Genomic DNA, 57,671 nt, shown 5'->3' with positions numbered 1-57,671 from the left:
CGCCTGACCTCCTCGCAGCCCAACCGCCTCGACGTGGGGAAGCCCCAGGAGATCAAGGTGGACGGCGGGCACAGCCAGTCGTTCAAGTTCGAGACCACGGCGAACGCCAACGGCCTGGCCTGGGTGACCGCCCAGCTCTACACCGCGGACGGCAAGCCCTACGGTGAGCCGATGACGTTCCGGGTGAACGTCACGGAGATCACCGCCACTGTGATGCTCGTCATCGCGGGCGGTGTCCTGCTGCTCGTGCTGGCCGGCGTCCGGATCTACCTCCAGCGCAAGCGGAGGGCGGCCGAGGGCCCCCAGGACGGCGAGAACGGCGAGGACAGCGGCGGTTCCGCCGCGGACGGCAAGGACGGCGACGGCGGCAGCACGGGCGGCGACAGCCCCGAGCAGCCGAGTGACCCCGCACCGGACACCGGATCGGAAGACTCCGGGCCGTCCGGCTCAGGTGAGAAAGTGGACCGTTGATAGGCGACGGGGCCGGATGGCCGGCGACGGATGAGGTGGGGCAGCGATGAATGCGCCGTATGACGGTGACCGCGACCGGGGCGCCGCCGGCGATCCCTCGGGGGCGGTCCCTCCGACGCCGCCGCCGCCCGGGGACCAGGACCCCTACGGCCGGGCCGCCTACCGCGACGACTACCGGGCACCGGGCTACGCCGCCCAGGGCCCGGCGGCCGAGCCGCGCCGCAACCACCCCGCGCCCCCGCCGCCCCCCGGCGCCGCGCACCCCCTCTACCAGCAGCCGCCCGGCCCGCCGCAGCAGTGGGCCCCGCCCGCCCCGGCGGAGCCCCGGGCGCCGTCCCACGATCTCGCCTACGGCGACCCCGACGCGACGGTGCAGTTCGCCGGCGGCGACGCGCTGATGGCCCAGGGCGGCGGCGAGCGCCCGGAGCGGGACGCGTTCGCGCACCTCTTCCGGGACCAGCAGCAGCCCTACCAGGCGCCGCCCACCGCCCCCGTCCCCGTGGCACAGCAGGCTCCCGCGGTGGCCCCCGGCCCCGAGCCGGTGGCGCAGCAGACCGCCGAGATCCCCGAGCCGGAGCCCGCGCCCGTCGCGGCGGCCGGCAAGCAGTCGGGCGGCCGCGCCTCCGGTCTGCTGAAGTCCAGCGCCGTGATGGCCGCCGGCACGATGGTGTCCCGGCTCACCGGTTTCGTCCGTTCGGCGCTGATCGTCGCGGCGCTCGGCGGCGCCGTGCTCGGCGACTCCTGGCAGGTCGCCTACCAGCTGCCGACGATGATCTTCATCCTGACCATCGGCGGCGGTCTGAACTCCGTCTTCGTGCCCCAGCTCGTCCGCGCGATGAAGGAGGACGACGACGGCGGCGAGGCGTACGCCAACCGGCTGCTCACCCTGGTCATCGTCGTCCTGGGCGTGCTGACGGTGCTGGCGGTGTTCGCGGCACCGCTGCTGGTGAAACTGGTGTCGTTCGACATCTCCCGCGATCCGGCGGCCAACGAGGTCGCGGTCGCCTTCACCCGCTACTGCGTGCCCACGATCTTCTTCATGGGCCTGCATGTCGTGATGGGCCAGATCCTCAACGCCCGCGGCCGCTTCGGCGCGATGATGTGGACCCCGGTCCTCAACAACATCGTCATGATCGCCACGTTCGGCCTGTTCATCTGGGTCTACGGCACGGCGAAGACGTCCCACATCGGCGTCACCACGATCCCCGACGAGGGCATCCGGCTGCTCGGCATCGGCACGCTCCTGGGCCTGGTCGTCCAGGCGCTGGCGATGATCCCCTACCTGCGCGACGCCGACTTCACGCTGCGGCTCCGCTTCGACTGGCGCGGCCACGGCCTCGGCAAGGCCGCCAAGCTCGCCAAGTGGACCGTGCTGTTCGTCCTCGCCAACCAGGCCGGCGTCCTGGTCGTCACGCAGCTCTCCACCTGGGCGGGCAACACCGCCGACCGGCAGGGCCACCCGGGCACCGGCTTCATCTCCTACGCCAGCGCCCAGCTGATCTGGAACATGCCGCAGGCGATCATCACGGTCTCGGTCATGGCGGCGCTGCTGCCGCGCCTCGCGCGCTCCGCCCATGACGGCGACACCGGCGCGGTCCGGGACGACATGTCCCAGGGGCTGCGCACCTCGGCCGTCGCCATCGTCCCGATCTCGTTCGGGTTCCTCTCCCTCGGCATCCCGCTGTGCACGCTGGTCTACGGCTCGTCCGGCGCCGGCATCCCGATGGGGTACATGCTGATGGCCTTCGGTGTGGGCCTGATCCCGTTCTCGGTGCAGTACGTCGTCCTGCGCGCCTTTTACGCGTACGAGGACACCCGCACGCCCTTCTACAACACGGTGATCGTCGCGGCCGTCAACGCCGCGGCTTCCGCCCTGTGCTTCCTGGTCCTGCCCGCCGAGTGGGCAGTGATCGGCATGGCGGCGTCCTACGGCCTCGCGTACGTGATCGGCGTCGGCGTCGCCTGGCGCCGCCTGAGCAAGCGGATGGGCGGCGACCTCGACACCCCGCACGTCGTCCGGACCTACGCGCGGCTGGCCGGCGCCAGCGTCCCGGCCACGATCGTCTCCGGCGTGCTGGTGTACGTCCTGATGCAGACCCTCGGCAGCGGATTCCTGGGCTCGCTGGCCGCGCTGATCGCCGGCGGGGCCGCGCTTCTGGGCGTCTTCTACGTCGCCGCCCGGAAGATGCGGATCGAGGAGCTGAACGCGCTGGTCGGCATGGTCAGGTCCAAGCTGGGACGCTGATCGGGCACAACCATCGACTGCCACCGTGTGTCGTGCATAGTGGCGGACTGTGGGCACAATTGTCTTGGCTCATTGAGCCTGCAACGGATGGGGAGGCAGGAACGACGGTGGCGGAACGGAGCACGGCTGCCGTCGACGTGGCCGACACGAGCGGCGAAGAGCCGCTGACCGCCAAGGCGGGTCAGGCCACGGACGACGGTGCGGAGGCCGAGAAGGTATCCGGCAGGGAACAGGACGCCCCACGCACCGGCGAGAAAGGTGCCGACGCGGCCGATTCCCAGCCACCGGAACTCCACAGCGGCCACAAGCTCGCCAGACGTTATCGCCTCGAGGAGTGCGTCACCCGTCTGGACGGATTCAGCAGCTGGCGTGCGGTGGACGAAAAGCTCCGCCGGGCCGTCGGGGTGCACGTCCTGCCCGCCGACCACCCCCGGGCCCGGCCGGTCCTCTCGGCCGCGCGGTCCTCCGCGCTCCTCGGTGACCCCCGCTTCGTCCAGGTCCTCGACGCCGTCGAGGACAACGACCTGGTCTACGTCGTCCACGAGTGGCTCCCCGACGCCGTCGAGCTGGCCACGGTTCTGGCCAACGGCCCCCTCGAACCCCACGACGCCTACCAGCTCGTCAGCCAGGTCTCCCAGGCCATGGCCGCCGCCCACCGCGAGGGGCTTTCGCATCTCCGGCTGACCCCGGGCTCGGTGCTGCGCACGGAGGCCGGCCAGTACCGCATCCGCGGCCTCGCGGTCATGGCCGCGCTGCGCGGCATCACCTGCGAGCACCCGCAGCGCACGGACACCGAGGCGATCGGCGCGCTGCTGTACGCCGCCCTCACCCAGCGCTGGCCGTACGAGAACGACGCCTACGGCCTCACCGGCCTCCCCAAGGGCGTCGGGCTGATCGCGCCCGACCAGGTGCGCGCGGGCGTGCACCGGGGCCTGTCCGAGCTGGCCATGCGGGCCCTGGTGAACGACGGCGCCACCGCGTCCCGCCAGGAGCCGCCCTGCACGACGCCGGAGGAACTGGCCAAAGCCGTCGCCGCGATGCCCAAGATCCGGCCCCCGGAGACCGCGTTCACGTCCCCGCCGCCGTACCAGCGCACGGGCTACCAGCAGGGTTCCTACGGCCAGCCGGCCGCCCGCAACGGCCAGTCCGTACGGGCGACCCAGCCGGTGGCCACGCCGCCGCCCCCGCTCCAGAGCCGTACCGGCAAGGCACTGAAGTGGTCGGTCTCCGCCCTGCTGATCGCGGCGCTGGGCCTGGGCAGCTGGCAGCTCGCGGACACCCTGCTGAAGCGGGAGAACGACCCGGACAACCCGGGCAGCTCGCAGACCGCCGGCGGCCCCGCCAAGAAGCCCGACGGCAAGCCGATCAAGATCGAGGACGGCGCCGAGTACTACCCGGACGGCCAGCCGCAACACCCCGACCAGGCGCGGGCCACCTACGACGGGGACCCGGCCACCTACTGGCGCAGCAAGAGCTACCGCGAGGGCCCCGACCTCAATCCGGCCTTCAAGAAGGGCGTCGGGCTGGTCTACGACCTCGGCTCGACGCAACCGATAAGCACCGCTTCCATCGGGCTGCACTACACCGGCGGCCACACGACGGTGACGCTCTACGCCGCCAACTCCCTCTCGCCGTCCGAACCGCTGAGCTCCATGCGGGAACTCGGTACGGCCAAGACGTCGGGAAGCACCGCCAAGGTCACGCTGAAGTCGCCGGAGAAGGCGCGCTATGTCGTCGTGTGGATCACCGCGATGCCCTATTCGGAGGCCGACGACTACAGCGGCGCCGGCTACAAGCAGGGTGTGACGGAGGTCTCCTTCACCAGCTGAACGGACACATCCCGCGAGGGGCGTGGGTACGGGACGCGGCTGCCAATCGGTCGGCTTCCTGTAGCCCCGCCCCTCGGTCTACCGAGATCGTTTCGGGCCGGGGAGGTAGCTTTCCCAGCATTTACTTTCCTCATCCGGCGGGCTTCAATGGGACCGAGATCAGGCAGCTACGGCCGGGGGGCCCGTGTCCACCGACAGCGACAAGGCTTCGACACCAACCGACGCCGATCTCCTTGCGCTGCATGTGAAGGGCGACCCGGATGCCTTCGGGGAGATCGTCCGGCGGCACCGCGACCGGCTCTGGGCCGTCGCTCTGCGGACCCTCGGTGACCGCGAGGAAGCCGCCGATGCCGTACAGGACGCGCTGGTCTCCGCCTACCGCGCGGCCCGCTCCTTCCGCGGCCAGTCGGCCGTCACGACCTGGCTCCACCGCATCACGGTCAACGCCTGCCTGGACCGGGCGCGCAAGGCCGCCTCGCGGCGTACCTCTCCGGTCGCGGAGACCGAGCGGCTGGAGCAGCTCCTCGAACCCGAGGAATCCGCCGCCCTCCCGGCCGAGCGCGAGGATCTGCACCGGGAGCTCCTCATCGCGCTGCGCACTCTCCCCGAGGAGCAGCGTGCCGCTCTCGTGCTCGTCGATATGCAGGGCTATTCCGTCGCGGAGACCGCCGCGATCCTCGACGTCCCGACCGGGACGGTGAAAAGCCGCTGCGCACGAGGCCGCGCGCGGCTGCTGCCGCTGGTCACCCATCTGCGTGGCGACGGAAGGGGTAGCGATCCCGAGCGCGGGGGAAGGAACCGGGCGCAGGGGACATCCGTCCCACCGACGGCAGGACCGAAGGGCACAGATGCCGTGAAGGGCGGAGGTGGGCGAGCGTGACGTCGACGACCGGCGCAGGCGAGCACCCGGAGGTCTCCGAGATCTCCGATTTCACGGACGGGTTGCTCTCCCCCTCACGCACCGCGGACCTGCGGGATCATCTCGCCGAGTGCGCGCTGTGCGAAGACGTCCATGCGTCGCTGGAGGAGATCCGGGGCCTGCTCGGCACGCTGCCGGGGCCAGCCCGCATGCCGGCCGATGTCGCGGAACGCATCGATGCGGCCCTGGCCGCCGAGGCACTGCTGAGCTCTGTCCCTGCCGAGGGCGAAGCGCTTGTTTCACGTGAAACATCGACCGAGCCCGATCACGTTTCACGTGAAACATTGCTCGGCGATGACCTGGTTTCACGTGAAACAGGGGACGGACGGGCTGATGTTTCACGTGAAACATCGGGTGGGCCAGCTGACGTTTCACGTGAAACATCGACCGCACCCGCTGATGTTTCACGTGAAACCGAAGGGCCGACGCCTCCGCGTGCTGCTTCGCCGGCCCCTCCGGCGGGGCGCGGGCGCGGCGCCTCCGGGCCCGGCCGCCGGACTTCCGGAGGCCGCTCCGCGCGCTCGCGGCGGTGGCCCCGGGTCCTGCTCGGCACCGCGGCCGCCGCGGCTGTGCTCGGCGTCGGCGGACTGCTTCTCCAGAGCGCCGGTACCAACGCGGTCCAGGCCACCAAGCAGGACAGCGGGGCCTCGGCGAGCAGCGAAGCGCCGTCGGTCCTGACCGCCGGGACACTCGGCTCGCATGTCCATGCGCTGCTCGCCGCGAAGAAGGCGCACAACGCGCCGGAGTTCGGCACCCGCAGCTCCCCCGAGACCCCGCTGCGCGGCGAGACCGACACCGTCCCGTCCTGTGTCCGGCAGGGCATCGGCCGCCCCGAGTCGCCCCTTGCCTCGACCCGCGGCACCTATGAGGGGAAGGACGCCTTCCTGGTCGTGCTGCCGGACCCGTCCGACCCTCAGCGCGTCTCCGCCTACGTCGTCACTGCCTCGTGTGTCTCGGCCACCCCGCCGGCTCCCGGGAAGGTCTTGCTGACCCACTCCTACCGGCGAGACTGAACGACGGCATGTGCGCTGTGGCACTCCGGGAATGCTCGCCCCTTAGGATCCGTTGGGTGGGGTGAGAGTCCCGAGACCCCAGCAAGCCGTCGGCGAAGACAAGGAAGACACCCGTGAGCGACGTCCGCAACGTGATCATCATCGGCTCCGGGCCCGCGGGCTATACCGCAGCGCTCTACACCGCCCGCGCGTCCCTGAAGCCGCTCGTCTTCGAAGGTGCCGTCACCGCCGGCGGTGCGCTGATGAACACCACCGATGTGGAGAACTTCCCGGGCTTCCGCGACGGCATCATGGGGCCGGACCTGATGGACAACATGCGCGCCCAGGCCGAGCGCTTCGGCGCCGAGCTGGTGCCGGACGACATCGTCTCGGTCGACCTCTCCGAGGAGATCAAGACCGTCACCGACACCACAGGCACGGTGCACCGCGCCAAGGCCGTCATCGTCACCACCGGCTCGCAGCACCGCAAGCTCGGTCTGCCGCGCGAGGACGAGCTCTCCGGCCGTGGCGTCTCCTGGTGCGCGACCTGCGACGGGTTCTTCTTCAAGGACCAGGACATCGCCGTGATCGGTGGTGGCGACACCGCGATGGAGGAGGCCACCTTCCTCTCCCGCTTCGCCAAGACCGTCACCGTCGTCCACCGCCGCGACACCCTGCGGGCGAGCAAGGCGATGCAGGAGCGCGCCTTCGCCGATCCGAAGATCTCGTTCGTCTGGGACAGCGAGGTCGCCGAGATCCACGGCGACAACAAGCTCTCCGGCCTGACGCTGCGCAACGTCAAGACGGGTGAGACCTCGGAGCTCCCGGTCACCGGCCTGTTCATCGCGATCGGCCACGACCCGCGGACCGAGCTGTTCAAGGGCCAGCTGAACCTCGACGACGAGGGCTACCTCAAGGTCGACGCGCCCAGCACCCGTACGAACCTGACGGGCGTCTTCGCCGCCGGCGATGTGGTCGACCACACCTACCGGCAGGCGATCACCGCGGCCGGCACGGGCTGCTCCGCCGCCCTGGACGCCGAGCGGTTCCTCGCGGCGCTCTCGGACAGCGAGTCCGCGCCCGAGCCGGAGAAGACCCCCACCGCCTGATCCGCCCCCCAGCTTTCCCATCCCACTCAGTAAGGAGACAGCCATGGCCGGCGCCACGGTGACCGTGACGGACGACAACTTCGAAGAGGTCGTCCTCAAGAGCGACAAGCCCGTTCTCGTGGACTTCTGGGCCACCTGGTGCGGCCCGTGCCGCCAGATCGCCCCGTCCCTGGAGGCCATTGCCGCCGAGCATGACGAGATCGTCATCGCGAAGCTGAACACCGACGAAAACCCCGCGACCACCGCCAAGTACGGCGTCATGTCGATCCCGACCATGAACGTCTACCAGGGCGGCGAGGTCGTCAAGACCATCGTCGGCGCCAAGCCGAAGGCGGCGATCGAGAAGGACCTGGCGGACTACCTCGCCTGAGACGCGCAGCAGCGTTTCACGTGAAACACGGCCCGTCCCCACCAAGGGGGCGGGCCGATGTTTCACGTGGAACATGGCCGATGTTTCACGTGAAACGTGGGGGATGTTCCACGTGAAACGTGGGTCGTGTTTCACGTGAAACATCGCGCAGCGCCCTAGAGGGGCCGGAGGGCCGGCTCCTTCTGCACGGCTCCGAGGAGACGGTCGAGCGCGAGCTCCACGTCTTCCTTCCACGAAATCGTGCTGCGCAGTTCGAGCCGCAGTCGCGGATAGCGGGGATGCGGTCGGACGGTCTTGAACCCCACCGCCAGAAGATGATCGGCGGGCAGCACACACGCCGGCTCGGTCCAGCGGGCGTCGCCGAACGCCTCGATGGCCTTGAAGCCCCGCTGGATGAGGTCCTTGGCCACCGTCTGGACCATCACCCGGCCCAGACCCTGCCCCTGGTAACCAGGCGTCAGCCACGCCGTCAGCAGCTGCACCGCGTCCGGTGACACCGGGCTGGTAGGAAAAGCCGTCGAGCGCGGGACATAGGCCGGCGGCGCGTACATCACGAACCCGGCCGGCACGTCATCGACATAGACAACGCGCCCGCAGGAGCCCCACTCCAGCAGGACGGCGGAAATCCAGGCTTCCTTCTCCAGCTCCGGGCGCCCCGCCTTTACCGCGGCCTCGCCGCTGACGGGATCGAGCTCCCAGAAGACGCAGGAGCGGCAGCGCTTGGGGAGATCCGGAAGGTTGTCCAGCGTGAGCGGTACGAGCCGACGGCCCATGGAACCAGGTCCTCGCTTCCCTCGCCTGCCGCACCGCGCAGCGCTGTCAGCGCCGCCTGCTCCCTGAGCAGACCACCAACGAACCCTCCGAGGGCGGCGAGGCCGAACCCCGCCGCCAGCAGTCCGGTGCGGCTCACTGATCGCATGGCCCTCTCCTCGGTGTGAGGTCTCTCCACGTGGAGGTGTGGTGAACGCGTGCCATACCCGATCGCATCGTAACCACCCTTTACGGGCACGGGTACCGCCGAACAGCAAAGGGCGAGCCGTGTTCCGCTCTCAGCACGGAACACGGCTCGCCCACGAGCCGCTCGCGTCAGCTCACTTCTCTTCGCCGCTCTCCTCGGACGGCGCCTGCAGAACGGGGCCCTCGCCGGGAGCCAGCGTTCCGAGGATGCGCTCCAGGTCTTCCATGGAGGCGAACTCGACGACGATCTTTCCCTTCTTCTGGCCAAGATCGACCTTCACCCGGGTTTCGAAGCGGTCGGACAGCCGGGAAGCGAGACCGGTGAGCGCGGGGGATACCCGAGCGCCCGCCCGGGGCTTCTTCGGCTTGCCGGAACTCGTGGGGCTCGACCCCATGAGCGTCACGATCTCCTCGACCGAGCGGACCGACAGCCCCTCCGCCACGATCCGGCGCGCGAGGTTCTCCTGCTCCTCCAGGTCGTCCACGGACAGCAGGGCCCGGCCGTGCCCGGCCGAGAGCACGCCCGCGGCGAGCCGCTTCTGCACCGACGGCGAGAGCCTCAGCAGCCGCAGCGTGTTGGTGACCTGCGGACGCGACCGCCCGATCCGGTCGGCCAGCTCGTCATGGGTGCACTTGAAGTCGTGCAGCAGCTGGTCGTAGGCGGCGGCCTCCTCCAGCGGGTTCAGCTGCGCCCGGTGGAGGTTCTCCAGCAGCGCGTCAAGCAGCAGCCGTTCGTCTTCCGTGGCCCGCACGATCGCGGGGATTCTCTCCAGCCCCGCTTCGCGGCAGGCCCGCCAGCGCCGCTCGCCCATGATGAGCTCATAGCGCTCCGGCGAGATCTGGCGGACCACCACCGGCTGGAGCAGTCCCACCTCCTTGATGGAGGTGACCAGTTCGGCGAGGGCGTCCTCGTCGAACACCTCGCGCGGCTGCCGCGGATTGGGCCGGATCGCGTCCAGCGGCACCTCGGCGAAGTGCGCGCCTGCCACCTCCGACGTGATGTCGTTTCTCTTCTCCGCCCCGGCGGATGCTTCCGTTTCACGTGAAACATGAGGCGTCGGCAGCGATGCCACCTTGGCGGCAGCCACCCCGCGGTCCGGGGTCAGAACCGGTACGGACGACGGTGACGTCGCTCCCCTCCCCACCGCCGGCCCGGATTGATCCGTGCCCTGCGGTGCCGCGGGGATCAGCGCACCGAGCCCTCGGCCCAGCCCCCTACGTCGTTCACTCACTGATTCCCCTCCGAGATGCTGTGCTGTGCTTGGTAGTTCACACTCAGGCCCTGCTCCCCGGGCTGCGAAACCCCCCGCAGCGCGATCTCCCGGGCCGCCTCCAGATAGGAGAGCGCACCACTGGATCCGGGGTCGTAGGTGAGCACCGTCTGCCCATAGCTCGGTGCCTCAGAGATCCGGACCGAGCGGGGGATGCTCGTCCGGAGCACCTCGCTGCCGAAGTGGCTGCGCACCTCATCGGCGACCTGGGAGGCCAGGCGAGTACGTCCGTCGTACATGGTGAGCAGAATCGTCGAGACATGGAGCTTGGGGTTGAGGTGCCCCCGCACCAGCTCGACGTTCCGCAGCAACTGCCCCAGACCCTCCAGCGCGTAGTACTCGCACTGGATCGGGATCAGCACCTCGGCACCGGCGACCAGCGCGTTGACGGTCAGCAGGCCGAGCGAGGGCGGGCAGTCGATGAGGATGTAGTCCAGCGGCTGTTCATACGCCTTGATGGCGCGATCCAGCCGGCTTTCCCGTGCCACCAGCGAGACCAGTTCGATCTCGGCACCGGCCAGGTCGATGGTGGCGGGAGCACAGAACAGCCCCTCCACCTCGACCACCGGCTGCACGACGTCGGAGAGTGGCTTGCTCTCGACCAGCACGTCGTAGATGGACGGCACCTCGGCGTGATGGTCGATCCCCAGCGCGGTCGACGCGTTGCCCTGGGGATCGAGGTCGATCACCAGGACCCGGGCGCCGTGCAGGGCCAGCGACGCGGCGAGGTTCACCGTGGTCGTGGTTTTGCCGACCCCGCCCTTCTGGTTGGCGACCACCATGACCCGGGTCTCGTCCGGCCGGGGCAGTTCTCCCACGCGGCCCATCGTCCCTACCGCCAGCTGTGCCGCGCGACCTACCGGTGTGTTGTCCATCGGGGGCGGCGTTTCACGTGAAACGTCGTCCCCGAACGACTCATTACGGGGACCGGGGACCGGATCGGTCATCGGTCCCGCGGTGTTGGCGTCGGACCGCACGGGTTCACTCTCCTCGACATCGGGCTCACAACGGTGAGAGCCTGCCATGCTTCCGGCTTCGCGAACCAGTGAGGTCCCTTCTCCTGTGGATGAAGCCCCGCCTGTGGATACTTTCGTCACCCGTGTGGGTTTCCGGTCGGACGGCGCGGCAGCCGCACGCCCGCGGCCGATGATCCCTTGCAGCAGAGAACGACGTTTCACGTGAAACACGATGCCAGCGCGGCGACCGATTGAGCCGCGACACTCCGTCTCGCGGCTTTTTGCCACGCCTGCAGAAAGGGCCCTGTCCGCTGTTCCGCGGAGGGATCAGCACACCGCAGGAATCCCGACCGGACCCCTGCGGTCTGCCGCGTCAGCGCCGGCGGCCCCGCGACGCCCGGCTGGTGCGCGCCGCCTTCGCCCGCTTCGCCGCGAAGCGCACCCCGCCCGGGCTCTCCCCGACCTCGACCCGCACCACGGTCGACAGCGGATCCACCACGCCCTCGCCGACGTGCACGATCGACGTGTCCACCACGCCGAGCTTGCTCAGCGCGGCCCGCGCCGCCTTCAGCTCTTCCTCCGCGGTGTCCCCCTTGAGCGCCAGCATCTGCCCGTACGGACGCAGCAGCGGCACGCCCCAGCCGGCCAGCCGGTCCAGCGGCGCGACGGCCCGCGCCGTCACCACATGCACCTGCGGAAGCTTGCCCATGACCTCCTCCGCCCGGCCCCGGACGACCGTGACGTGGTCCAGCCCGAGCAGCTCCACGACCTCCTGGAGGAAATTCGTCCGCCGCAGCAGCGGCTCCAGCAGCGTGATCTTGAGGTCGGGGCGCACCAGCGCCAGCGGAATACCGGGCAGCCCGGCCCCCGAGCCGACATCACAGACCGAGACGCCCTCCGGAACCACCTCGGAGAGCACCGCGCAGTTCAGCAGATGCCGCTCCCACAGCCGGGGCACCTCGCGCGGACCGATCAGCCCGCGCTTCACCCCCGCGTCGGCGAGCAGTTCGCCGTACCGCACGGCCTCCGGAAAGCGCTCGCCGAAAACCTCCTGCGCCGCCTTCGGCGCGGGAGGGAGCTCCGCTGATGCCTCCGTCACGGGGACCGCCCTTCCTCTGTACTGCTTTTCCTGCCGGGAACCCGGCCGTACGACCGGGGATAACACAGAAGGCTGACAAGTTTTGGCCCCGCCTGCGAGCAGACGGGGCCAAAGAAAGACTGCGCACGCGGCGTCAGGCCGGGAGGACCACCACGCGGCGCTCCGGCTCCTCGCCCTCGGACTCGCTCCGCAGGCCGGCCGCGGCGACCGCGTCGTGCACGACCTTGCGCTCGAACGGCGTCATCGGGTCCAGCTTCACCGGCTGGCCGGTGCTCCTGGCCTCCTCCGCGGCGCTCGAGCCGACCTTGGCCAGCTCCTCGCGCTTGCGCGCCCGGAAGCCGGCGATGTCCAGCATCAGACGGCTGCGGTCACCGGTCTCGCGGTGCACCGCCAGCCGCGTCAGCTCCTGGAGCGCCTCCAGCACCTCACCGTCCCGGCCGACCAGCTTCTGGAGGTCGCGGCTGGACGGGTCGCCGATGATCGACACCGAGGCGCGATCCGCCTCGACGTCCATGTCGATGTCCCCGTCGAGGTCCGCGATGTCCAGCAGGCCCTCGAGGTAGTCGGCCGCGATCTCGCCTTCCTGCTCCAGGCGGGTCAGGGTGTCGGCGCCCTTGGTGCCAGGGGTCGTGTCCGTCACGTAAGGACTCCTTCTTACTTCTTGGACGGGTGCTTGGGGCGCTGCTGGCCCTTGCGCTGCCCGGACTTGGTGTTACGGGACCCGGAGGCAGCGCCCTTGGCGGACGCACCACCCTTCCCCTTGCCCTCCTGCGCGGCCGTGCCGCTCTGCTCGGCGGCGGTGCCGTTCGCCGAGGAGCTGGCCCGCGTACGGTTCCGCGCGGCACCGGTGGGCGCGGCCGCACCGGTCTGGCGCTTGGCCTTCGGCTGCCGCTTGGGCTGCTGGCGGTTCTGGCGCGCCTCCTCGACGGCCTTCTTCGCGGCGATCTCGGCGGGGCTCTCGACCAGCTTGCCCTTGGCCCGCAGCCGCTCCTGACGCTCGGTGTACGCCTTGCTGCCCGGGGTGGGGTTGCGGCGGATCACGAACATCTGCTGGCCCATCGTCCACACGTTGGTGGTCAGCCAGTAGACGAGGACACCGACGGGGAAGTTGATACCGAAGACCGCGAACATGATCGGGAAGACGTACATCAGCATCTTCTGCTGCTGCATGAACGGCGTCTTCACCGTCAGGTCGACGTTCTTCGTCATCAGCTGGCGCTGGGTGTAGAACTGCGACGCCGACATCAGGACGATCATGATGATCGTGACCACGCGCACATCGGTCAGCGAGGCGCCCAGGCTCTGGATCTTCGCCGCGCTGTCCATGAACTTGGCCGCGAGCGGGGCACCGAAGATGTGCGCCTTCTGCGCGCTGGCCAGCAGCGTCGGGTCGATGAAGCCGACGGTCTTGTTCTGCGCGATGTGGCTGAGGACCTGGTACAGCGAGATGAAGAACGGGGACTGCGCCAGGATCGGGAGACAGCTCGAGAGCGGGTTGGTGCCCGTCTCCTTGTAGAGCTTCATCATCTCTTCGGACTGGCGCTGCTTGTCGCTCTTGTAGCGCTCCTGGATCGCCTTCATCTTCGGCTGGAGCGCCTGCATGTTCCGCGTCGACTTGATCTGCTTCACGAAGAGCGGGATCAGGCAGACACGGATCAGCACCACCAGCGAGACGATGGACAGACCCCACGCAGCTCCACTGTCCGGATCGAAGATCAGGCCGAAGAACGAGTGGAACTGGACGATGATCCAGGAAACTGCGTAATAAAGAGGTTTGAGGATCGTGTCCACGAATCAGGCTCCTTGGGCGTTGGGCGGAGTCTCGGGCTGGGCGACAGGCTCAGGGACGGTCGTCCCGCCCAGGCGGCTCCTCAGCCGCTGATGCCAAACCGGGCGCTTCCGGGGAGGGACGTGGTCGACGCCACCGAGCGACCACGGATTGCACCGCAGGATGCGCCAAGCGGTCAGCGCAGTCCCCTTGACCGCGCCGTGCCGGTCGATGGCCGTGTAGCCATAGTGCGAGCACGACGGGTAGTACTTGCAGACCGGGCCCAGCAGGGGGCTGATGGTCCACTGGTAGATCTTGATCAAAAGCAGCAGCGGGTACTTCACTGTGCGCTCCCTCCCGGGTCCCGTCCGGGAGCCCGGGGGCCGGCGGAGGTACCGCCGTTCGCAGCCCCGGGGGGATTGCTGCCTTTCGGCGCCCCTCCGAGCAGCCGCTCCAGAGCGGCGTCCAGGTCGCGGGCCAGCTGGTCGTACTCCGCCGCGCCCGCGCCGGGCAGGGCCCGTACGACAACCAGGCTACCGGCGGGCAGCCGGTCCAGCCGGTCGCGCACGAGATGGCGAAGCCTGCGCTTGACCCTGTTGCGGACGACCGCGACGCCAACGGCCTTGCTGACGACGAAACCCGCACGCGCCGGGGGAACACTTCCCCCCGCTGCGTGCGGGTCCGTTGCACCGCTGCGGCAATGCACGACAAGGAGCGGGCGACCGGCCCTGCGTCCCCGGCGTACCGCGGCCGCGAAGTCCTCGCGCCGCCTCAGCCGATTTTCGGTAGGCAGCACGTCATGGACCTAGGTCGGGCTGCTCAGGCCGACAGACGGGCGCGGCCCTTGCTGCGGCGCGACGCGAGGATCGCGCGGCCGGCACGGGTCCGCATGCGCAGACGGAAGCCGTGGGTCTTCGCGCGGCGGCGGTTGTTCGGCTGGAAGGTGCGCTTGCTCACTCGGGGGCTCCAGAGATCTTTGATGTCTCGTACGAGACGGATGTGGGGCGTCGACTGGCTGTCACCGTGCGCCCACGAGTAGCTCGCCACGCCCGAGTGCACCGCTACACGATCACGAGAGCGCGATCTTTGCCCATCGGAGGCAGGCGGCAGCAGCCATCGACAACTCGACCGGTTCACGGTACGCGGGGCTACGCCATCCGGTCAAACCAGCTCCGCGACGGTGCGGACAGCCTCCGCCAGGACACACTATGCACAGCCTGTGGACAACAACTTGAATCCCCAGGCCCGCCCTGACTACCGTGGCTGAACTCCATTTCCTTCCCGCCCGTCCTGAGAATCACACATTCGTGGGACTGTGAGAGAGCGTGCCCTGTGGCTGATGTACCTGCCGATCTTGCCGCAGTGTGGCCACGTGTACTCGATCACCTCTTGCGGGCCGAGGCCGATGGCCTCAAGCCCAAGGACCAGGACTGGCTCAAGCGGACCCAGCCCCTGGCGCTGGTCGCGGACACCGCACTGCTCGCCGTGCCCAACGAGTTCGCCAAGGGTGTGCTCGAAGGCCGGCTGGCGCCGCTGATCGGCGAGGCGCTCAGCCATGAGTGCGGCCGCCCGATCCGGATCGCGATCACCGTCGACGACTCCTCCGAGGAGCCGCCGGCCCAGCCGCCCGCTCCGCCCCAGCAGCACGGCCAGCACCCGCAGACGCAGACGCAGCGCGACGGCTACGACGGGTACGAAGCGCGCCACGACGCGCGCCACGACTCCCGGCAGGGCTACGGGCACCAGCCCGACGACCTCCCCACCGTCCGGCCCGCGTACCCGGACTACGACCGGCCCCGGCACGAGCCCGGCGCCTGGCCGCAGCACTCGGTCACCGACGCGGTCGGCCCGCGCGAGGAGTACGGCTGGCAGCACCACACCGGCTACCCGGAGCGCGAGACGTCCTCGGAGCAGTGGCGCGAGCCGTACGGCTCCGGGCCGCCCGCGCACCTCCAGCAGCACCCGAACGACTACCGCTCCCAGGGGCCGGACCGCGGCGCGCCGCGTCCCCCCGAGGGCCCGCGCCCGCCGTACGAGCAGCAGCGGCGCGATCTGCCCGAGCTGCCGCCGCCCGGCGGCCGGCCCGGCGGCCCCGGCTCCCCGCTGCCGGCGCCCAGCGGCGCCCCCGGCCCGCTCGCCGCGCAGCCCGCGCCGGCGACCGGCCCCGGCGAGCCGACCGCGCGGCTGAACCCGAAGTACCTCTTCGACACCTTCGTCATCGGCGCGTCCAACCGCTTCGCGCACGCCGCGGCGGTCGCGGTGGCCGAGGCGCCGGCCAAGGCGTACAACCCGCTGTTCATCTACGGGGAGTCCGGCCTCGGCAAGACCCACCTGCTGCACGCCATCGGGCACTACGCGCGCAGCCTCTACCCCGGTACCCGGGTGCGGTACGTGAGCTCGGAGGAGTTCACCAACGAGTTCATCAACTCCATCCGGGACGGCAAGGCGGACGCGTTCCGCAAGCGCTACCGGGACATGGACATCCTGCTCGTCGACGACATCCAGTTCCTGGCGAGCAAGGAGTCGACGCAGGAGGAGTTCTTCCACACCTTCAACACCCTGCACAACGCCAACAAGCAGATCGTGCTCTCCAGCGACCGGCCGCCCAAGCAGCTGGTCACCCTGGAGGACCGGCTGCGCAACCGCTTCGAGTGGGGCCTGATCACGGACGTCCAGCCGCCCGAGCTGGAGACCCGGATCGCGATCCTCCGCAAGAAGGCGGTCCAGGAGCAGCTGAACGCGCCGCCGGAGGTGCTGGAGTTCATCGCGTCCCGGATCTCGCGCAACATCCGCGAGCTGGAGGGCGCGCTGATCCGGGTGACGGCGTTCGCGTCGCTCAACCGGCAGCCGGTGGACCTGGGGCTCACCGAGATCGTGCTGAAGGACCTGATCCCCGGGGGCGAGGACACCGCGCCGGAGATCACCGCGACCGCGATCATGGCCTCGACCGCCGACTACTTCGGGCTGACCGTGGACGATCTGTGCGGCTCCTCGCGGAGCCGGGTGCTGGTGACGGCCCGCCAGATCGCCATGTACCTGTGCCGGGAGCTGACCGATCTCTCGCTGCCGAAGATCGGCGCGCAGTTCGGCGGCCGCGACCACACCACCGTGATGCACGCCGACCGCAAGATCCGCGCGCTGATGGCCGAGCGGCGCTCCATCTACAACCAGGTCACCGAGCTGACCAACCGCATCAAGAACGGCTGACGGGCGGCCCGCCGGCCGCCACCGCCGTCCAGGGCGCTCCGGGATCCCGTCCCGGGGCGCCCTTCGCCGTACGGGCCCCGGAGCCGCGTCGTACAGCGGTGGAGAGGCGTCCTACGGCCCCGGAAGACCCCGTGGGGACGGCTTCCGGAGGTGCTCGCGGCCGGTCCGGGACGGTGTCGGCGCCCTCCGCCGCCGTCCCGAGCCTGTGGAAGCCGCCCGGCGCTGTTCGATTCCGGGCGAGGTCACGGCCTCTCTCCACAGATTGGGCAAGAATCTTCCGTCCACAGGCTGGGGAGGGGAAAGTTATCCCTGTGGGATCCACAGGCCGGGCCCTCAAAGGATCATCCTGCGAGGTCAGCCGGGTGTGGAATTGTGGCCAACCGTCATCCACAGGCTGTGGACAGACTCTTCGTCCACAGGAGTGGCGGCGGGTTGTCCACCGGCCGCCCACAGGAGAAGCGCCGTTGTCCCCAGTGATCGCCGGCTTCTCCACACCGCTGTCCACTGTTCGGCAACACAACACCCCTCCTCACTGCCGCGAGTGAAAGCGGTCACACCGACTCGGTGGGTTGGGCTGTGGGGAACGTGGGTAAACCTGGGGACGGCACTGGGGAGAAGTGCCCCTGCCCTGTGCACGGGGTGTGCAGAACTTCCGGCGATCCACAGCCGGGCCGGGTTATCCACGGCGGCCACCCACAGGGCCGGTGGACAAAAAATCCGCGCTGACCTGCGCAAAGTGAGTTGTCCACCGTTTCCACAGGGCCTACTACTACGACCACGGATATCAACCGGGGAATTCGCTCGGAACCGGGCCCTGTGCACAACCCGGCTCCGGAGCGCGCCGCTCCGTCCGAGCCGACTTGACCCCGAGCCGCACGGGCTCCCCGCGGCGTACGTCAGACTGGTCTGGCGGCAACCCAGCCGACGACGACGAAGAGCCAGCAGGGCGAGAGCCAGCAACAGCAGGAGGCGGTTTCCGGTGAAGATCCGGGTGGAGCGCGATGTACTCGCGGAGGCAGTGGCCTGGGCGGCCAAGAGCCTCCCGGCCCGTCCGCCGGTGCCCGTCCTCGCGGGCCTGCTGCTGAAGGCCGACGACGGCGCGCTGAGCCTCTCGGGCTTCGACTACGAGGTCTCGGCGCGGGTCTCGGTGGAGGCCGAGGTGGAGGAGGAGGGCACCGTCCTCGTCTCCGGCCGGCTGCTCGCCGACATCTGCCGGGCCCTCCCCAACCGCCCGGTGGAGATTTCCACCGACGGTGTACGGGTGACCGTGGTCTGCGGCTCCTCCCGCTTCACCCTCCACACCCTGCCTGTGGAGGAGTACCCCTCGCTGCCGGCCATGCCCACCGCCACCGGCACCGTCTCCGCCGAGGTCTTCGCCGCGGCCGCCGCCCAGGTGGCGATCGCCGCCGGCCGCGACGACACGCTGCCGGTGCTCACCGGCGTGCGGATCGAGATCGAGGGCGACACCGTCACGCTGGCCTCCACCGACCGCTACCGCTTCGCGGTCCGCGAGTTCCTGTGGAAGCCGGAGAGCCCGGACGCCTCCGCGGTCGCGCTGGTCCCGGCCAAGACACTGCTGGACACCGCCAAGTCGCTGAGCGGCGGCGACACCGTCACCCTGGCGCTCTCCGGCTCCGGGCAGGGCGAGGGCCTGATCGGCTTCGAGGGCGCCGGGCGGCGGACCACCACCCGCCTGCTCGAAGGCGACCTGCCGAAGTACCGCACCCTCTTCCCCACGGAGTTCAACTCCGTCGCGGTGATCGAGACCGCCCCGTTCGTCGAGGCCGTCAAGCGTGTCGCGCTGGTCGCCGAGCGGAACACCCCGGTCCGGCTGAGTTTCGAGCAGGGCGTGCTCATCCTGGAGGCCGGCTCCAGCGACGACGCACAGGCTGTGGAAAGGGTCGACGCCGACCTGGAGGGCGACGACATCTCGATCGCCTTCAACCCCGGCTTCCTGCTGGAGGGCCTGTCGGCGATCGACTCCCCGGTGGCCCAGCTGTCGTTCACCACCTCCACCAAGCCCGCGCTGCTGAGCGGCCGCCCCGCCAAGGACGCCGAGGCCGACGACGCCTACAAGTACCTGATCATGCCCGTCCGCCTCTCCGGCTGACGGCGGCGGACGGCTCTCGTACCGACCCGGGCCCCGGCCGCTGCGCCGGGGCCTTGCGGCGACCGGCTGACAGGCCCCGATGAGCGGCTGAGCCCACAGCTGTGCACAGGGTCCCGGGCGTAGGCTCGGACTCGGGTACGAACAGCAACGACTATGTGCAAAGAGGGTCTCTGATGGAGCTCGGTCTCGTCGGTCTCGGCAAGATGGGCGGCAACATGCGCGAGCGCATTCGCCGCGCCGGCCACACCGTCATCGGATACGACCGCAACCCCGACCTGGCCGATGTGGGCAGCCTCAAGGAGCTTGTGGACAGGCTCCAGGGCCCCCGGGTCGTCTGGGTCATGGTGCCGGCCGGCGCCGCCACCCAGTCGACCATCGACGAGCTGGCCGAGCTGCTCTCGCCGGGCGACCTCGTCGTGGACGGCGGCAACTCCCGCTGGACGGACGACGAGAAGCACGCCGAGGAGCTGGCGGCCAAGGGCATCGGCTTCGTGGACTGCGGTGTCTCCGGCGGCGTCTGGGGCCTGGAGAACGGCTACGCGCTGATGTACGGCGGCTCCAAGGACGACGTCGCCAAGGTGCAGCCGGTCTTCGACGCGCTCAAGCCCGAGGGCGACTTCGGCTCGGTGCACGCCGGCAAGGTCGGCGCCGGCCACTTCGCGAAGATGGTCCACAACGGCATCGAGTACGCGATGATGCAGGCGTACGCCGAGGGATGGGAGCTGCTGGAGAAGGTCGACTCCGTGGAGAACGTCCGCGAGGTCTTCCGCTCCTGGCAGGAGGGCACGGTCATCCGCTCCTGGCTGCTGGACCTGGCCGTCAACGCCCTCGACGACGACGAGCACCTGGAGAAGCTGCGCGGTTACGCCGCGGACTCCGGTGAGGGCCGCTGGACGGTCGAGGCCGCGATCGACAACGCCGTGCCGCTGCCGGCGATCACGGCGTCGCTCTTCGCCCGCTTCGCCTCCCGCCAGGACGACTCGCCGCAGATGAAGATGATCGCCGCGCTGCGTAACCAGTTCGGTGGCCACGCGGTCGAGAGCACGAAGTAAGCACCACCCGCACAACAGCTCAGCAGCCGGGGGAGGTCGGCGCACAGCTATGCACGTCACGCACCTGTCCCTCGCCGACTTCCGCTCGTACGCCCGGGTCGAGGTCCCGCTCGACCCGGGCGTCACCGCGTTCGTGGGGCCCAACGGGCAGGGCAAGACCAACCTCGTCGAGGCGGTCGGCTATCTGGCCACGCTCGGCAGCCACCGGGTCTCCTCGGACGCGCCGCTGGTGCGGATGGGCGCGGACCGCGCGATCGTCCGGGCCGCGGTCGTCCAGGGCGACCGGCAGCAGCTGGTGGAGCTGGAGCTCAACCCGGGCAAGGCCAACCGCGCCCGGATCAACAGATCGTCGCAGGTCAGACCGCGCGATGTGCTGGGGATCGTACGGACCGTGCTGTTCGCGCCGGAGGACCTGGCGCTGGTCAAGGGCGACCCCGGCGAGCGCCGGCGGTTCCTCGACGAACTGATCACCGCCCGCTCGCCGCGGATGGCCGGGGTGCGCTCCGACTACGACCGCGTCCTGAAGCAGCGGAACACCCTGCTGAAGACGGCGGCGCTGGCCCGGCGGCACGGCGGGCGGCAGATGGACCTGTCGACGCTGGACGTCTGGGACCAGCACCTGGCCCGGGCGGGTGCCGAACTCCTGGCCCAGCGGCTCGACTTGATCGCCGCGCTGGGGCCGCTGGCGGACAAGGCGTACGAGCAGCTGGCGCCGGGCGGCGGCCCGCTGGGGCTGGAGTACCGCGGTTCGGCCGGCGCGGCGATGGCCACCGCCACCAGCCGCGAGGAGCTGTACGAGGTCCTGCTGGCGGCGCTCGGCGAGGCCCGGCGCAGCGAGATCGAGCGCGGGGTGACGCTGGTCGGCCCGCACCGGGACGATCTGCTGCTCAAGCTCGGGCAGCTGCCCGCGAAGGGCTACGCCAGCCACGGCGAGTCCTGGTCCTACGCCCTGGCGCTGCGGCTGGCGTCGTACGAGCTGCTGCGGGCGGAGGGCAATGAGCCGGTGCTGGTGCTGGACGACGTCTTCGCCGAGCTGGACGCCCGCCGCCGGGAGCGGCTGGCGGAGCTGGTCGCGCCGGGCGAGCAGGTGCTGGTGACGGCGGCCGTGGACGACGACGTGCCGGACGTGCTGGCCGGCGCCCGGTACGCGGTCTCCGGCGGCACGGTGGAGAGGGCGGACCGGTGACCGAACCGCGACCGGAGGGGCCCAAGGCCCCCGAGCTGTCCGGCGTTGACCTGGCCCGCCAGGCGCTGGTGGCCGCCAAGGAGCAGGCCCGGGCCCGTGGTGCCGCGGTCCAGCAGCGAAAGCAGGCCCGCCGCGGCGGGCTCCGCTCGGGCGCGCGGGCGGACGGCCGGGACCCGCTGCCGCTGGGCGCCGCGATCAGCCGGCTGATCACCGAGCGCGGCTGGGAGACCCCGGCGGCGGTCGGCGGGGTGATGGGCCGCTGGCCGCAGCTGGTCGGCCCGGAGGTGGCGCAGCACTGCGAGCCGCAGCGGTACGACGAGCAGGCCCGCGTCCTGACGGTGCAGTGCGATTCGACGGCCTGGGCGACGCAGCTGCGGCTGCTGGCCCCGCAGCTGGTGGCCCGCCTCAATCAGGACCTGGGCCACGGCTCGGTCAAGATGATCAAGGTGCTGGGGCCGGGCGGCCCCGCCCGCCGGTACGGACCGCTGCGCGCGCCGGGCAGCAGGGGCCCCGGCGACACCTACGGCTGAGGCCCGGCCGGGGCGCGGAAGGCGTGGCGAGGGGGCGGTGTTTCACGTGAAACATCGCCCCCTCCGCCGTTCCCGCGGCCGGTCACGCGCTGTTTCACGTGAAACAGCGCACAGTCGTACGAGAGCGGTAAAGACGTGTGACGGAAGAGACTCCGCTCACGGTAGCCGGCGGTTGACAGCCCGAAGCGCTGAGTGCCGGTGTGAGCGTCCTGGGGCCCCGTCTCACATATGGGGAGTCGGCGGACGTCAGTTCAGGGCGGCACATGACGACTCAGGCGCCTGCAAACCCCCATGAGTGTCAGCGCCACCGGTACACTGGTAGCAATCCCGCCCACTCGCGGAACAAGTCGAACGACGAGCCGCTCCCACCTGTCCTTCCCGGGGAGATCCCAGCAGGTGCGGAAGGGCTCGTGCTGTGCCAGAAAGGGCGCTTCGTGGCCGACTCCGGCGACCTCAACGAGAACAACATGGCTTCTACCGAAGAGGGGGGTTCGGCCGGCGCCGTGGGCGACTCCTCGGCGGAGACGTCGTACGACGCCAGCGCGATCACCGTCCTCGAGGGCTTGGACGCGGTCCGTAAGCGCCCTGGTATGTACATCGGCTCCACGGGCGAGCGTGGACTGCACCACCTGGTGCAGGAGGTCGTCGACAACTCCGTCGACGAGGCGCTGGCCGGCCACGCCGACACGATCGACGTGACGATCCTGGCCGACGGCGGTGTGCGGGTCGTCGACAACGGCCGCGGTATCCCCGTGGGCATCGTCCCGTCCGAGGGCAAGCCGGCCGTCGAGGTCGTGCTGACGGTGCTGCACGCCGGCGGCAAGTTCGGCGGCGGCGGGTACGCGGTCTCCGGCGGTCTGCACGGCGTCGGCGTCTCCGTGGTGAACGCGCTGTCGACCCGGGTCGCGGTGGAGATCCGCACGGACGGCCACCGCTGGACCCAGGAGTACAAGCAGGGCGTGCCGACCGCCCCGCTGGCCCAGCACGAGGCCACCGACGAGACCGGCACCTCGGTCACCTTCTGGGCCGACCCGGAGATCTTCGAGACCACCACCTACAGCTTCGAGACGCTGTCCCGGCGCTTCCAGGAGATGGCCTTCCTCAACAAGGGCCTGACCATCACGCTCAAGGACGAGCGCCCGGACCACGTCGACGAGGACGGGCAGCCGCTCTCGGTGCGGTACCACTACGAGGGCGGCATCGTCGACTTCGTGAAGTACCTCAACTCCCGCAAGGGCGAGCTGGTCCACCCCACGGTCGTCTCGGTGGAGGCCGAGGACAAGGAGCGGATGCTCTCCCTCGACCTCGCGATGCAGTGGAACACCCAGTACAGCGAGGGCGTCTACAGCTTCGCGAACATCATCCACACCCACGAGGGCGGCACCCACGAAGAGGGCTTCCGCGCCGCGCTGACGGGCCTGATCAACCGCTACGCGCGCGAGAAGAAGCTGCTGCGGGAGAAGGACGACAACCTCACCGGCGAGGACATCCGCGAGGGTCTGACCGCGATCATCTCGGTCAAGCTGGCCGAGCCGCAGTTCGAGGGCCAGACCAAGACCAAGCTGGGCAACACCGAGGTCAAGACCTTCGTCCAGAAGGTCGTCCACGAGCACCTCAACGACTGGCTGGACCGCAACCCCAACGAGGCCGCGGACATCGTCCGCAAGGGCATCCAGGCGGCCACCGCCCGGGTCGCGGCCCGCAAGGCGCGCGATCTGACCCGCCGCAAGGGCCTGCTGGAGACCGCGTCGCTGCCCGGCAAGCTCAGCGACTGCCAGTCCAACGACCCGACCAAGTGCGAGATCTTCATCGTCGAGGGTGACTCCGCCGGCGGCTCGGCCAAGTCCGGCCGCAACCCCGAGTACCAGGCGATCCTCCCGATCCGCGGCAAGATCCTCAACGTCGAGAAGGCCCGGGTCGACAAGATCCTCCAGAACAACGAGGTCCAGGCGCTGATCTCGGCGTTCGGCACCGGCGTGCACGAGGACTTCGACATCGAGAAGCTCCGCTATCACAAGATCATCTTGATGGCGGACGCCGACGTCGACGGCCAGCACATCAACACCCTGCTGCTGACCTTCCTCTTCCGCTTCATGCGGCCGCTGGTCGAGGCCGGCCACGTCTACCTCTCCCGCCCGCCGCTCTACAAGATCAAGTGGGGCCGGGACGACTTCGAGTACGCCTACTCCGACGCGGAGCGGGACGCGCTGCTCGAGCGCGGCAGGCAGAACGGCAAGCGGACCCGCGAGGACTCCATCCAGCGGTTCAAGGGTCTCGGCGAGATGAACGCCGAGGAGCTGCGCGTGACGACCATGGACGCCGACCACCGGGTGCTCGGCCAGGTCTCGCTGGACGACGCGGCCCGTGCCGACGACCTGTTCTCGGTCCTGATGGGCGAGGACGTCGAGGCGCGCCGCTCGTTCATCCAGCGCAACGCCAAGGACGTCCGCTTCCTCGACATCTGAGCCCTGTCGGCCCGCACACCAGCCGCAGCTCGAAAGGACTTTGAACCACCATGGCCGACGAGAACCCCCCTGTGACCCCGGACGGCGTGACCGCCGAGGGCGCCCCCGCCACCATCGAAGGTGTCGGAATGCGCGTCGAGCCCGTCGGGCTCGAAACGGAGATGCAGCGCTCCTACCTCGACTACGCGATGTCCGTCATCGTCTCGCGCGCGCTGCCCGACGTCCGCGATGGCCTCAAGCCGGTGCACCGCCGCGTCCTGTACGCGATGTACGACGGCGGCTACCGCCCCGAGAAGGGCTTCTACAAGTGCGCCCGCGTCGTCGGCGACGTCATGGGCACGTACCACCCGCACGGCGACACCTCCATTTACGACGCGCTGGTGCGCCTGGCCCAGCCGTGGTCGATGCGGATGCCGCTGGTCGACTCCAACGGCAACTTCGGCTCCCCGGGCAACGATCCGGCCGCGGCCATGCGGTACACCGAGTGCAAGATGGCGCCGCTGTCGATGGAGATGCTCCGGGACATCGACGAGGAGACCGTCGACTTCCAGGACAACTACGACGGCCGCAACCAGGAGCCGACGGTCCTGCCGGCCCGCTTCCCCAACCTCCTGATCAACGGCTCGGCCGGTATCGCGGTCGGTATGGCCACCAACATCCCGCCGCACAACCTCCGCGAGGTCGCCGAGGGCGCGCAGTGGGCGCTGGCCCACCCCGAGGCGTCCAGCGAGGAGCTGCTGGACGCGCTGATCGAGCGGATCAAGGGCCCCGACTTCCCCACCGGCGCGCTGGTGGTGGGCCGCAAGGGCATCGAGGAGGCGTACCGCACCGGCCGCGGCTCCATCACGATGCGCGCGGTGGTCGAGGTCGAGGAGATCCAGAACCGCCAGTGCCTGGTGGTCACCGAGCTGCCCTACCAGGTCAACCCGGACAACCTCGCCCAGAAGATCGCCGACCTCGTCAAGGACGGCAAGATCGGCGGCATCGCGGACGTCCGCGACGAGACCTCCTCGCGCACCGGCCAGCGGCTGGTCATCGTCCTCAAGCGGGACGCGGTCGCCAAGGTCGTCCTCAACAACCTCTACAAGCACACCGATCTGCAGACCAACTTCGGCGCGAACATGCTCGCGCTGGTCGACGGCGTGCCGCGGACCCTCTCGCTGGACGCGTTCATCCGCAACTGGGTCACCCACCAGGTCGAGGTCATCGTCCGCCGGACGAAGTTCCGGCTGCGCAAGGCCGAGGAGCGCGCGCACATCCTGCGCGGTCTGCTCAAGGCGCTGGACGCCATCGACGAGGTCATCGCGCTGATCCGGCGCAGCGACACCGTCGAGGTGGCCCGCGAGGGCCTGATGGGCCTGCTGCGGATCGACGAGATCCAGGCCAACGCCATCCTGGAGATGCAGCTGCGCCGGCTGGCCGCCCTGGAGCGCCAGAAGATCACCGCCGAGCACGACGAGCTCCAGCGCAAGATCAACGAGTACAACGCGATCCTCGCCTCGCCCGAGCGGCAGCGCCAGATCATCAGCGAGGAACTGGCCGCGATCGTCGAGAAGTACGGCGACGACCGCCGCACCCAGCTGGTGCCCTTCGAGGGCGACATGTCCATCGAGGACCTGATCGCCGAGGAGGACATCGTCGTCACCGTCACCCGCGGCGGCTACATCAAGCGCACGAAGACGGACGACTACCGCGCGCAGAAGCGCGGCGGCAAGGGCGTGCGGGGCACGAAGCTCAAGGAAGACGACATCGTCGACCACTTCTTCGTCTCCACCACCCACCACTGGCTGCTGTTCTTCACCAACAAGGGCCGGGTCTACCGCGCCAAGGCGTACGAGCTGCCCGACGCCGGGCGGGACGCCCGCGGCCAGCACGTCGCCAACCTCCTGGCCTTCCAGCCGGACGAGCAGATCGCGCAGATCCTGGCGATCCGCGACTACGAGGCGGCGCCGTACCTGGTCCTGGCCACCAAGGCCGGCCTGGTGAAGAAGACCCCGCTGAAGGACTACGACTCGCCCCGCTCCGGCGGCGTGATCGCGATCAACCTCCGCGAGCGGGAGGACGGCACCGGCGACGAGCTGATCGGCGCCGAGCTGGTCTCGGAGACCGACGACCTGCTGCTGATCAGCAAGAAGGCCCAGTCGATCCGCTTCACCGCGAGCGATGACGCGCTGCGCCCGATGGGCCGGGCCACCTCCGGCGTGAAGGGCATGAGCTTCCGCGAGGGCGACGAGCTGCTGTCGCTGAACGTCGTCCGGGCCGGCACCTTCGTCTTCACCGCCACCGACGGCGGCTACGCCAAGCGCACCGCGGTCGACGAGTACCGCGTCCAGGGCCGCGGCGGCCTCGGCATCAAGGCCGCCAAGATCGTCGAGGACCGGGGTTCGCTGGTCGGCGCGCTGGTCGTCGAGGACACCGACGAGATCCTGGCGATCACGCTCGGCGGCGGCGTGATCCGCACGCGGGTCAACGAGGTCCGGGAGACCGGCCGTGACACCATGGGCGTCCAACTGATCAACCTGGGCAAGCGGGATGCCGTCGTCGGCATCGCGCGCAACGCCGAGGCCGGCCGGGAGGCCGAGGAGGTCGACGGGGCCGGCGAGCCCGAGGAGACCGGGGCGGCCGAGGAGTCCGGGGCCACCGCAGCCGGGGGCGAGCAGTCCGCGGCGGAGTAGCACGAGGAGTAGAGCGTGAGTGGAGCCACGGGCGCTGCGGCGGGTGGAACGGGAGTCACACCGGACTCCGCGGAGGAACCCGCACCGGGTAAGGAGCGCAGCGCCCGTGGCTCCGCCGCGTCCGGCGGCACCCGCCGCGAGGACGCCCACGAGGGGGGAACGATGAGCAGTACCCGGCAGCCGCAGCCCCAGCCGCAGCCGCGGGGCGGCGCACAGCAGCCGTACGAGCCGCCCCAGGCGTACCGCACGGGCGGCGGGAGGGACGAGGCCGGACCGGCCGTGCGCGCGCCGCGTACGGGCGCCGGGACGGTCCCGCGCACCCGCAAGGCCCGGCTGCGGGTCGCCCGCACGGATCCGTGGTCGGTGATGAAGGTGAGCTTCCTGCTCTCCATCGCGCTGGGGATCTGCACGGTGGTGGCGGTGGCGGTGCTGTGGATGGTGATGGACGCGATGGGCGTCTTCTCCACCGTCGGCCGGACGATCAGCGAGGCGACCGGCTCCGCCGAGGGCGGCGGCTTCGACCTCCAGTCGTTCCTCTCGCTGCCGCGGGTGCTGCTGTTCACCTCGGTCATCGCGGTGATCGACGTGGTGCTGGCGACCGCGCTGGCCACCCTCGGCTCGTTCATCTACAACCTCTCCGCGGGCTTCGTCGGCGGGGTGGAGCTGACCCTCGCGGAGGACGAGTGAGCCCCTGCGGGGGCCGCCGGCACCGGGCGTTCCCAGGGCTTCGGGAACCGATTTTGGGAACGCCTCTGAAGTGCGCTAATCTTTCGGTGCAGCGAACGAGCGGCTATAGCTCAGACGGTTAGAGCGCTTCCCTGATAAGGAAGAGGCCCCAGGTTCAAGTCCTGGTAGCCGCACCGCCCAGACGGCCCGGCCGGAGGATTCTCCGGCCGGGCCGCTGCTTTTGCCGCGCCTTCGCCGCGCCTTCGGCGGGGCGGGAACCGCGGGCCCGGTGCGATTCGTTGGGAAGAGGCGGGAGTTGAGCTCCGCCGGGCGCCTCCGTACGGGGTGTTGCCCGGCGCGGGCTAGATAACCGATCGGTATCGACCGGTGTGTATCATCGGCCGACAAAGGGTCCCCTACGTCAACGAAAGACGAGGTCGCGCGGTGAAGAAGCTTCTCCTGGTCGCACTGGCCGCCATCGGCGGGCTCCTCGTGTACCGCCAGATCCAGGCGGATCGCGCCGAGCAGGATCTGTGGACGGAGGCGACCGACTCCGTGCCCGCAGGTTCGGGTGTGTGAGCACCACACAGCACAGACAGTTCGTATGGACCCCGGTTGCCCAAGGGCGGCCGGGGTTTCGTACGTACCGGGGCCGGGCGGAGCCCTGTGAGTTTGCCATCGCACACGAGTAATTTGCGGCAGCGAATCATCTGGTGGTGACGCCGGGGTCCGGGGTGGGACCGGCAGGACGCGAGGGGGACGACGAGGACATGGCACGACCACCACGCAGCACGGTGACGCTGGTCGGAGGGGTGCTGCTGGCGCTGGCCGGGGCGGTGGTGCCGGCCGCCGCGGCGCCCCCGTCGCCGGCCGGCGGTGGCGGGGCCACGGACGCCCGGTCGCCGGTCCGCCAGGTGCAGCGCGACGGCCAACTCGCCGCGCGGGGCTACCGGTTCCAGGGGCGGCCGATCCGCGGCGCGACCGGGCAGCAGGGCGCGCCCGCCCTCTCCCCGGGGCAGTATCTGGACAGCATCGGGCCCAACGAGAAGCGGTACTACGCCGCCGATCTGGACGCGGCGTCGGCCGCGGACTTCTCGGCGACCGCGGTGCCGCCGTCCGGTGCCTCCGTCGATCTCGTCGACTCCCTCACCACCAAGATCGTCCGCAGTGGGAGCGGCACCTGCGACTCGGCCGCCGCCATGTTCGGGCAGCGGGAGGGCGCCGCCCCGCTGACCTCGGCCGTCAGCCGCGTCCCGACGCGGAGCGGGACCGGCACCTGCGATACGGCAGGGCGGTATCTGCTGGTGGTCGAGCGCCACGCGGCCCATGGAGCGGACGCCGCGCGCTGGCCGGTCGAGCTGATGTTTCACGTGGAACATCCGCTGGCGAAGGGCGCCACCCCCGCACCGCCGGCAGCGGACTACGGCGCCGGCGGCAAGGACGCCGCACTGCCCACCACCGCGCCCCGGGACGCCGCCGGCGGCACCGGCTTCAACGACGCCCGGCCGCTGGGCCCGGGCGTCTGGCGGGACCGGATCCTGCCCGGGCAGACGCTCTGGTACAAGGTGCCGGTCGGCTGGGGCCAACAGCTGCGGTACGACGTGGAGTTCGCCGGCGCACCGCGGTCCGGCCACGGCTCCCCCTACTCCTTCGCCGGCACCCAGGTCTACACGCCGTTCCGGGCGCCGGTCGGCAACGGCACCGGGGTGTTCAACCCGCAGGTCCCGTACAACGGGCGGGCGGCCTCGCTGAGCATGGGCACGGTGCCGGTCTCCTGGACCAACCGCTACGAGGCGCGGTCCAACATCAAACCCGCCCACGCCGCGGGCGACTTCACCATCGCGGTGACCCTCGGCGCCCGGGCCGCCGAGATCGCCAAGGACGCGCCGGTCGGTGTGGTGCTGCGGGTCGCCGTCCTCGGCCGGGCGGAGGCCGGACCGGAGGCGGCCGCCAGGAGCCGGGCGGAGGGCGGCGGTACGGGCTCCCCGGGCACGGGCGCGACGGGCGGCTGGCCCGCGATCCGGGTCGCCGGGGTCTCCGTCGGCGTGGTGGGCGTCCTGCTGCTCGCGGGCCTGGGGCTGTCGTACGTGGTGGCCCGGCGGAAGGCCGGGGCGTACGGGCGGGGGTGAGCGGGCGTCGGGCGGCGCGGTGGCCGACGAGGTGCGGTGGCGCGGTGCGCGCCGGCCGGCAGCCCGGCGAACGTCCTCAGCCGGCCAGCAGCGCCCAGACGCCGATGGCGATGCAGAGCAGCGCCACGATCAGGACCGGGACCGCGACCTTCGGGGGCGGTCCCGGTTTCCGTACCGGGCCTCCCGCGGGAGCCGGCACGGGCGCCCCGCCCGCCCCGGTCGTTCCGGTGGTTGCGGCCGGGGGCCGGTCCGGAAGCGGGGGCCGGCCGGCGGTGTACGGGCGGGTCGCCGGCGGCGCCGGGACGGTTCCCCGCGGCGGGGTGCCCACCGGGGGCGGCCCGGGCGGCGGCGGAGGCAGGGACGGCGGGGTGCTCGGTGGCGGCGGCACCGCGGGCTCCGGCGGCGCGAGGTGGAAGCCGGCGGTGCCGGGGCGGGAGCCGGGCCCGGGATCCGAGCCGGGGGCCCTACCGGCACCTGCCCCCGTCCCCGTACCGAAGGCGCCAGTGCCACCGCCGGCCCCGGAACCACCGCCAGGCACCCAGGGACCACTGCCAGGGGCCCCAGGATGCCCACCAGGCGCCCCCGGCCGACCGTCACCAGGCCCAGTGGCCCCACCAGCCCCACCGGGCTCAGGAGAGCCACCCGCAGCCGCACCGGGACCGGCGGCCGCCACCGTCGTGCTGCTCCCCGTGGCGCCGTCCCCGCCCTCCGCCGGGCGCAGCGGCCCCTCCGGTCCGAAGCCGGCCGGCAGCGGCCCGATGTGGTCGAAGACCTCGACGACCTCGTCCTCCAGCGTCAGCTCCGGCAGCAGCTCGGCCGCCGCCAGCAGCGCCTTCCGCGCCCCCGTCGCGGTCTTGAAGCGCGCGTCCGGATCCGGGTGCAGCAGCGACGCCAGCACCTGCCACAGCGGCTCCGGCACGTCCTCGGGGGCGTTCGGGATGCCGCCGTGGTCCAGGAACCGGCGGACCAGCGCCTCGGTGTCCGGCTTGGCGCCGGTGAGCAGGCTGAGCGCCACCAGCCCGGCCGCGAACAGGTCCGCCGGGAAGTCCGGTTCGGCGCCCAGCATCTGCTCCGGCGCGAAGTAACCGGGCGTCCCCACCACGTAGTTGGCCTCGGTCAGCCGCGGCTCGCCCTTGCGCATGGCGATGCCGAAGTCGGACAGCCGCAGATGCGGGCGGCCGGTGCCGGTCGCCTCCAGCAGGATGTTCGCCGGTTTGATGTCCCGGTGCACCACGCCCTCGGCGTGCACCGCGGTCAGCCCGGCCAGCAGCTGGTCCATCAGCGTGCACACCAGCCGCGCCGGCAGCGGGCCGTAATCCCCCGTCAGATGGGCCAGCGACCCGCCGTGCACCAGGTCCATGGTGAACAGCACCTGGTCGTCGTCCGCGGCCCAGCTCGCCGGGGCCAGGACGTGCGGATGGTCGATCCGCAGCGCCTGCTCGCGGACGAAGCGCAGCAGGGTGTGCGCATCGCTCTGCTGCAGCACCTTGGCCGCCACATAGCGGCGGCGCCGGTGGTCCCAGGCGCGCCAGACCGCGCCCACTCCGCCCCGTCCGATCGGGTCCACGAGCTCGTACCGACCGGCGAAGATCTCACCCATTGCGCCCCGTCCGCCGCTGGATCACGTCTCCGTACGGCCAACTCCCCGGTGGCCGGCCGCGGTTGTCAGCTCTGGTGCGACTCGTAGTGGGCCACCGCGTCGGCGGTGCGGCCGGCACCGTAGACCCGCAGGAACTCCGCGAGTTCGGGGTGGGTGGCGGCGAGGCTGTTCGCCGCGTCGATGATGTCGCCGGCGTCGGAGACCGACCGCAGCAGCGACTGGATCTCCCGCACCACCCGGCGCACCGTGGTGGCCCCCGTGGACGACGTGGTCTGCGCGGTGTTGTTCAGCACGGATCCGCCCGCCGTCTTCTTGATCTCCTCCATCCGGTCGGTGGCCTCGGCGGCGCTGACACTGCCGTCCGCCACCTGGCCGGCCAGCTCCTGGAGCGCCTGGACCCGCTGGACCACCGCCGGGTTGCCTATCTTGGCGCGCTGCCCGCTCATCAGCTGGGACAGCATCGGCGCGGAGAGCCCGAGTACGGCGGCCAGCCGGGCCTGGTTGAGGCCGAGATCGTCGATGAGCCGGCGGAACAGCGCGCCCAGAGGTTCGCCGTACCAGCTGCGCTGGAGCTCCCGGGCCCGCGCGGTGGCTTCCTGCTGTGCTGCGTCCATGCCGTCTCCCCTGTATCCCCGATCGCGCTTCGCTGCCGCGAATCTCGCGGAGCATCCTACGGAGAGCGACCGTGCGCGGCGATACCCGGTCGGGAAAGCGGCCCGACACCGGGTACCCTGTTCGGCGAAGGGGCCTTAGCTCAGTTGGTAGAGCGCTGTCTTTGCATGGCAGATGTCAGGGGTTCGACTCCCCTAGGCTCCACCCCCTACCCCTCTGACCTGTGGATACGCGGTCGGAGGGGCTTTTTGCATGCCGGTGCCCGGGCCGGCCGGCGCGCGATCGCCGGGCCGCGTCGGCGCCCCCAGGCATACGCCACCGGGCCGCGCCCCCTGGCAGGGGCACGGCCCGGTAGTGGCGGTGGCGGGGTCAGGCCGGGGTGTCGCCGTCGCGGTCGCCGGAGTCCTTTTCGTCCTGCTTGGCCTGGACATCGGGGGCGAGCGGGCTGCTCTGGCTGCCGTCGACGGAGCTGAGGTGGGCGCGGTCGCCGACCTCGGTGGGGGCCGGCGGCTCGACCAGCCAGTCCGGGTTGGCCTGCTTGTCCCACCACTTCCAGGCGGCCACCGCGCCGGCCGCGAGGACACCCAGCAGGGCCAGCCGCTTGGCGGCCCGGCCGCAGGCGCACCGGCGGCGCTGCTTCTTCTGGAGCTTGGCGATCTCCTCGGCGGTCACCTGGCCGCGGAGCGCGGCCAGCGCCGCGGCGCCCCGGGCGAGCGCCTCGTCGCGCACCGGCTCGGCGGCCGCGCGGGCACCGGCCACCGCGTTCTCCAGCCGCGGGGCGGTGAACTCGGCGGCCTGCCGGGCCGCCTTGCGGGTGCGGCGGGCCGCCTTGGCCGCCGCCGCGTCCACCTTCGGCGGCAGCGCCCCGCGGGCGTGCTCGATGCGCGGGGCGACGTGGCAGCCGTACTGGGCACGGGCCTGGTGGGCGGCCTCGGCGACCTTGGGGGCCAGCCGGGCGCGGGCCTCGTGCGTGTAGTGGACAGCGGCGTCCTTGGCCGTACCGGCATAGGGAGCCACCACCTCCGCTGCGTGCCGCACGCCGTCCTTTGCCGTGTGGGTCGCGGCGCGCACGCTGTCCTTGCGGGTCACGGGGATCCTCCTCCTCGGTGGTGTCCGGGTCCGGGGGCTGCTTCCCCCTGTGCTGTGTCGCCTGTCCACCCGATTGACGAGCATGCCCGCTTCGTACGCGTACGGCATGCGCGGGCGGGCATCCGGGTCATTGCGGACCTTCCGGAGTCTTGTGACGACAATGCCACGCGGTGCTCGTCCCACGCGGGAAATCAGTGCGACGTGCCACAAGAGGTGGCGGCCCGGCAGCCGGTACCCGCTTCATGCGAGGATCGGGGACCGTCAGTGAAGACTTATGGAAGGTAGACCGTGGCTGAGCAGCTGTACGCCACCCTGAAGACCAACCAGGGCGACATCGAACTCCGGCTCCTGCCGAACCACGCCCCCAAGACGGTCAAGAACTTCGTCGAACTCGCCAAGGGCGAGCGGGAGTGGATCGACCCCAAGACCGGGCAGCCGACCACCGCCCCCCTCTACGACGGCACCGTTTTCCACCGCGTGATCAGCGGCTTCATGCTGCAGGGCGGTGACCCGCTGGGCAACGGCACCGGTGGCCCCGGCTACCAGTTCGCCGACGAGTTCCACCCCGACCTGGCGTTCAACAAGCCGTACCTGCTGGCCATGGCCAACGCCGGCCCGGGCACCAACGGCTCGCAGTTCTTCATCACCGTCTCCCCGACCGCCTGGCTGACCGGCAAGCACACCATCTTCGGTGAGGTCAGCAACGAGGCCAGCAAGAAGGTCGTGGACGCCATCGCCGAGACCCAGACCAACCCGCGCACCGACCGCCCGGTCAACGACGTGGTCATCGAGTCGGTGGTCATCGAGACCCGCTGAGCGGTTTGACGCTCCCCGGGTGGTCCGGGGAACCATCGCGCCCCGTCCGGTCGTAGATGAGGAAGACGGGGCGCGCAGCGTGTCGCGGGGCGGGGCCGGGCGACGGCGGGCGGGCGTGCGGCTCGCCGCCGGGCGGCGCGCGCCGGCGCCCCGGTGAGCAGGAGGACGAGGGGACCCATGGACCAGCCAGGCAGCCCGCAGGAGCCGCAGCACGCGCACGGCCACGACGGCCTGCCCGGCTGCCACCGCCATCCCGACCGCCCGACCGGCATCCGCTGCACCCGCTGCGAGCGGCCGATCTGCCCGGAGTGCATGGTCAGCGCCTCGGTCGGCTTCCAGTGCCCGGACTGCGTCCGCACCGGCGGCGGCGCGGGCCCCGCCCCGCGGGCCAGTGCGCCGCGCACGATAGCCGGCGGCGCGGTCACCGCCGACCCGCGGCTCATCACCAAGATCCTGCTGGGCCTCAACGTCGCGCTCTTCCTCGCGGTGCTCGCGAGCGAGCAGTCCGGCTTCGACCTGGTCGGCCGGCTCGACATGCTCGGCCTGGCCGTCGACCCCAGCCGCTACCAGTGGGTGGGCGTCGCCCACGGCGAGTGGTACCGCCTGCTGACCGCGGTCTTCCTGCACCAGCAGTTCGCGCACATCGGCTTCAACATGCTCTCGCTGTGGTGGCTGGGGCCGCCGCTGGAGGCGGCGCTCGGCAGGCTCCGCTTCACCGCGCTGTACCTGCTCTCCGGGCTGGGCGGCAGCGCCCTGAGCTACCTCCTCGAGGCGCAGAACCAGCCCTCGCTGGGCGCGTCCGGAGCGATCTTCGGGCTGCTGGGCGCCACGGCCGTGCTGATGCGCCGGCTGCGCTACGACATGCGGCCGGTGCTGATCCTGCTCGTCCTCAACCTGGCCTTCACGTTCCTGTGGCCGAACATCGCCTGGCAGGCGCACGTCGGCGGGCTGGTCGTGGGCGCCGCGGTGGCGTTCGGGATGGTGCACGCGCCGCGCGAGCGCCGGGCGCTGGTGCACGCCGGGGCGTGCGCGGTGGTGCTGCTCGCGATCGTCGCCGTGGTGTGGGTACGGACCCTGCAACTGACCGGCTGAGGGTCCGCTCCCCGCGTTGTCCACAGTGCGTGGCGGATCTTGTGCATGCTGTGCGGAAACCCGCCTCGATGCCGTACGCTACGGCGTTTTCGCAGGCAGAAGCGGGGATGGCGGCCGGCCGGTGGGCCCGCCGCCGGTCACACCGGCGTCAACCCCCAGAGGGTTATCCACAGATCTTCTGAAGTTTTCCCCGGCTGTGGATAACTGTGTGGATGGCCTTGGGCAGGACTTGCGCTACGCCCCCTTAAAGCCCCGCGCTACTTCCACTGCGTGGAGACGCCGAACCCCACCGCGATGAAGCCGAACCCGCACACGATGTTCCAGTTGCCCATCGCCTTGACCGGCAGATCGCCCTCGGAGACGTAGAACAGCACGATCCACGCGAGCCCGATCAGGAACATCGCCAGCATCAGCGGCGCGACCCAGCCCCGGCCGGAGTTCAGCTTCAGGCTGGTGGTCTTCGCCGGCGGCGGCGTGAAGTCGTCCTTCTTGCGGATCCGTGACTTCGGCACGAGGAACTCTCCTGTCGATGTGCTGCTCCCCCCGCTCTCCACGGCGAACGGGCGGTCCCCCCACCGCGCGGAGCGGTACCGGACGGGAGCCAGGGTACGGACACGAGGGGAACGGATTTCCTTCCCGGGCGTCCGTTAGCGTAGTGCGTCCGCGGCGTCGTAAGGAGTAAGGGTACGTTGAGCACCACCGCCGGCTCCCCCGGGCGCCCTTCCCGCCCCCGGCTCCGCCCCGTCCGCCTCCTCACCCTCGTGGTCTTCGCCCTGGCCGGTCTGCTGTTCTGGCTGAGCTTCGACACCGCCCGCGGCACCAACCTCCGGTCCGACGACTCGATGCTGCGGCTCTCCGACCTGATCCAGGAACGCAGCCACAAGAACGGCCTCCAGGACGAGCGCAACGCCGGCCTGCGCGCCGAGGTCGATGCCCTGGCCCGCCGCGACACCGCCCCCTCCGCCGGCGCCGAGGCCCGGCTCAAGGCGCTGGAGAAGAGCGCCGGCAGCCGGCCGCTGACCGGTCCCGGCCTGACCGTCACCCTCACCGACGCCCCGCCGAACGCCACCCCGAAGATCCCCGGCATCCCCGACCCCCAGCCCAACGACCTGGTCATCCACCAGCAGGACCTCCAGGCCGTGGTCAACGCCCTCTGGCACGGCGGCGCCAAGGGCATCAAGGTCATGGACCAGCGGCTGATCTCCACCAGCGCGGTCCGCTGCGTCGGCAACACCCTGATCCTCCAGGGCCGCGTCTACTCCCCGCCCTACAAGATCACCGCGGTCGGCGACCGGGACGCCCTCAGCCGCGCCCTGACCGCCTCCCCGGCCATCCAGAACTACCTCCAGTACGTCAACGCCTACGGCCTCGGCTGGAAAGTCGACCAGCACGAGGCGGTGACTCTCCCCGGCTACTCCGGCACAGTGGACCTGCACTACGCACAGCCTGTGAAGCCGTGACCCGCGCCCCGCGGGACGGCGGGGAGGGGCGGCCGGATGACGGTGCGGTGGATCGTACGGACGGCCAGCGAAATCTGCGTCACCGCCGGCACCCTGATCGTCCTCTTCGTCGTCTACCTCCTCTACTGGACCGGCGTACGGGCCGACAGCGCCATGGACGGCGAGATCGGCCGGCTCCAGGACCAGTGGGCCGCCGGCCCGGTCGCCGCTGCTGGAACCCCCGCCCCGGCGCCCGCGCCCGCCGCCCCGCCCCGCCGCTACGCCCCGGGCCGCTCCTTCGCCGTGATGTACATCCCCCGCTTCGGGCCGGACTGGGCCAAACCCGTCCTGGAGGGCACCGGCACCGAGGTGCTCCAGCGCGGCCTGGGGCACTACGACCGCACCGCCCGCCTCGGCGCCACCGGCAACTTCGCCGTGGCCGGCCACCGCCGCACCTACGGCGACCCGTTCAAGGACTTCCCCCGGCTGCGGCCCGGTGACGCCGTGGTGCTCACCGACGGCACCACGTGGTTCACCTACCGCGTCGACAACCGCCCCTACACGACCCTGCCCACCGACACCGGCGTCCTCGACCCCGTCCCCCAGGAGTCCGGCTACACCGGCCCCGGCCGCTACCTCACCCTCACCACCTGCGAACCGGAATGGGGCCACAGCCACCGGCTGATCGCCTGGGCCCACCTCGATTCCACCCAACCCGTCGCCCAGGGAAGGCCATCGGCTTTGCCCGGCTGACCCACCCGCCCGCAGCCTCTCCCCTTACTCTGGTGTCGCAATCGACATCGTCAACGGCATCGGCAAGGGGACAGCGACAGCATGTACGGCTGGATCTGGCGGCATCTGCCGGGCAACACGTGGGTGAAGGCGCTGATCTCCGCGGTGCTCGTCCTGGCGGTGGTCTTCGTGCTCTTCCAGTGGGTCTTTCCGTGGGCGGAGCCGCTGCTCCCCTTCAATGACGTCACTGTCGACCAAGGGATGGCAGCCACCCGATGACCGCGCGGATTCTCGTCGTCGACAACTACGACAGCTTCGTCTTCAACCTCGTCCAGTACCTCTACCAGCTCGGCGCCGAGTGCGAGGTGCTGCGCAACGACGAGGTCGCCACGCGCCACGCCCAGGACGGCTTCGACGGGGTGCTGCTCTCGCCCGGGCCCGGTACGCCCGAACAGGCCGGGGTCTGCGTCGACATGGTCCGGCACTGCGCCGCCACCGGCGTCCCGGTCTTCGGCGTCTGCCTGGGCCTGCAGTCGATGGCGGTCGCCTACGGCGGCGTGGTGGACCGGGCGCCGGAGCTGCTGCACGGCAAGACCTCGCCGGTCCACCACGAAGGCGCCGGGGTCTTCGCCGGACTGCCCTCGCCCTTCACCGCCACCCGCTACCACTCCCTGGCCGTCGAGCCGGGCACCGTCCCGGACGAACTGGCCGTCACCGCCTGGACGGAGGCCGACGACGCCCCGGGCGGCCGGATCATCATGGGGCTGCGCCACCGCGAACTTCCCGTCGAGGGCGTGCAGTTCCACCCCGAGTCGGTGCTGACCGAATGGGGACACCGGATGCTGGCCAACTGGCTGGTGGAGTGCGGCGACCAGGGAGCGGTGGAGCGTTCGGCGGGGCTTGCCCCGGTGGTCGGCAAGGCCGGCGCGTGACCGACCTGCGCCCCGAGCGTGAAGGGCGGCCCTACGAGCCGCACGGGGAGCAGCCGTACGCGCCGCACGAGCCGTATCCGCCGGCCGCCGGCGCCCACCGGCGGACCGACGCGTTCGAGGCGGCGGTGGAGCGCCTGGACGACCCGCTGAACGACCCCCTGCCCGGCCCGGCCGCGACGCCCCTCCCCGACCCCTACGAGCCGGAGCGGCCGGCTGCTGCCGCCGCCGATGGCGGAGCGGGCGGGGGAGCGGCCGCGGCGGGCTCCCCGTGGTTCCGGCCCCACCAGCCGCCGGCGGCCGGCCCGCCTCTGGTTCAGCCACCGGCCCCGCCGCGCCCGGCCGCCCGGCACCGCAGGCCCGGCCCCGACGACACCCCGCAGGTGGCGGACCCGTACCGCGGGCCCGGCCCGGACGCCGACGCCTACGGCCAGGTGTCCGGCGGGCTCGGCACCGGCGCCTACCCCGCGCCCACCATCCGTCCCGGCACCTCGATACCCGGGCCGTACGGCGCCCCCGAGGGCCTGACCGCGCCCCTCCCCAGGATCTCCCCGCTGCTCCCGGCGCCGCCCGCGCCGACGGCGGCGGCCGGTTCCCCGTCGCACCGCGACGACGAGACCATGGCGCTGCGCCAGGCCGGACCGCGCGGCGCCGGCGGCGTCCCGGGCGATGTTTCACGTGAAACCGCCGCCCATGTTTCACGTGAAACCAGCCCCTACGTTTCACGTGAAACCGGCCTCGATGTTTCACGTGAAACGGGCGCGCATGTTTCACGTGAAACCAGCAGCCCCGGCGACGCCGATGTTTCACGTGAAACCGGCTCCGCGACAGCCGTTTCACGTGAAACATCGCCGCTGCCGGCCACCGGCGGCCGCGCGGCCCGCCGCAAGGCCGCCCAGGCAGCCACCCGACGCGGCGGCCGCCACGGCCGCCGGGGCACCCGCGCCGCCGCCCCGGCCACCGCCTCGGCCGCCGAGGCACCCAAGCCCCCCATGACCCGGGTCGAGGCCCGCCGCGCCCAGCGCGCCGCCAAGGACAGCCCCGGCCTGATCGCCAGCCGCGCGCTGGGCGAGGTGTTCATCACCCTCGGCGTGCTGATGCTGCTGTTCGTCACCTACCAGCTGTGGTGGACGAACGTGATGGCCGACGAGGAGGCGGGCGGCGCCGCCACCACCCTCCAGCACGAGTGGGAGAGCGGCCGCGGCGAGAAGAAGAACCTCGCGGACGGCGAACGCTTCGGGATCATGTACATCCCCAAGCTCGACATGAAGGCGCCGATCGCCGAAGGCATCGAGAAGAACACGGTCCTCGACCACGGCATGATCGGCCACTACGGCGCCAGCAGCGGCATCAAGACCGCGATGCCCTGGGACAAGACCGGCAACTTCGCCGTCGCCGCCCACCGCAACACCCACGGCGAGCCGTTCCGCTACATCAACCGCCTCACCAAGGGCGACAAGATCGTCGTGGAGACGCAGAACGCGTACTACACGTACGAGATGGAGAGCATCCTCCCGCAGACCTCCCCGAGCAACACCAGCGTGATCGGGCCGGTGCCGCCGGGGTCCGGTTTCACCGGTCCGGGCCGGTACATCACCCTGACCACCTGTACCCCGGAATTCACCAGTACCTTTCGGTTGATCGTCTGGGGCAAGATGGTCGACGAGCGGCCGCGGAGCAAGGGCAAACCGGAAGCGCTCGCCGGCTGAGCGGACAACTAAAAGGGGTGCGACGCGGTGACTGCCAGCGGAATCGACGAGGACAACGACCGGCCCGCGACGCCACCGGCGCCGCCCCGACGCGGCCGGCACATCGCCGCCGCGATCGTCAGCGTCATCGGTGAACTCCTCATCACGGCCGGCGTGATCATGGGCCTGTTCGTCGTCTACTCGCTGTGGTGGACCAACGTCCTCGCCGACCGCGAGTCCCACCAGCAGGGCGACCAGGTCCGCAAGCACTGGGCGGCGAAACCGGGCCCCAAGGGCCCGGGCGAGCTGGACACCAAGGACGGCATCGGCTTCCTGCACGTACCGGCGATGGATAACGGCGAGGTGCTGGTCAAGAAGGGCACCGACCCCGACGTCCTCAACGAAGGCGTCGCCGGCTACTACACCAAGCCCGTCAAGTCCGCCCTCCCTCAGGACGCCACCGGCAACTTCACCCTCGCCGCGCACCGCGACGGCCACGGCGCGAAGTTCCACAACATCGACAAGCTCAAGACCGGCGACCCGATCGTCTTCGAGACCAAGGACACCTGGTACGTCTACAAGGTCTACGCGACCCTGCCGCAGACCTCGAAGTACGACGTCAGCGTCCTCGACAAGATCCCCGCGGAGTCCGGCAAGCACCGCGCCGGCCGCTACATCACCCTCACGACCTGCACCCCGGTCTACACCTCGGAGTACCGCTACATCGTCTGGGGCGAGCTGGTCCGCACCCAGAAGGTCGACGCCGACCGCACCCCGCCCGCCGAACTCCGCTGACCCCGGCCCGCCCCCGCACACGGCGGAGCCCCGGCCGCCCGCCAAGGGCCGCCGGGGCTCCGCCGTATCCGCGCCGTATCTGCCGTACGGGCCGCGACCGTCCTGACGTCAGTGCTTCTTGCCGCCCCAGCCGAACGGTCCGCCGAAGATACCGCCGTCGTTGTTCCCGCCGTTGTCACCGTTGTTGCCGCCCGCGGTGGTCAGCTTCACGGGCGTCGACGCCGGGTCGGCCTGCGTCCCCGGCTGCGGGTCCACCGCCATCACCATCGCGTTGTCGTCCTGCGGACTGCCGTCCGCGAACTGGATGTTGGTGAAACCGGCCTGCTGCAGGATCTGCTTGGCGTCCTTCACCTTCTTGCCCCGCACCTCCGGGACCGCCGTCTGCGCCGACTTGCCGACCGTCAGCGTGATCGTCGAGCCCTGCGCCACCTGCTGGTTGCCGCCGGGGGACTGCGCGACGACCTTGCCGTTCTGCGCCGGGTCGGTGACGTTCTGGTCCGGCCCCCGCTTCACCGTGAAGCCCAGGTCCTGGAGCTGCTTCTGGGCCGCCGGGAAGTCCCGCCCGGTGACGTCCGGGACGGTCGCCTTCGGCGCCGCCTTGGCCACCGACAGCGTGATCGTCGCGTCCTTGGCGGCCTCGCTCTCCGCCTTCGGGTCCTGCGCGATGACGGTGCCCGGCGTGGCGTCGGACTCCTTCGACTCCTGCTGGATGTCGGTGAAGCCCTTGGCCGTCAGCATCTGCTTGGCCCGGTCGAAGGTGTACCCCGTCACATCCGGCACGGGGATCTTCACCGCACCCGAGCACATCGTGACGGTGACCGTCTCACCCTTGCCGATCGTGGTGTCGGCCGCCGGGGACTGCTCGGTGATCTGCCCCTTCTTCGCGTTGTCGCACGGCTTGCTGTCACCCTTGACGACCTTGAAGGAGCTGTTCTCGCCGTAGGACTTGGCCTCCGCCAGCGTCTTCCCGACGAGGTTCGGCACCGGGACGCTGTTGTTCTTCTTGCCGGTGAACATCGCCTTGCCGATGAAGATCGCACCGACCAGCACCAGGATCGCCGCCACCACCAGCAGGATCGTCGAGACGTTGCTCTTCTTCTGCCCGCCGCGCCGCCGGTCCCCGCGCTCCTCGTAGCCGTAGCCCCCGTCGTCCGGGTTCATCGGCGGCAGCATCGTGGTCTTCGGGCCGCCCGGGTCCTGGGCCCGCAGCATCGTGGTGGGCTGGTCCTGCTCGCCGTAGCCGCCCGCGCCCATCGCGGTGGTCGCCGCGACCGGCTGCCCGTCCAGCGCCGCCTCGATGTCGGCGCGCATCTCATCGGCCGACTGGTAGCGGTAGTCCGGGTCCTTGACCAGCGCCTTCAGCACGATCGCGTCCATCTCCGGCGTGATCTCCGGATCGAACGTGCTCGGCGGCTGCGGCTCCTCCCGCACATGCTGGTAGGCCACCGCCACCGGGGAGTCCCCGACGAACGGCGGCCGGACCGTCAGCAGCTCGTACAGCAGGCAGCCGGTGGAATACAGGTCGGAGCGGGCGTCGACCTGCTCGCCCTTGGCCTGCTCCGGCGACAGGTACTGCGCGGTGCCGATCACCGCGGCGGTCTGCGTCATGGTCATACCGGCATCGCCCATGGCCCGGGCGATACCGAAGTCCATCACCTTGACCTGGCCGGTCCGGGTCAGCATGACGTTGGCCGGCTTGATGTCGCGGTGCACGATGCCGGCCCGGTGCGAGTACTCCAGCGCCTGGAGCACACCGATCGTCATCTCCAGCGACCGCTCCGGCAGCAGCTTCCGGCCGGAGTGCAGCAGCTCCCGCAGCGTGGAGCCGTCCACGTACTCCATGACGATGTACGGGATCGACACCCCGTCGACATAGTCCTCGCCGGTGTCGTAGACCGCGACGATCGACGGATGGTTCAGCGAGGCGGCCGACTGGGCCTCACGGCGGAACCGGGCCTGGAAGGACGGATCACGGGCGAGGTCCGCCCGCAGCGTCTTCACCGCCACGGTGCGGCCCAGGCGGGTGTCATGCGCGAGGTAGACCTCCGCCATGCCACCACGGCCGAGCACCGAGCCCAGCTCGTACCGGCCGCCGAGGCGACGCGGCTCTTCCATAAGCTTCTCCAGCCCTCTCCGTCAGTCCCGACCGCACCCGTGCGTGGTCCGGCGGTGTGCTGTCCGGGCATACCGTACCCGGCACGCCGTACCGGACCGGGCCGGAGCCGAAACCTGATATCTGACCGGTACCGCCATGACCGGCGTCACCGCTCGCCTTCGATGACCGCCTCCATCACGCTCTTCGCGATCGGAGCGGCGAGCTTGCCACCGGCGATGTCGCCGCGGAGGGTGTCCGACCCCTCGATCACGACGGCCACCGCGACCGGGGTGCCCTTGCCGGTCTTCGCGTACGAGATGAACCAGGCGTACGGGTTGTCCTTGTTGTTCTCACCGTGCTGCGCCGTACCGGTCTTGCCACCGACCGTCACCCCGTCGATCTGCGCGTTGGTGCCCGTGCCCTCCTTGACCACGGTCTCCATCATGCTCTGGATCTTCTGGGCGTTCTCCGGGCTCAGCGGCCGGCTCATCTCCTGCGGCGTGTGCTGCTGGACCACGTTGAGGTTCGGCGCCACCAGCTGGTCGACCATGTACGGCTTCATCAGCTTCCCGCCGTTGGCGACCGCCGACGCGACCATCGCCATCTGCAGCGGCGTGGCGCGGTTCGACGCCTGCCCGATACCCGCCATCGCGTTCTGCGGCCGGTTGTCCTTGGGGTAGACGCTCTCCGCCGCCCGCACCGGCGTGTCGATCTTCGGGTTGTTGAAGCCGAACTTCTCCGCCTCGGCCTTCATCTTCGCGTTGCCGAGATCCGCGCTGATCTTGCCGAAGACGGTGTTGCACGACCACTGGAGCGCCACCCGCAGCGTCGCGTTCTCGCAGGGGATGTTGCCCTCGTTGTTCAGCGGCTGGTGCGCGGTGTCCGGCAGGATGTACGGCACCGGCGAATCGGTCTTGGTGTCGACATCGTGGTACAGCCCGCTCTGCAGCGCCGCCGACGCCGTGACCACCTTGAACGTCGAGCCCGGCGGGTATGTCTGCCGCAGCGCGCGGTTCAGCATCGGGTCGTCGGGGTTGTTCTTCTTCAGCAGCGCGTTGTACGCCTCGGCGTCCTTGTTGCTCATCCCCGCGAACGTCGACGGGTCGTACGACGGCGTGCTGGCCAGCGCCAGGATCGCGCCGGTCTCCGGGTTGAGCGCGACCACCGCGCCCTTCTTGTCCCCCAGCCCGTCGAACGCGGCCTTCTGCGCCTTGGCGTCGAGGGTGGTGACGACGTTCCCGCCCTTCTGCTTGCCGCCGGTGAACATGTCGACCGTGCGGCTGAAGAAGAGCCGGTCATCGGTGCCGGTCAGGATCGCGTCGTTCAGCTTCTCCAGCTGGTTGGAGTCGAACGCCTGCGACGCGTAGCCCGTCACCGGCGCCCACATCTTGCCGTTTTTGTACGTCCGCTTGTACTTGAAGTCGCCGCTGGACGTGGTCGTCGACCCGGTGATGGCCTTGCCGTCGACGATGATGTTGCCGCGCGGCGTGCTGTACCGCTCGATCGCCACCCGGCGGTTGTTCGGATCGTTCTTGAGCTGGTCGCTCTGCACGAACTGCACCCAGTTGACGCGGATGAGCAGGGCGAGGACGAGCAGGCCGCAGAAGACCGCGACCCGTCGCAGGGGCTTGTTCACGGGCGGACCACCTGGGTCATCTCGGCGTCGGTGGAGGGAGCGGGGGCGGGCGCGGGGCGGCGCGCGGTGTCGCTGATCCGCAGCAGGATCCCGACCAGCGCCCAGTTGGCGATCACGGACGAGCCGCCCTGCGCCAGGAACGGCATCGTCATACCGGTCAGCGGGATCAGGCCCGTCACACCGCCGGCCACCACGAAGACCTGCAGCGCGAACGCGCCCGACAGGCCCACGGCCAGCAGCTTGCCGAACGGGTCCCGCGCCGCCAGCGCCGTACGGATACCCCGCTCGATCAGCAGGCCGTACAGCAGCAGGATCGCCATCAGCCCGGCCAGACCGGTCTCCTCGCCGACCGTGGCGAGGATGTAGTCGCTCTTCGGGGCGATGCCGCCGATCAGCCGCGAGTAGCCCTGGCCCAGCCCGGATCCGAGGATCCCGCCGGAACCGAACGAGTACATCGCCTGCGCGGTCTCCGTGACACCGCCGTTGAGCAGTTGCAGCGGGTGGAGCCAGTTGTCGACGCGGACCTTGACGTGCGACTCGAACGTGGCCACCGCGACCGCGCCGCCGCCGCTCAGCAGCAGGCCGAACACGATCCAGCTGGTCCGCTCGGTCGCCACGTACAGCATGATCACGAAGAGGCCGAAGAACAGCAGCGAGGTGCCCAGGTCGGTCTCGAAGACCAGGATCATCAGGCTCAGCGCCCAGATCACCAGGATCGGCCCCAGGTCCCGGCCGCGCGGCAGATACAGGCCCATGAAACGCCGGCTGGCCAGCGCCAGCGCGTCCCGCTTCACCATCAGGTAGCCCGCGAAGAAGATCGCGATGATGATCTTCGCGAACTCGCCCGGCTGCAGCGACCCGACCCCCGGAATCGTGATCCAGATCCGCGCGCCGAACCGCGCCGGGAAGAAGATCGGCGCGATCAGCAGCACCAGCGCGACCACCATCGAGATGTAGGTGTAGCGCTGCAGGACCCGGTGGTCCTTCAGGAAGATCAGCACGCCGAGGAACAGCGCGACCCCGAGCGTCGACCACATCAGCTGACCCGGCGCCATCGCCCCGCCCAGCTGCGGCGTGCTGATCTGCGGCTCCTGGTCCAGCCGCCAGATGAACACCAGCCCCAGGCCGTTCAGCAGCGTCGCGATCGGCAGCATCAGCGGATCCGCGTACGGCGCCCACTTGCGGACGACGAGATGCGTCACACCCGCCAGCAGGCCCAGCCCCAGCGTGTAGCCCAGCGCCCCGGCGGGCACCGAACCGTCCTTCGCCAGGCCGACGTTGACATACGCGAACACCGGGATCAGCACCGCGAAGACAAGCAGGGCCAGCTCGGTGTTACGGCGACTCGGGGCGGCGAACGTGCCCACGGTCGTCGTGGTCGTTGTACTGCTCATGAAATCTCCGGCCCCCTACGCCCTCACTGCTGGGTGCTGCAATTCTTCTCCAGCTTCTGCTGCTCCTCGGAGGGAGTCCCGCTGGGGGTGGGTGTGGGGGTGGAGCCCGCCGCCGACGACAGCGCGCCGGCCACGCCGCTGCCGTCGCCGGCCGTACCGGTCTTCCCGCCGGCGGCCGTACCGGGCTTCGCGGGCCGGCCCTTGGCGCCGGCCGCCGCGCGCTCGGCGGCCTCCCGCCGCTCCTTGGCCTGGCAGGCGTTGGCCTGTTTGCCGAGCTCGGTGACCTTCTCGCTCGCCTGGTTGCGGTTGTCGACCGCGATGGTCTCCTTGACCTGGTTGCGCTGGTACACCGGCAGGTACTTGAGTTCGATCTCGGGGTGGTCCTCGTCGACGGCGTTCAGCTTGATCCACGCCAGGTCCTGGCTGATCCCGCGGTACAGCGCGACATGATCGTCCTTCGCGCCGACGAAGTACTGGGTCTGCGTCCAGCGGTAGCCCGCGTACAGGCCCCCGCCGACCACACCCAGCGCCAGCACCGTGAACAGCGACGCCTTCAGCCACTTGCCGCGCCGCCGCGGCTTGAGGAACTCCTCGTCGGTGAACGCCCCGAACGACCCCTGCGGCGCCCCGCCGGCGTCCGCCTCACCGCTCCCGGGCGGCCCGAAGGCACCCCCCGGCGCCGCGGCGGCGTCCCGGCGGCCCAGCTCCGCGGCGCGCGCCGCCGGCGTCTGCAGCGTGCTGGGGTCGTTGAGCTGGTTCTGGTTCTCGGCGACCGCGCCGACCACCACCGGGGTGTCGTTGAGCTGCCCGGCCGCGGCCTCCGTGCCGTCCACGTCCAGGACGTCGGCGACGATGCAGGTGATGTTGTCCGGACCGCCGCCGCGCAGCGCGAGCTGGATCAGCTCCTGCACCGTCTCGTGCGGCCCGTGGTAGCCGGCCAGGGTCTCTTCCAGCGTCTGGTGGCTGACCACCCCGGACAGCCCGTCCGAGCAGATCAGATACCGGTCCCCGGCCCGCACCTCGCGGATCGACAGGTCCGGCTCGACGTGGTCGCCGCTGCCCAGCGCCCGCATCAGCAGCGACCGCTGCGGATGCGTGGTGGCCTCCTCCTCGGTGATCCGGCCCTCGTCGACCAGCCGCTGCACCCACGTGTGGTCCTGGGTGATCTGCGTCAGCATCCCGTCCCGCAGCAGATACGCCCGGGAGTCGCCGACGTGCACCAGGCCGAGCCGCTGGCCCGTCCACAGCAGCGCGGTCAGGGTCGTGCCCATCCCCTCCAGCTGCGGATCCTCCTCGACCATCACCCGCAGCTGGTCGTTGGCGCGCTGCACCGCGGTGCCCAGGGAGGTGAGGATGTCCGAACCGGGAACGTCGTCGTCGAGCTGGACGAGCGTGGAGATCACCTCGGACGAGGCGACCTCGCCGGCGGCCTGGCCGCCCATGCCGTCCGCGATGGCCAGCAGCCGGGGACCGGCGTAACCGGAGTCCTCGTTGCCCTCACGGATCATGCCCTTGTGCGATCCGGCGGCGAAGCGCAGCGACAGACTCATGCGCACCTCACCCGTCGGCTCGGGGTACAGCCGGTCTCGTCGAGCCACACTGCCCACCCTCCGGTCGGGAGCACGCCCGGGTCCGTCGAGTGGACCGTTACGGCTCGCTCGCTCCGCTCGCTCATTGTCGTACTACTTCCGCAGCTCGATGACGGTCTTGCCGATGCGGATCGGGGCTCCCAGGGGAATCGGAGTCGCGGTCGTCAGTCGGGTCCGGTCAAGGTACGTGCCGTTCGTGGAACCGAGGTCCTCGACGATCCACTGGCCGTCACGGTCCGGGTAGATCCTGGCATGCCGGCTGGACGCGTAGTCGTCGTCCAGCACGATGGTGGAGTCGTGCGCCCGGCCCAGCGTGATCGTCTGGCCCTGGAGCGCGACCGTCGTGCCGGCCAGCGTGCCCTCGGAGACCACCAGCTTGGTGGGGGCCCCGCGCCGCTGCCGGCCCCCGCCGCGGCCGCCCTCCTGGCGGCGCGGCTGCTGCGGAGGGGCGGCGGCCTGGCGCTGGGTGCGCGGTTCCGACCCGCCGCGCCGGGCGGCGCCGCGCTGTGTGACGCGCGTGCCGAACAGATCGCTGCGGATGACCTGGACGGCCACGATGACGAACAGCCACAGTACGGCGAGGAAACCCAACCGCATGACCGTGAGGGTCAGCTCTGACATTGCCCCCGCTTCACCCTTCGGCTTGCCGGTAAACGATGGTGGTACTGCCCACGACGATCCGCGAGCCGTCGCGGAGACTAGCGCGGGTGGTGTGCTGCCCGTCCACCACGATGCCGTTGGTGGAACCCAGATCCTGGATCGTGGGAGGCGGTCCGACCCGGATCTCGCAGTGCCGCCGGGACACCCCGGGGTCGTCGATCCGCACATCCGCGTCGGTGCTGCGGCCCAGCACCAGGCTCGGACGCGAGATCTGGTGGCGGGTGCCGTTGATCTCGATCCACCGCCTGGTCTGCGCGTACGGCTGCGGCCCGGCGCCGGGCGGCGCCGTACGGGGCACCGGCGGCGTGCCGGGCGGCGGCGACGACGGCATCGGCGGCGCCACATGGCCGCCGGGGGGCGGTGGCGCGGCGGCCCGCGCGGCCGCGGCCTGCCCCGGCCGCTCCTGGGACGTGCTGGAGGCCAGCGTGCGGCTGCGGACGCGGTACAGGCCGGTGTCGAGATCGTCGGCCTTCTCCAGATGGACCTTGATCGGTCCCATGAAGGTGTACCGCTGCTGCTTGGCGTAGTCGCGGACCATGCCCGCCAGCTCGTCGCCGAGCTGGCCGCTGTACGGGCTCAGCCGCTCGTAATCCGGGGTGCTCAGCTCGACGATGAAGTCATTGGGGACGACCGTGCGGTCGCGGTTCCAGATGCTGGCGTTGTTGTCGCACTCGCGCTGCAGCGCGCCGGCGATCTCGACGGGCTGCACCTCGGACTTGAACACCTTGGCGAAGGTGCCGTTGACGAGACCTTCGAGTCGCTGCTCGAAGCGCTTCAGTACTCCCACGGGGCACCTCCTTCCCCAGTCTTCCTCAGGGTCGTCCTGATACTGCTTACTGATCGTATCCACGCGCCGGGAAATCGGGTGGTTCCGCTTTCCCGCCTGGAGGACGAGTGTCGCCCACCACAGGGTTGCCCGCCGCCTGCCCTTCTCCCGCCGCTCACCTCCGCCGCCGTCCCGCACTGCGATCGTAGATGTGCCCCGTAACCAGTGTCCCGCAACCGCCGACCCGCCCGAGGGGGCGGGTGCCGGCTCCGGCCGCCGGCCGCCGTTCGCCCACCGAACGCCGGTTCCTGTCGAGAGCAACGTACGGGGGCGCCGCGGAGTGCCCCGCGGACCGCGCGGGCCGCGGACCGGGGGAAAGGCGTGTGAAGGCACCCCCGACAGCGTGCTAATGTTCTCGGTGTCGGAAGGCGCTCCCGCAAGACCCGGACCGAACGGCCCGGATCGCGTGAGAGAATAAACCGGCAGCACCCATGCGCGGGTGGCGGAATAGGCAGACGCGCTGGATTCAGGTTCCAGTGCCCGAAAGGGCGTGGGGGTTCAACTCCCCCCTCGCGCACAGATGAGACCCCCGGTCTCCGGAGAAATCCGGACCGGGGGTTTCGCGTTGTGCCGTTGTGTCGTGGTGCTGTGGTGCCGTTGTTCCGTGGTGCCGTTGTGCCCGCGGTGCGGCGGCGCCGGCCCGGTGGTCTGCCGGTCTTTCGGTCCGCGGCCCGCAACGGCCCGGCGTGCGCCGCCGGGTGAGTGCCGTCACGTGAGCGGGGCGACGTGAGGCTTACGTCACATCGCCTGCGCCGCTTGCCCGTTCACCGCTTCCGGTGGCGTCCGGAGTGACCGGCGTCACGTCCCGTACCGCCGCGCCGAAGGCCCGCACCCGGGCCGTCTCCCGCGCCGTGTGGTGGACGACCCCCAGCCGGGAGTCCGGCACCCCGGACACCGGCACGAACGCCACGTCCCGGCGGCCGTGGTAGTCCGCCGTCGACCGGCACAGCAGCATCCCGCCCCGGCCCGCCGCGGCCAGCGTCAGCCCCTCCTGGAGCGTGCTGACCCGGGGCCCGGCCGGTATCGGGCGGCCCCCCGGGGTCGCGGCCGGGGCCTGCGCGGCCCGCCAGTAGGCCGGCGCCGGGCCGTCCGGGCCGATCAGCGGCAGGTCCGCCAGCTCCTCGGCGTCCAGCGCCGTACGGGACGCCAGCGGGTGGCGCGCGGAGACCGCCAGCGTCTGCGGCTGCGCCGAGAACACCGCGCTCAGCGTGAGGTCCGGCTCCGCCACCGGCAGCAGCGTCACCGCCACGTCCACCGCACCGCTCCGCAGCGCACCGAACGGGTCGCACAGCGGCAGCTCCACGATCTCGGTGGCGCACCGCGGGTGCCGGGCCTGGAAGACGTCCATGGCCCGCATGATCCGGTCGTTCGAGGTGCCCTGGAAGCCCACGGTGAGCCGCCCCTCGACGCCCCGGGCCGCGCTGCGGGCGCGGTCCACCGTGGCGCGCAGCGCGTCGTAGGCGGGGCGCAGCGACGCCCGGAACTCCTCGCCCAGCGGCGTCAGCCGGACCCGGCGGCTGGTGCGGTCCACCAGGCGCGCGCCGATCCGGGACTCCAGGGAGCGCAGCAGCTGGCTGACCCGGCTCTGCGAGACGTACAGCCGCTCTCCCGTACGGCCGAAGTGCAGTTCCTCGGCCAGGACGAGGAAGCACTCCAGCTCGCGGAGTTCGAGCCCCGGGGCGCCAACGGGGGCGGCGGGGGTGGCGGGGGCGGTCGGGCCGCTCATGAGTCCCTTCCGGTGGTGGGTCGGTGAGTCCTGCTCCAGGAGGCCGGTGAGTTCTGGTCCAGGGGGTCGATGAGTCCTGCTCATAGAAGGGTGAGGGGTTCGCCGTTGTTCCCGGGGGGCGGCGGGCGTTGGCTGGACACCATGGTGAACAGCGAGACCGCGGGTACCGCGGACAAGGTGAGAGGCGGTCAACTCGCCGCATCCAAGGGGGCGTCGGGGCGCCCGCGGGGCGGCGGGTGGCCGGCCGTGGGGGCGCTGGCGGCGGCCACCTTCACGGTGGTGACATCCGAGATGCTGCCCGTCGGGCTGCTGACGCCGATCGGGCGGGACCTGCGGGTGTCCGACGGGACGGCCGGGCTGACGCTGACCCTGACGGGCCTGGTGGCCGCGGTCGCCGCCCCGGTGCTGACCCTGCTGATCGGCCGCCGGGACCGCCGTACGGTCCTGGCCGCCCTGATGGCCGTCCTGGCGGCCGCCAACCTGCTGGCCGCGTACGCCACCGGTATCGGGGTGCTGCTGGCCGCCCGGGTCCTGGTGGGCATCGGCATGGGCGGGGTGTGGGCGATCGCGGCGGGTCTGGCGGTCCGGCTGGTCCCGGAGCGGCGGGTGGCCGCGGCGACGTCCCTGATCTTCAGCGGGGTCGCGGCGGCGTCCGTCCTCGGAGTCCCGGCCGGCACCCTCGTGGGTGAACTGGGCGGCTGGCGGGCGGCGTTCACCGCGATGGCCGCGGTCTGCGCGGCGGTGGGGCTCGCGCTGGTGGTGCTGCTGCCGCCGCTGCCCGCAGCCGGCGCGGTGCGGCTGGGCGGCGTTCTGGGGCTGCTGGGCCGGCCCCCGGTGCGCACCGGGCTGGTCCTGGTCGCGCTCCTGGTGACCGGGCACTTCGCCGCGTACACCTATGTGCGGCCGGTGCTGGAGGCGGTGGCCGGTGCGACGCCCGGCCAGATCGGCACGGCGCTGCTGGCCTTCGGGGTCGCCGGGCTGGCGGGGAACTTCGTGTCCGGCGCCGCCGCGGCCCGGTCCCCGCGCGCCGCGCTGCTGGGCATCTGCGCGGTGCTGGCCGCGGCGGTGCTGCTGGTGCCCCCGGTGGGCGGCGCGGCCGGCTTCACCGGGGCCGCGGCCCTGGTCGCCGCCTGGGGGCTGGCGTACGGCGGGGTCTCGGTGTCCACCCAGACGTGGCTGATGGCGGCCGCGCCGGACGCCCGGGAAGCGGCCTCGGCGCTGTTCGTGGCGGTGTTCAACGGGGCCATCGCGCTGGGCTCGCTGGCCGGCGGCCGGGCCGCGGACGGCTGGGGGGCCGGCGGCGTGATCTGGCTGGGCGGGGGCCTGGTGGCGGCGGCGCTGGTGACGGCTGCGGTGGGGCGGGGGCCGGGGAGGGCGCCGCGGAGGGAAGCGGCGTAGGCGCGAGGCGGGGCGTGAGGCGGGGCGTGAGGCGGGCCGGCGGGCCCCTGCCGGTGGTGCGGAGGGGCCCCTGCCGGTGGTGCGGGGTGGCCGGCCCCGGACGGTGCCTCGGGCGGTCAGGCCATGAGGCGGGCCACCAGGGCCTTGGCCTTGGCCTCCGCCTCCTGGAGGGCGTTGGCGCGCGAGGTCTCGTACAGCGGGACCAGTTCGGCCATCGCCGGGTTGGCGGGGGCCATGGTCAGCTCCGGGACGATGAAGTCCACGTCGAGGCCGAAGCCGCCGTCCAGGGCGGCCTCCAGGTAGTTCCGGACGTACTCGAAGGGCTCGCGCGGGGTGCCCGGCGCGTAGGAGCCGCCCCGGCTGGCGACCACGACGGCCGGCTTGCCCTTCACGGACGAGTCCTCGCCAGCGGTGCGGCCCATGAGGATCGTCTGGTCGAGCCACGCCTTGAGGGTTGACGGGATCGTGAAGTTGTACATGGGCGCGCCGATGACGAGCGCGTCCGCCTGCTCCAGCTCCTCGATCAGCCGGGTGCGCAGGGCGAACGCGGCCCGCTGCTCCGGGGTGTGCGTGGCGGGGTCGGCGAACCCGGCGGAGGCCCCGGCGCCGTCGAGGTGCGGTATCGGGTCGGCACCCAGGTCCCGGTGGATGACGGTGCCCTCGGGGTGCTGCTCCTCCCAGGTCCTGCGGAAGGCGGCGGTCACCTCACGGGAGGCGGAGCCGCCCTCGGGGAAGACGGACGAGTCGATGAGCAGGAGCGTGGCCATGGGGATCGGTCCTTCGCTACGGGGGCCGGGGGGACCGGCCACGAGTGGACAGGCGGGCGCCTGAAATTCGTACGTCACTATTCATAGCACAGGAGCTTACTTTTCTGCAGTAGCCAACGGAGGGGGCGGTACGCTGGGCCTATGGCGGACCACACCGAGGCGATGTGCAGACAGGTCGACGGCGGTATGACGCGCGTCTTCGAGCTGTTCGGGAAGCGCTGGACGGGCCTGATCGTGGCCACCCTGATGCCGGGCCCCGTCCACTTCGCCGATCTGCGGCGCGCCATCCCCGGCATCAGCGAGCGGATGCTCTCCGACCGCCTGATGGAGCTGGCGGGCACCGGGCTGGTCGTCCGCGAGGTCGACGCCGGCCCGCCGCTGCGCGTCTCCTACCGGCTCACCGAGGCCGGCCGCGCCATGGAGCCCGCCCTCAAGGAACTGGGCCGCTGGGCGGAGACGTACCTCGCGGACGGGGGGCAGTGTCCGGAGCGGTTCCGGAAGTGAGGCGGGGCCGGCGGGGTGGCCGGCTCGTCGGCCGGCCGGTGGCCGGTTGGTCTGGCGGCCGCGCGATTCGGGCGGCCGCGTAGCCGGGCGGGTCGTCGGGTAGCCGGGCGGGCGCGCGGGGGGTGTGGCCCCGGGGTGCGGTTGCCGGCCTTCGCCCCCGTGGGCCGGACGGTGTCAGCCGAGCCGCTCCTGGGCGGCGTTGTAGCGCGCCAGGTAGGAGGCGAAGCGGTCGAGGTCCTCCTCGTCCCAGTCGGCGAGCCGCTCGTGGAACGCCTGGCGGCGGCTGGCGGTGACGTTGGCGAGGACCTGGGCGCCTTCCTTCGTGGGGTGCAGCACCTGGACGCGGTGGTCGTCCGGATCGACGCGCCGCTCGACGAAGCCGAGCTTCTCCAGCGCGGCGATCTGCCGGCTGACCGTGGACTTGTCCAGGAAGTAGTGCGCCGCGAGGTCGGTGGCGCGGCATCCTCGCTGGTCGTCGAGGTGCGCGAGCAGCGTGTAGGAGACCAGGGAGAGCTCGGGGTGCATCCGGGCGGCGGTCGCGCGGGCGCGCCGGGCGAACGCGGTCATCTCCTGCTGGATGATCTCGACGGAGTCGTCGCGGTGGGTCACGGAGTTGCCTTTCGCTGAACTAGTTGTATAGTACAACGTGGAGTGAGAGTTGTAATAGCCAACCAATGGCTGGGGGTGCGGACCGGAAGCCGCGCCCGGGAGGCCCGCTCCCCGTTTGCCCCCCGCTCCCGCCACCGGGGCCACACCCCTGGCACCGGCCACAGATGGAACGACCGGACCGGACAGCCCCACCACCGGCCCGGAGCACTACCGAGAAGGCTTGCCCATGACCGCGGACCGACGCCGTCCCGACCACCGAAGCACCAGCGGAAGCGACCACGGAGACCGCGGAAGCGACCACGGAAGCAGCCACCGGGGCGAACGCCGCACCGCCCGCCCCGGTGAACTCCGGCACGTCGTGACGCACCTGATCACGCCCCTGCTGATGTGCGTCGGAATGGGCCTGGCCTACCTGGGGGCGTTCGCCAACCCCGCACCGCACCACCTCCCCGTCGCCGTCGTCGGAACCGGAACCTCCGCCCAGGTCCTCGCCCAGACGATCAACGACCAGGCCCACGGCGACCTGGAGGCCCGCACGGTCCCCGGCCGGGCCGCCGCCATCGGCCAGTTGAAGAAGCAGGAGATCTTCGGGGCTTACGTGCCGGGAAGCACCACGGCCGCTTCCGGGGCCGGCACTGCTCCCGGGGCCGGTACCGCTTCCTCCGCCGGGAGCGCGGCCGCCCCCGGCGCCGGGACGGCCGGCGGGACGGACACCGCCCACCGGGGCACCGCAGCCCGCAGCACGCACCCCACCGGACGGGCGGCGGCCCAGGGCCGTACGAGCACCGCGAACACCCCCGAACTCCTCGTGGCCACCGCCGGTTCCGACACCAGCGCCACCGTCGTCCAGAAGATCTTCACCCCGCTCGCCGCCCACCAGGGCGCCCCGCTGAAGATCACCGACGTCGTGCCGACCGCCAAGGACGACCCGACCGGACAGGGCATCTTCTTCCTGATGGTCGCGATCAGCATCGGCTCCTACGCCTCGGTCGCCGTCATCGGCGGCGCCGGAGCCGTCCTGCCGCTCCGCCTCCGCGGCGCCCTCGCCCTCGGCACCTCCCTCGTGGTCAGCGTCATCGGCACCCTCTTCGCCGGACCCGTCTTCCACCTGGTCGACCACGGCCTCGCCGGGCTGTGGGGCATGGCCTGGCTGTACTCCGCCGGCATCCTGCTGATCGGCACCGGCCTGCACACCTTCCTCAAGCGCTGGACGACGCTCGGCGTGATGGCGCTGTTCGTGATGCTCAACTTCACCTCCTCCGGCGGGATCTTCCGCCCCGAGATGCAGAACGGCTTCTTCGCCGCCCTGCACTCCTTCTGGAACGGCGCCGGCTTCGTGGAGGGCACCCGCAGCCACGTCTACTTCGACGGGCACGGCCTCGCCGGACACGTCTGGACGCTGGTGGGCTGGCTGCTGGCGGGCGGGCTGATGCTCGCCGTGGCGGGCCTCGCCGAGAAGCGGCGGCGCGCGGCGGAAGCGGAAGCGGTGGCCAACGCCGGCGCGGTGGCCGCCGCCGCGGTGGCGGCCACGGTCCCGGAACGGGGCGCGGGCGGGGCGTCGGGCCGGTCGGGCGGCGGCCAGGAGCCGGGTGATCGGGAGTCCGGTGGCCGGGAGCCCGGTGGCCGGGAGTTCGGCCAGGGCTCCGCCCAGGGCGCGTCCCGGCCGGACGCGGAGGAGGAGATGGAAGAGGCGGTGGGGGTGTAAGGGCGGGGCGGGCTGCGCTGTTGCCTTGGGCCGCTACGTGGCCCGGGGGTGCGGCCCGCCAACTCGGCCGGGGCTGCGAGCTGTTGCTTGCGGCGGTCACTGCGGCCGGTCGCTGTGGGCCGTCTCGTCCACCCGTCACGGGCCGGGACAACGGTCGGCGGAACCGTGGCGTGTGGCGGGCCTTGACGGCCCGCCGCATGCCGTTTCGGCCGGTGCGTGCCTGCCTCATACGAAGTTATCCACAGGCTCGGCGGCGGTCCGGCCGATGTCGGTAACGTCAGTGACCGGCGAGCCGGAAACGGCCGGAGCGCCGGACGGACGCGGGGGATGCCGGTGTGCCAGCGTGCACCCGAAATGCCGCGCGGAAACAGGGTCGTGAAGGGGGAGGTGGCCCGCTGTGACGCGTGTGCCGTACGTACCAGGGTTCGCGAGGGCGGACGAGGAAGGGCCGTCGGCCAAGGCCGTGGGCCGGGCGCTGCGGGAGCGGCTGCCGCGCGGTGAGCAGGCGGCGCTGCGGATCGCGGCCGGGCGGCCGGACGCGGTGGCCGCCGTCGAGGAGTCCAACGCCGGGCGGCTGCCCGAGCTGACCGCGATACGGGTCGGACGGATGGCCGCCAGCCCCTTCGCCTTCCTGCGCGGCTCGGCCGGGCTCATGGCCCACGACCTGGCGGAAGGCCCGGTCACCGGCATCGGGGCCCAGATATGCGGGGACGCCCACGCCGCCAACTTCGGCCTCTACGCCGACGCCCGCGGCGGACTGGTGATCGATCTCAACGACTTCGACGAGACCGTCCACGGGCCGTGGGAATGGGACGTCAAACGTCTTGCGACGTCGATCATCCTGGCCGGCCGGGAGGCGGGTGCGCGCGAGGACGACTGCCGGGCGGCGGCCCGGGACGCCGCAGGCGCGTATCGCCGCACGATGCGGCTGCTGGCCAAACTGCCGGTCACCGACGCGTGGAACGCCATCGCCGACGAGGAACTGGTTTCGCACACCGACGCCCGGGATCTCCTCGGCACGCTGGAGCAGGTCGAGGCCAAGGCGCGCAGGAACACCAGCGCGCGCTTCGCGGCGAAGTCGACCGAGCGCGGACCGGACGGCGGCATCCGGTTCGTGGACGCGCCACCGGTGCTCCGGCGGGTGTCCGATGCGGAGGCGGCGGCCGTCGCGTCGTCCCTCGCCGGCTATCTGGACACCCTCCCCGAGGACCGGTTGCCGCTGCTGGCCAGATACGCCGTGCACGACGTCGCCTTCCGCATAGTCGGCACCGGCAGCGTCGGACTGCGGTCGTACGTGGTGCTGCTGCTGGACCACCGGGGCGAGCCACTGGTCCTCCAGGTGAAGGAGGCCCGCCGCTCGGTACTGGCCCCGTATGTGGCGAAGGCCGGCTTCCCTGCGCCGCCGGCGCAGCACGAAGGCCGGCGGGTGGTACTCGGCCAGCGGCGGATGCAGGTCGTCAGCGACCTGCTGCTGGGCTGGACGACCGTACGGGAAGACATAGCGGACGACGGGATACGGGAGGTCTGCGGGGAGGACGGGGCACGGGGAAGGAGTGAGGCCGTTGGCGCTGCGGCAGGCGGCGATCACCGTGGTGTGAGGGCGTCAGGCGATCCGGGCGCGGGGCTGCCGTTCCAGGTGCGGCAGTTCCGGAACCGCAAGGGCAGCGTGGATCCGGCCCGGCTGTCCGGCGGGCAGCTCGACGACTACGCCCGGATGACCGGCGCGCTGCTCGCCCGCGCCCATGCCCACAGCGCCGACCCGCGCGTAGTGGCCGGCTACTGCGGCAAGGGCGAGGCGCTCGACGAGGCGATAGCGGCGTTCGCGGTGGCGTACGCCGAGCGCACGGAAGCGGATCACGCGGACCTGGTCGCGGCGATACGCAGCGGGCGCATCGCGGCGGAGAGCGGGGTGTGAGCGGAGTCCCTGACGGGCGGGGTTGGGCTGGGCTCGGGCGGGGTGGGGT

General features: G+C 71.2%; 50 protein-coding genes, 3 tRNA genes and 1 pseudogene (1 of these 54 running past the window's edge). 32 read left to right on the top strand and 22 right to left on the bottom strand.

The features are described from left to right. From ADL22_RS11875 to trxA, 7 genes are all read left to right on the top strand, one after another. Positions 1–471: the 3' end of a DUF6049 family protein gene (locus ADL22_RS11875; RefSeq protein WP_066976911.1), read on the top strand. Its footprint begins 1,785 nt before the window's first position; the window shows 471 of its 2,256 coding nt (coding positions 1,786–2,256); its start codon lies off the left edge, out of view; the stop codon is at positions 469–471. Between the two features lie 46 nt (positions 472–517). Next, positions 518–2,716, top strand: a complete 2,199-nt coding sequence (gene murJ / locus ADL22_RS11870; protein ID WP_066976908.1) for a murein biosynthesis integral membrane protein MurJ — start codon at positions 518–520, stop codon at positions 2,714–2,716. A 107-nt stretch (positions 2,717–2,823) separates the two neighbouring features. Next, positions 2,824–4,545: a protein kinase family protein gene (locus ADL22_RS11865; protein WP_066976905.1), complete on the top strand. Its 1,722-nt coding sequence runs from the start codon at positions 2,824–2,826 to the stop codon at positions 4,543–4,545. Positions 4,546–4,729: 184 nt separating this feature from the next. Beyond that, a complete protein-coding gene (gene sigM, locus ADL22_RS11860; RefSeq protein WP_066976902.1) occupies positions 4,730–5,425 on the top strand; it encodes an RNA polymerase sigma factor SigM in 696 nt (231 codons plus the stop codon). Next, positions 5,422–6,477 carry an anti-sigma factor family protein gene (locus ADL22_RS11855; RefSeq protein ID WP_066976899.1) on the top strand — a complete coding sequence of 352 codons (1,056 nt, stop codon included), beginning with the start codon at positions 5,422–5,424 and terminating at the stop codon, positions 6,475–6,477. Before sigM ends, ADL22_RS11855 begins: the two co-directional genes overlap by 4 nt. 113 nt (positions 6,478–6,590) lie before the next feature. Continuing rightward, positions 6,591–7,565 (top strand): thioredoxin-disulfide reductase, encoded by a 975-nt coding sequence (gene trxB / locus ADL22_RS11850; RefSeq protein WP_066976896.1) that lies wholly within the window; start codon positions 6,591–6,593, stop codon positions 7,563–7,565. Positions 7,566–7,608: 43 nt separating this feature from the next. After that, positions 7,609–7,935, top strand: a complete 327-nt coding sequence (gene trxA, locus ADL22_RS11845) for a thioredoxin (RefSeq protein WP_066976893.1) — start codon at positions 7,609–7,611, stop codon at positions 7,933–7,935. A gap of 155 nt (positions 7,936–8,090) precedes the next feature. On the opposite strand, the gene ADL22_RS11840 is transcribed toward trxA, so the two are convergent. From ADL22_RS11840 to rpmH, 9 genes and pseudogenes are all read right to left on the bottom strand, one after another. Next, positions 8,091–8,708, bottom strand: coding sequence for a GNAT family N-acetyltransferase (locus tag ADL22_RS11840; protein ID WP_066976890.1), 618 nt, complete (start codon positions 8,706–8,708; stop codon positions 8,091–8,093). A 318-nt stretch (positions 8,709–9,026) separates the two neighbouring features. Beyond that, positions 9,027–10,124, bottom strand: coding sequence for a ParB/RepB/Spo0J family partition protein (locus ADL22_RS11835; RefSeq protein ID WP_079064052.1), 1,098 nt, complete (start codon positions 10,122–10,124; stop codon positions 9,027–9,029). Continuing rightward, positions 10,121–11,188, bottom strand: coding sequence for an AAA family ATPase (locus tag ADL22_RS11830; protein ID WP_079064051.1), 1,068 nt, complete (start codon positions 11,186–11,188; stop codon positions 10,121–10,123). The genes ADL22_RS11835 and ADL22_RS11830 overlap by 4 nt, the downstream gene beginning before the upstream one ends. 304 nt (positions 11,189–11,492) lie before the next feature. Then, complete coding sequence (gene rsmG, locus ADL22_RS11825) at positions 11,493–12,218, bottom strand: 16S rRNA (guanine(527)-N(7))-methyltransferase RsmG (RefSeq protein WP_066976881.1); 726 nt, start codon at positions 12,216–12,218, stop codon at positions 11,493–11,495. Positions 12,219–12,351: 133 nt separating this feature from the next. Beyond that, the gene (locus tag ADL22_RS11820) at positions 12,352–12,858 is read right to left on the bottom strand and encodes a protein jag (protein ID WP_066976877.1); all 507 of its coding nucleotides are present in this window, start codon (positions 12,856–12,858) and stop codon (positions 12,352–12,354) included. 14 nt (positions 12,859–12,872) lie between these two features. Then, positions 12,873–14,009: a membrane protein insertase YidC gene (yidC, locus tag ADL22_RS11815; RefSeq protein ID WP_066976874.1), complete on the bottom strand. Its 1,137-nt coding sequence runs from the start codon at positions 14,007–14,009 to the stop codon at positions 12,873–12,875. A gap of 3 nt (positions 14,010–14,012) precedes the next feature. Continuing rightward, on the bottom strand, positions 14,013–14,330 hold the full coding sequence (gene yidD / locus ADL22_RS11810; protein ID WP_066976871.1) for a membrane protein insertion efficiency factor YidD: 318 nt from the start codon (positions 14,328–14,330) through the stop codon (positions 14,013–14,015). An 83-nt stretch (positions 14,331–14,413) separates the two neighbouring features. Next, positions 14,414–14,782 (bottom strand): annotated as a pseudogene (gene rnpA / locus ADL22_RS33790) (ribonuclease P protein component); the annotation flags it as partial. A 23-nt stretch (positions 14,783–14,805) separates the two neighbouring features. Further along, positions 14,806–14,943 (bottom strand): 50S ribosomal protein L34, encoded by a 138-nt coding sequence (gene rpmH, locus ADL22_RS11805; RefSeq protein WP_003956500.1) that lies wholly within the window; start codon positions 14,941–14,943, stop codon positions 14,806–14,808. Positions 14,944–15,318: 375 nt separating this feature from the next. Here rpmH and dnaA point away from each other — a divergent pair, with 375 nt between their 5' ends. The 11 genes from dnaA (at position 15,319) to ADL22_RS11755 (ending at position 30,006) form a co-directional block, all read left to right on the top strand. Continuing rightward, on the top strand, positions 15,319–17,193 hold the full coding sequence (gene dnaA, locus ADL22_RS11800; RefSeq protein ID WP_079064049.1) for a chromosomal replication initiator protein DnaA: 1,875 nt from the start codon (positions 15,319–15,321) through the stop codon (positions 17,191–17,193). A 979-nt stretch (positions 17,194–18,172) separates the two neighbouring features. Continuing rightward, positions 18,173–19,303 carry a DNA polymerase III subunit beta gene (gene dnaN, locus ADL22_RS11795; RefSeq protein WP_066976865.1) on the top strand — a complete coding sequence of 377 codons (1,131 nt, stop codon included), beginning with the start codon at positions 18,173–18,175 and terminating at the stop codon, positions 19,301–19,303. Between the two features lie 173 nt (positions 19,304–19,476). Continuing rightward, complete coding sequence (gene gnd / locus ADL22_RS11790) at positions 19,477–20,355, top strand: phosphogluconate dehydrogenase (NAD(+)-dependent, decarboxylating) (protein WP_066976863.1); 879 nt, start codon at positions 19,477–19,479, stop codon at positions 20,353–20,355. 49 nt (positions 20,356–20,404) lie between these two features. Beyond that, positions 20,405–21,541 (top strand): DNA replication/repair protein RecF, encoded by a 1,137-nt coding sequence (recF, locus tag ADL22_RS11785; RefSeq protein WP_066976860.1) that lies wholly within the window; start codon positions 20,405–20,407, stop codon positions 21,539–21,541. After that, positions 21,538–22,071 (top strand): DUF721 domain-containing protein, encoded by a 534-nt coding sequence (locus ADL22_RS11780; protein ID WP_066976857.1) that lies wholly within the window; start codon positions 21,538–21,540, stop codon positions 22,069–22,071. Before recF ends, ADL22_RS11780 begins: the two co-directional genes overlap by 4 nt. Before the next feature lie 410 nt (positions 22,072–22,481). Continuing rightward, the gene (gyrB, locus tag ADL22_RS11775; RefSeq protein WP_066976854.1) at positions 22,482–24,536 is read left to right on the top strand and encodes a DNA topoisomerase (ATP-hydrolyzing) subunit B; all 2,055 of its coding nucleotides are present in this window, start codon (positions 22,482–22,484) and stop codon (positions 24,534–24,536) included. 50 nt (positions 24,537–24,586) lie between these two features. Beyond that, on the top strand, positions 24,587–27,211 hold the full coding sequence (gene gyrA / locus ADL22_RS11770; protein WP_066976852.1) for a DNA gyrase subunit A: 2,625 nt from the start codon (positions 24,587–24,589) through the stop codon (positions 27,209–27,211). Between the two features lie 15 nt (positions 27,212–27,226). Continuing rightward, positions 27,227–27,898 (top strand): DUF3566 domain-containing protein, encoded by a 672-nt coding sequence (locus tag ADL22_RS11765; protein WP_079064048.1) that lies wholly within the window; start codon positions 27,227–27,229, stop codon positions 27,896–27,898. Between the two features lie 99 nt (positions 27,899–27,997). Next, positions 27,998–28,071, top strand: a tRNA-Ile gene (locus tag ADL22_RS11760). 250 nt (positions 28,072–28,321) lie between these two features. Next, entirely contained in the window at positions 28,322–28,456 is a 135-nt protein-coding gene (locus tag ADL22_RS33780; RefSeq protein WP_003958712.1) for a DLW-39 family protein, read from the top strand. A 191-nt stretch (positions 28,457–28,647) separates the two neighbouring features. Next, positions 28,648–30,006 (top strand): hypothetical protein, encoded by a 1,359-nt coding sequence (locus ADL22_RS11755; protein WP_159048611.1) that lies wholly within the window; start codon positions 28,648–28,650, stop codon positions 30,004–30,006. 76 nt (positions 30,007–30,082) lie between these two features. On the opposite strand, the gene ADL22_RS11750 is transcribed toward ADL22_RS11755, so the two are convergent. After that, positions 30,083–31,606, bottom strand: a complete 1,524-nt coding sequence (locus tag ADL22_RS11750) for a serine/threonine-protein kinase (protein WP_066976846.1) — start codon at positions 31,604–31,606, stop codon at positions 30,083–30,085. A gap of 65 nt (positions 31,607–31,671) precedes the next feature. Continuing rightward, positions 31,672–32,220 (bottom strand): helix-turn-helix domain-containing protein, encoded by a 549-nt coding sequence (locus ADL22_RS11745; protein ID WP_066976843.1) that lies wholly within the window; start codon positions 32,218–32,220, stop codon positions 31,672–31,674. Between the two features lie 129 nt (positions 32,221–32,349). Here ADL22_RS11745 and ADL22_RS11740 point away from each other — a divergent pair. Further along, a tRNA-Ala gene (locus ADL22_RS11740) sits at positions 32,350–32,422 on the top strand. Between the two features lie 165 nt (positions 32,423–32,587). Here ADL22_RS11740 and ADL22_RS11735 read toward each other — a convergent pair. After that, a complete protein-coding gene (locus ADL22_RS11735; RefSeq protein ID WP_066976840.1) occupies positions 32,588–33,307 on the bottom strand; it encodes a DUF5324 family protein in 720 nt (239 codons plus the stop codon). A gap of 288 nt (positions 33,308–33,595) precedes the next feature. On the opposite strand from ADL22_RS11735, the gene ADL22_RS11730 reads away from it, so the two are divergent. Then, complete coding sequence (locus ADL22_RS11730; RefSeq protein ID WP_066976837.1) at positions 33,596–34,123, top strand: peptidylprolyl isomerase; 528 nt, start codon at positions 33,596–33,598, stop codon at positions 34,121–34,123. A gap of 177 nt (positions 34,124–34,300) precedes the next feature. After that, positions 34,301–35,215, top strand: a complete 915-nt coding sequence (locus ADL22_RS11725) for a rhomboid family intramembrane serine protease (RefSeq protein WP_066976835.1) — start codon at positions 34,301–34,303, stop codon at positions 35,213–35,215. 257 nt (positions 35,216–35,472) lie between these two features. Here ADL22_RS11725 and crgA read toward each other — a convergent pair whose 3' ends face one another. Next, a complete protein-coding gene (gene crgA / locus ADL22_RS11720; protein ID WP_066976832.1) occupies positions 35,473–35,727 on the bottom strand; it encodes a cell division protein CrgA in 255 nt (84 codons plus the stop codon). A gap of 177 nt (positions 35,728–35,904) precedes the next feature. On the opposite strand from crgA, the gene ADL22_RS11715 reads away from it, so the two are divergent. The 6 genes from ADL22_RS11715 to ADL22_RS11695 all read left to right on the top strand — a co-directional run bounded on the left by ADL22_RS11715 (position 35,905) and on the right by ADL22_RS11695 (position 40,798). Further along, complete coding sequence (locus tag ADL22_RS11715; protein ID WP_066976830.1) at positions 35,905–36,675, top strand: DUF881 domain-containing protein; 771 nt, start codon at positions 35,905–35,907, stop codon at positions 36,673–36,675. A gap of 36 nt (positions 36,676–36,711) precedes the next feature. Further along, positions 36,712–37,407, top strand: coding sequence for a class E sortase (locus ADL22_RS11710; protein WP_066976827.1), 696 nt, complete (start codon positions 36,712–36,714; stop codon positions 37,405–37,407). Positions 37,408–37,488: 81 nt separating this feature from the next. Further along, a complete protein-coding gene (locus ADL22_RS35715) occupies positions 37,489–37,665 on the top strand; it encodes a hypothetical protein (RefSeq protein ID WP_199836276.1) in 177 nt (58 codons plus the stop codon). After that, the gene (locus ADL22_RS11705; protein WP_066976824.1) at positions 37,662–38,318 is read left to right on the top strand and encodes an aminodeoxychorismate/anthranilate synthase component II; all 657 of its coding nucleotides are present in this window, start codon (positions 37,662–37,664) and stop codon (positions 38,316–38,318) included. Before ADL22_RS35715 ends, ADL22_RS11705 begins: the two co-directional genes overlap by 4 nt. Beyond that, positions 38,315–40,024: a class E sortase gene (locus ADL22_RS11700; protein ID WP_066976821.1), complete on the top strand. Its 1,710-nt coding sequence runs from the start codon at positions 38,315–38,317 to the stop codon at positions 40,022–40,024. Before ADL22_RS11705 ends, ADL22_RS11700 begins: the two co-directional genes overlap by 4 nt. Before the next feature lie 27 nt (positions 40,025–40,051). Further along, positions 40,052–40,798, top strand: a complete 747-nt coding sequence (locus tag ADL22_RS11695; RefSeq protein WP_066976817.1) for a class E sortase — start codon at positions 40,052–40,054, stop codon at positions 40,796–40,798. 108 nt (positions 40,799–40,906) lie between these two features. On the opposite strand, the gene pknB is transcribed toward ADL22_RS11695, so the two are convergent. The 6 genes from pknB to ADL22_RS11665 all read right to left on the bottom strand — a co-directional run bounded on the left by pknB (position 40,907) and on the right by ADL22_RS11665 (position 48,959). Further along, positions 40,907–42,913 (bottom strand): Stk1 family PASTA domain-containing Ser/Thr kinase, encoded by a 2,007-nt coding sequence (pknB, locus tag ADL22_RS11690; RefSeq protein ID WP_066976815.1) that lies wholly within the window; start codon positions 42,911–42,913, stop codon positions 40,907–40,909. A gap of 146 nt (positions 42,914–43,059) precedes the next feature. Beyond that, complete coding sequence (locus ADL22_RS11685) at positions 43,060–44,529, bottom strand: peptidoglycan D,D-transpeptidase FtsI family protein (protein ID WP_066976812.1); 1,470 nt, start codon at positions 44,527–44,529, stop codon at positions 43,060–43,062. After that, entirely contained in the window at positions 44,526–45,923 is a 1,398-nt protein-coding gene (locus ADL22_RS11680) for an FtsW/RodA/SpoVE family cell cycle protein (protein ID WP_066976810.1), read from the bottom strand. Before ADL22_RS11680 ends, ADL22_RS11685 begins: the two co-directional genes overlap by 4 nt. 23 nt (positions 45,924–45,946) lie before the next feature. Further along, on the bottom strand, positions 45,947–47,473 hold the full coding sequence (locus ADL22_RS11675) for a PP2C family protein-serine/threonine phosphatase (protein WP_066976807.1): 1,527 nt from the start codon (positions 47,471–47,473) through the stop codon (positions 45,947–45,949). Positions 47,474–47,605: 132 nt separating this feature from the next. After that, complete coding sequence (locus ADL22_RS11670) at positions 47,606–48,133, bottom strand: FHA domain-containing protein FhaB/FipA (protein ID WP_066976805.1); 528 nt, start codon at positions 48,131–48,133, stop codon at positions 47,606–47,608. Between the two features lie 10 nt (positions 48,134–48,143). Then, a complete protein-coding gene (locus tag ADL22_RS11665) occupies positions 48,144–48,959 on the bottom strand; it encodes an FhaA domain-containing protein (protein WP_066976802.1) in 816 nt (271 codons plus the stop codon). Positions 48,960–49,431: 472 nt separating this feature from the next. On the opposite strand from ADL22_RS11665, the gene ADL22_RS11660 reads away from it, so the two are divergent. Further along, positions 49,432–49,515 (top strand) — tRNA-Leu (locus ADL22_RS11660). 216 nt (positions 49,516–49,731) lie between these two features. Here ADL22_RS11660 and ADL22_RS11655 read toward each other — a convergent pair. Continuing rightward, positions 49,732–50,724, bottom strand: a complete 993-nt coding sequence (locus tag ADL22_RS11655; protein WP_066976800.1) for a LysR family transcriptional regulator — start codon at positions 50,722–50,724, stop codon at positions 49,732–49,734. 141 nt (positions 50,725–50,865) lie between these two features. On the opposite strand from ADL22_RS11655, the gene ADL22_RS11650 reads away from it, so the two are divergent. Beyond that, positions 50,866–52,122, top strand: coding sequence for an MFS transporter (locus ADL22_RS11650; protein WP_066976797.1), 1,257 nt, complete (start codon positions 50,866–50,868; stop codon positions 52,120–52,122). A gap of 116 nt (positions 52,123–52,238) precedes the next feature. Here ADL22_RS11650 and ADL22_RS11645 read toward each other — a convergent pair whose 3' ends face one another. Continuing rightward, positions 52,239–52,889, bottom strand: a complete 651-nt coding sequence (locus ADL22_RS11645) for an FMN-dependent NADH-azoreductase (protein WP_066976795.1) — start codon at positions 52,887–52,889, stop codon at positions 52,239–52,241. Between the two features lie 141 nt (positions 52,890–53,030). On the opposite strand from ADL22_RS11645, the gene ADL22_RS11640 reads away from it, so the two are divergent. Beyond that, positions 53,031–53,393: a winged helix-turn-helix transcriptional regulator gene (locus ADL22_RS11640; RefSeq protein WP_066976791.1), complete on the top strand. Its 363-nt coding sequence runs from the start codon at positions 53,031–53,033 to the stop codon at positions 53,391–53,393. 174 nt (positions 53,394–53,567) lie between these two features. Here ADL22_RS11640 and ADL22_RS11635 read toward each other — a convergent pair whose 3' ends face one another. Continuing rightward, positions 53,568–54,002, bottom strand: coding sequence for a MarR family winged helix-turn-helix transcriptional regulator (locus tag ADL22_RS11635; protein WP_066976788.1), 435 nt, complete (start codon positions 54,000–54,002; stop codon positions 53,568–53,570). Between the two features lie 226 nt (positions 54,003–54,228). On the opposite strand from ADL22_RS11635, the gene ADL22_RS11630 reads away from it, so the two are divergent. Then, entirely contained in the window at positions 54,229–55,707 is a 1,479-nt protein-coding gene (locus ADL22_RS11630) for a hypothetical protein (protein ID WP_066976785.1), read from the top strand. A 397-nt stretch (positions 55,708–56,104) separates the two neighbouring features. Then, positions 56,105–57,622, top strand: coding sequence for a DUF2252 domain-containing protein (locus ADL22_RS11625; protein WP_066976782.1), 1,518 nt, complete (start codon positions 56,105–56,107; stop codon positions 57,620–57,622). The last annotated feature ends 49 nt before the right edge of the window (positions 57,623–57,671 follow it).

Origin of the sequence: Streptomyces sp. NRRL F-4489, assembly GCF_001509485.1 — a bacterium.
Lineage (GTDB): Bacteria > Actinomycetota > Actinomycetes > Streptomycetales > Streptomycetaceae > Streptomyces.
The sequence above is the reverse complement of the archived record's forward strand: the minus strand, read 5'-3'. Positions and strand labels throughout refer to the sequence as shown.

Bases quoted from the DNA above. Each gene is read 5' to 3' on its own strand.
- murJ (WP_066976908.1), top strand. From the start codon at position 518: ATGAATGCGCCGTATGACGGTGACCGCGACCGGGGCGCCGCCGGCGAT.
- ADL22_RS11645 (WP_066976795.1), bottom strand. From the start codon at position 52,889: ATGGCCACGCTCCTGCTCATCGACTCGTCCGTCTTCCCCGAGGGCGGC.
- ADL22_RS11670 (WP_066976805.1), bottom strand. From the start codon at position 48,133: ATGTCAGAGCTGACCCTCACGGTCATGCGGTTGGGTTTCCTCGCCGTA.
- recF (WP_066976860.1), top strand. From the start codon at position 20,405: ATGCACGTCACGCACCTGTCCCTCGCCGACTTCCGCTCGTACGCCCGG.
- pknB (WP_066976815.1), bottom strand. From the start codon at position 42,913: ATGGAAGAGCCGCGTCGCCTCGGCGGCCGGTACGAGCTGGGCTCGGTG.
- gyrA (WP_066976852.1), top strand. From the start codon at position 24,587: ATGGCCGACGAGAACCCCCCTGTGACCCCGGACGGCGTGACCGCCGAG.
- ADL22_RS11755 (WP_159048611.1), top strand. From the start codon at position 28,648: ATGGCACGACCACCACGCAGCACGGTGACGCTGGTCGGAGGGGTGCTG.
- ADL22_RS11750 (WP_066976846.1), bottom strand. From the start codon at position 31,606: ATGGGTGAGATCTTCGCCGGTCGGTACGAGCTCGTGGACCCGATCGGA.
- ADL22_RS11655 (WP_066976800.1), bottom strand. From the start codon at position 50,724: ATGAGCGGCCCGACCGCCCCCGCCACCCCCGCCGCCCCCGTTGGCGCC.
- gnd (WP_066976863.1), top strand. From the start codon at position 19,477: ATGGAGCTCGGTCTCGTCGGTCTCGGCAAGATGGGCGGCAACATGCGC.
- ADL22_RS11680 (WP_066976810.1), bottom strand. From the start codon at position 45,923: ATGAGCAGTACAACGACCACGACGACCGTGGGCACGTTCGCCGCCCCG.
- ADL22_RS11745 (WP_066976843.1), bottom strand. From the start codon at position 32,220: ATGGACGCAGCACAGCAGGAAGCCACCGCGCGGGCCCGGGAGCTCCAG.
- ADL22_RS11710 (WP_066976827.1), top strand. From the start codon at position 36,712: ATGACGGTGCGGTGGATCGTACGGACGGCCAGCGAAATCTGCGTCACC.
- ADL22_RS11830 (WP_079064051.1), bottom strand. From the start codon at position 11,188: ATGGCAGGCTCTCACCGTTGTGAGCCCGATGTCGAGGAGAGTGAACCC.
- ADL22_RS11840 (WP_066976890.1), bottom strand. From the start codon at position 8,708: ATGGGCCGTCGGCTCGTACCGCTCACGCTGGACAACCTTCCGGATCTC.
- ADL22_RS11630 (WP_066976785.1), top strand. From the start codon at position 54,229: ATGACCGCGGACCGACGCCGTCCCGACCACCGAAGCACCAGCGGAAGC.
- ADL22_RS11675 (WP_066976807.1), bottom strand. From the start codon at position 47,473: ATGAGTCTGTCGCTGCGCTTCGCCGCCGGATCGCACAAGGGCATGATC.
- ADL22_RS11640 (WP_066976791.1), top strand. From the start codon at position 53,031: ATGGCGGACCACACCGAGGCGATGTGCAGACAGGTCGACGGCGGTATG.
- trxA (WP_066976893.1), top strand. From the start codon at position 7,609: ATGGCCGGCGCCACGGTGACCGTGACGGACGACAACTTCGAAGAGGTC.
- ADL22_RS11650 (WP_066976797.1), top strand. From the start codon at position 50,866: ATGGTGAACAGCGAGACCGCGGGTACCGCGGACAAGGTGAGAGGCGGT.
- ADL22_RS11725 (WP_066976835.1), top strand. From the start codon at position 34,301: ATGGACCAGCCAGGCAGCCCGCAGGAGCCGCAGCACGCGCACGGCCAC.
- ADL22_RS35715 (WP_199836276.1), top strand. From the start codon at position 37,489: ATGTACGGCTGGATCTGGCGGCATCTGCCGGGCAACACGTGGGTGAAG.
- ADL22_RS11705 (WP_066976824.1), top strand. From the start codon at position 37,662: ATGACCGCGCGGATTCTCGTCGTCGACAACTACGACAGCTTCGTCTTC.